General features: G+C 69.5%; 57 protein-coding genes (2 of these 57 only partly in view). 29 read left to right on the top strand and 28 right to left on the bottom strand.

Annotation, left to right across the window (positions count from 1 at the left end; genetic code table 11):
* Both ASG51_RS22960 and ASG51_RS24460 read right to left on the bottom strand, forming a co-directional pair.
* Positions 1–1345 carry the 5' portion of an ATP-binding protein gene (locus ASG51_RS22960; RefSeq protein WP_162245261.1) on the bottom strand. The gene continues 845 nt to the left of window position 1, outside the view, so the window shows 1345 of its 2190 coding nt (coding positions 1–1345); it begins with the start codon at positions 1343–1345; its stop codon lies beyond the left edge, outside the window.
* A 193-nt stretch (positions 1346–1538) separates the two neighbouring features.
* Positions 1539–1997 (bottom strand): hypothetical protein, encoded by a 459-nt coding sequence (locus ASG51_RS24460; protein WP_156389831.1) that lies wholly within the window; start codon positions 1995–1997, stop codon positions 1539–1541.
* 513 nt (positions 1998–2510) lie between these two features.
* Here ASG51_RS24460 and petA point away from each other — a divergent pair.
* From petA to coaA, 11 genes are all read left to right on the top strand, one after another.
* Positions 2511–3086 carry a ubiquinol-cytochrome c reductase iron-sulfur subunit gene (gene petA, locus ASG51_RS22955; protein WP_056218904.1) on the top strand — a complete coding sequence of 192 codons (576 nt, stop codon included), beginning with the start codon at positions 2511–2513 and terminating at the stop codon, positions 3084–3086.
* 33 nt (positions 3087–3119) lie between these two features.
* On the top strand, positions 3120–4406 hold the full coding sequence (locus ASG51_RS22950) for a cytochrome b N-terminal domain-containing protein (protein WP_056218907.1): 1287 nt from the start codon (positions 3120–3122) through the stop codon (positions 4404–4406).
* A gap of 22 nt (positions 4407–4428) precedes the next feature.
* Positions 4429–5319, top strand: coding sequence for a cytochrome c1 (locus ASG51_RS22945; RefSeq protein ID WP_056353228.1), 891 nt, complete (start codon positions 4429–4431; stop codon positions 5317–5319).
* Positions 5320–5419: 100 nt separating this feature from the next.
* A complete protein-coding gene (locus ASG51_RS22940; protein WP_056383239.1) occupies positions 5420–6295 on the top strand; it encodes an S-methyl-5'-thioadenosine phosphorylase in 876 nt (291 codons plus the stop codon).
* Between the two features lie 97 nt (positions 6296–6392).
* Positions 6393–6995: an imidazoleglycerol-phosphate dehydratase HisB gene (gene hisB / locus ASG51_RS22935; RefSeq protein ID WP_056218915.1), complete on the top strand. Its 603-nt coding sequence runs from the start codon at positions 6393–6395 to the stop codon at positions 6993–6995.
* Positions 6996–7032: 37 nt separating this feature from the next.
* Entirely contained in the window at positions 7033–7518 is a 486-nt protein-coding gene (locus tag ASG51_RS22930; RefSeq protein ID WP_056383296.1) for a DUF2628 domain-containing protein, read from the top strand.
* Complete coding sequence (hisH, locus tag ASG51_RS22925) at positions 7515–8177, top strand: imidazole glycerol phosphate synthase subunit HisH (protein ID WP_056383238.1); 663 nt, start codon at positions 7515–7517, stop codon at positions 8175–8177. The genes ASG51_RS22930 and hisH overlap by 4 nt, the downstream gene beginning before the upstream one ends.
* 48 nt (positions 8178–8225) lie before the next feature.
* Positions 8226–8984, top strand: coding sequence for a 1-(5-phosphoribosyl)-5-[(5-phosphoribosylamino)methylideneamino]imidazole-4-carboxamide isomerase (hisA, locus tag ASG51_RS22920; protein ID WP_056353231.1), 759 nt, complete (start codon positions 8226–8228; stop codon positions 8982–8984).
* A 17-nt stretch (positions 8985–9001) separates the two neighbouring features.
* Positions 9002–9778 carry an imidazole glycerol phosphate synthase subunit HisF gene (hisF, locus tag ASG51_RS22915; RefSeq protein WP_056383236.1) on the top strand — a complete coding sequence of 259 codons (777 nt, stop codon included), beginning with the start codon at positions 9002–9004 and terminating at the stop codon, positions 9776–9778.
* 92 nt (positions 9779–9870) lie between these two features.
* Positions 9871–10194 carry a phosphoribosyl-ATP diphosphatase gene (locus ASG51_RS22910; RefSeq protein WP_056383234.1) on the top strand — a complete coding sequence of 108 codons (324 nt, stop codon included), beginning with the start codon at positions 9871–9873 and terminating at the stop codon, positions 10192–10194.
* 20 nt (positions 10195–10214) lie between these two features.
* Complete coding sequence (gene coaA / locus ASG51_RS22905; protein ID WP_056219487.1) at positions 10215–11219, top strand: type I pantothenate kinase; 1005 nt, start codon at positions 10215–10217, stop codon at positions 11217–11219.
* Between the two features lie 20 nt (positions 11220–11239).
* On the opposite strand, the gene thpR is transcribed toward coaA, so the two are convergent.
* Together thpR and ASG51_RS22895 are read right to left on the bottom strand one after the other, a co-directional pair.
* Entirely contained in the window at positions 11240–11779 is a 540-nt protein-coding gene (gene thpR, locus ASG51_RS22900) for an RNA 2',3'-cyclic phosphodiesterase (RefSeq protein WP_056383232.1), read from the bottom strand.
* Between the two features lie 4 nt (positions 11780–11783).
* Positions 11784–12380 carry an arylesterase gene (locus ASG51_RS22895; RefSeq protein WP_056383294.1) on the bottom strand — a complete coding sequence of 199 codons (597 nt, stop codon included), beginning with the start codon at positions 12378–12380 and terminating at the stop codon, positions 11784–11786.
* A 194-nt stretch (positions 12381–12574) separates the two neighbouring features.
* Between ASG51_RS22895 and ASG51_RS22890 the strand changes: the two genes are divergently transcribed.
* Both ASG51_RS22890 and ASG51_RS22885 read left to right on the top strand, forming a co-directional pair.
* Positions 12575–13288 (top strand): ABC transporter ATP-binding protein, encoded by a 714-nt coding sequence (locus ASG51_RS22890; RefSeq protein ID WP_244472739.1) that lies wholly within the window; start codon positions 12575–12577, stop codon positions 13286–13288.
* A gap of 4 nt (positions 13289–13292) precedes the next feature.
* Positions 13293–15869, top strand: a complete 2577-nt coding sequence (locus ASG51_RS22885) for an ABC transporter permease (protein WP_056383230.1) — start codon at positions 13293–13295, stop codon at positions 15867–15869.
* Positions 15870–15878: 9 nt separating this feature from the next.
* On the opposite strand, the gene ASG51_RS22880 is transcribed toward ASG51_RS22885, so the two are convergent.
* Positions 15879–16877: an aldo/keto reductase gene (locus tag ASG51_RS22880; protein ID WP_056383228.1), complete on the bottom strand. Its 999-nt coding sequence runs from the start codon at positions 16875–16877 to the stop codon at positions 15879–15881.
* Between the two features lie 100 nt (positions 16878–16977).
* Between ASG51_RS22880 and ASG51_RS22875 the strand changes: the two genes are divergently transcribed.
* Complete coding sequence (locus ASG51_RS22875; RefSeq protein ID WP_056383227.1) at positions 16978–17889, top strand: LysR family transcriptional regulator; 912 nt, start codon at positions 16978–16980, stop codon at positions 17887–17889.
* Here the strand turns inward: ASG51_RS22875 and ASG51_RS22870 are convergent.
* Positions 17873–19057, bottom strand: a complete 1185-nt coding sequence (locus ASG51_RS22870; RefSeq protein ID WP_056383225.1) for a hypothetical protein — start codon at positions 19055–19057, stop codon at positions 17873–17875. The two genes, ASG51_RS22875 and ASG51_RS22870, sit on opposite strands and share 17 nt — an antisense overlap.
* 119 nt (positions 19058–19176) lie before the next feature.
* Here ASG51_RS22870 and ASG51_RS22865 point away from each other — a divergent pair, with 119 nt between their 5' ends.
* From ASG51_RS22865 to der, 3 genes are all read left to right on the top strand, one after another.
* Positions 19177–19785 carry an NnrU family protein gene (locus tag ASG51_RS22865; RefSeq protein WP_056273304.1) on the top strand — a complete coding sequence of 203 codons (609 nt, stop codon included), beginning with the start codon at positions 19177–19179 and terminating at the stop codon, positions 19783–19785.
* A gap of 120 nt (positions 19786–19905) precedes the next feature.
* Positions 19906–20619: a tetratricopeptide repeat protein gene (locus ASG51_RS22860; RefSeq protein ID WP_056383223.1), complete on the top strand. Its 714-nt coding sequence runs from the start codon at positions 19906–19908 to the stop codon at positions 20617–20619.
* Between the two features lie 46 nt (positions 20620–20665).
* Entirely contained in the window at positions 20666–22024 is a 1359-nt protein-coding gene (der, locus tag ASG51_RS22855) for a ribosome biogenesis GTPase Der (RefSeq protein WP_056383221.1), read from the top strand.
* 16 nt (positions 22025–22040) lie between these two features.
* Here the strand turns inward: der and ASG51_RS22850 are convergent, their stop codons facing one another.
* The 21 genes from ASG51_RS22850 to ASG51_RS22750 all read right to left on the bottom strand — a co-directional run bounded on the left by ASG51_RS22850 (position 22041) and on the right by ASG51_RS22750 (position 41046).
* Entirely contained in the window at positions 22041–23168 is a 1128-nt protein-coding gene (locus ASG51_RS22850) for a carboxylate-amine ligase (RefSeq protein ID WP_056383218.1), read from the bottom strand.
* A 36-nt stretch (positions 23169–23204) separates the two neighbouring features.
* Positions 23205–23624, bottom strand: a complete 420-nt coding sequence (locus ASG51_RS22845) for a dihydrofolate reductase (protein ID WP_056383215.1) — start codon at positions 23622–23624, stop codon at positions 23205–23207.
* Between the two features lie 44 nt (positions 23625–23668).
* Positions 23669–24418 carry an SDR family NAD(P)-dependent oxidoreductase gene (locus tag ASG51_RS22840; RefSeq protein ID WP_056383212.1) on the bottom strand — a complete coding sequence of 250 codons (750 nt, stop codon included), beginning with the start codon at positions 24416–24418 and terminating at the stop codon, positions 23669–23671.
* Positions 24419–24425: 7 nt separating this feature from the next.
* Positions 24426–25916 (bottom strand): amidophosphoribosyltransferase, encoded by a 1491-nt coding sequence (gene purF, locus ASG51_RS22835; RefSeq protein ID WP_056218966.1) that lies wholly within the window; start codon positions 25914–25916, stop codon positions 24426–24428.
* A 107-nt stretch (positions 25917–26023) separates the two neighbouring features.
* Complete coding sequence (locus tag ASG51_RS22830; RefSeq protein ID WP_056218968.1) at positions 26024–26629, bottom strand: CvpA family protein; 606 nt, start codon at positions 26627–26629, stop codon at positions 26024–26026.
* A 396-nt stretch (positions 26630–27025) separates the two neighbouring features.
* Positions 27026–28462 carry a DNA repair protein RadA gene (gene radA / locus ASG51_RS22825; RefSeq protein ID WP_056218973.1) on the bottom strand — a complete coding sequence of 479 codons (1437 nt, stop codon included), beginning with the start codon at positions 28460–28462 and terminating at the stop codon, positions 27026–27028.
* Positions 28463–28510: 48 nt separating this feature from the next.
* The gene (alr, locus tag ASG51_RS22820) at positions 28511–29608 is read right to left on the bottom strand and encodes an alanine racemase (protein ID WP_056383209.1); all 1098 of its coding nucleotides are present in this window, start codon (positions 29606–29608) and stop codon (positions 28511–28513) included.
* Positions 29609–29628: 20 nt separating this feature from the next.
* Positions 29629–30135 carry a DUF29 domain-containing protein gene (locus tag ASG51_RS22815; RefSeq protein ID WP_082487664.1) on the bottom strand — a complete coding sequence of 169 codons (507 nt, stop codon included), beginning with the start codon at positions 30133–30135 and terminating at the stop codon, positions 29629–29631.
* Between the two features lie 118 nt (positions 30136–30253).
* A complete protein-coding gene (locus tag ASG51_RS22810; protein ID WP_056218979.1) occupies positions 30254–31741 on the bottom strand; it encodes a replicative DNA helicase in 1488 nt (495 codons plus the stop codon).
* Between the two features lie 290 nt (positions 31742–32031).
* Complete coding sequence (rplI, locus tag ASG51_RS22805) at positions 32032–32595, bottom strand: 50S ribosomal protein L9 (RefSeq protein ID WP_056218980.1); 564 nt, start codon at positions 32593–32595, stop codon at positions 32032–32034.
* Between the two features lie 29 nt (positions 32596–32624).
* Complete coding sequence (locus ASG51_RS22800; RefSeq protein WP_056218984.1) at positions 32625–33650, bottom strand: DUF2232 domain-containing protein; 1026 nt, start codon at positions 33648–33650, stop codon at positions 32625–32627.
* A 163-nt stretch (positions 33651–33813) separates the two neighbouring features.
* Positions 33814–34101 (bottom strand): 30S ribosomal protein S18, encoded by a 288-nt coding sequence (rpsR, locus tag ASG51_RS22795; RefSeq protein WP_056173092.1) that lies wholly within the window; start codon positions 34099–34101, stop codon positions 33814–33816.
* 3 nt (positions 34102–34104) lie between these two features.
* Positions 34105–34581: a 30S ribosomal protein S6 gene (rpsF, locus tag ASG51_RS22790; RefSeq protein ID WP_055956175.1), complete on the bottom strand. Its 477-nt coding sequence runs from the start codon at positions 34579–34581 to the stop codon at positions 34105–34107.
* Positions 34582–35036: 455 nt separating this feature from the next.
* Entirely contained in the window at positions 35037–35300 is a 264-nt protein-coding gene (locus ASG51_RS22785; protein WP_056273282.1) for a PepSY domain-containing protein, read from the bottom strand.
* A gap of 67 nt (positions 35301–35367) precedes the next feature.
* Entirely contained in the window at positions 35368–36105 is a 738-nt protein-coding gene (locus ASG51_RS22780; RefSeq protein WP_156389837.1) for a pseudouridine synthase, read from the bottom strand.
* Positions 36106–36119: 14 nt separating this feature from the next.
* Positions 36120–37040 carry a methyltransferase gene (locus tag ASG51_RS22775; RefSeq protein ID WP_156389830.1) on the bottom strand — a complete coding sequence of 307 codons (921 nt, stop codon included), beginning with the start codon at positions 37038–37040 and terminating at the stop codon, positions 36120–36122.
* 127 nt (positions 37041–37167) lie between these two features.
* Positions 37168–38070: a GTPase Era gene (era, locus tag ASG51_RS22770; RefSeq protein WP_156389836.1), complete on the bottom strand. Its 903-nt coding sequence runs from the start codon at positions 38068–38070 to the stop codon at positions 37168–37170.
* Between the two features lie 79 nt (positions 38071–38149).
* Positions 38150–38944 (bottom strand): ribonuclease III, encoded by a 795-nt coding sequence (rnc, locus tag ASG51_RS22765; protein WP_056383205.1) that lies wholly within the window; start codon positions 38942–38944, stop codon positions 38150–38152.
* Positions 38945–38957: 13 nt separating this feature from the next.
* Complete coding sequence (lepB, locus tag ASG51_RS22760; protein WP_056218999.1) at positions 38958–39758, bottom strand: signal peptidase I; 801 nt, start codon at positions 39756–39758, stop codon at positions 38958–38960.
* A 116-nt stretch (positions 39759–39874) separates the two neighbouring features.
* Positions 39875–40288 carry a holo-ACP synthase gene (acpS, locus tag ASG51_RS22755; protein ID WP_056353278.1) on the bottom strand — a complete coding sequence of 138 codons (414 nt, stop codon included), beginning with the start codon at positions 40286–40288 and terminating at the stop codon, positions 39875–39877.
* Complete coding sequence (locus tag ASG51_RS22750) at positions 40285–41046, bottom strand: pyridoxine 5'-phosphate synthase (protein ID WP_056383203.1); 762 nt, start codon at positions 41044–41046, stop codon at positions 40285–40287. The genes acpS and ASG51_RS22750 overlap by 4 nt, the downstream gene beginning before the upstream one ends.
* A 95-nt stretch (positions 41047–41141) precedes the next feature.
* Between ASG51_RS22750 and ASG51_RS22745 the strand changes: the two genes are divergently transcribed.
* The 8 genes from ASG51_RS22745 (at position 41142) to dxr (ending at position 48820) form a co-directional block, all read left to right on the top strand.
* Positions 41142–41516, top strand: coding sequence for a PH domain-containing protein (locus ASG51_RS22745; RefSeq protein ID WP_056383201.1), 375 nt, complete (start codon positions 41142–41144; stop codon positions 41514–41516).
* Positions 41517–41684: 168 nt separating this feature from the next.
* Positions 41685–42752: a 30S ribosomal protein S2 gene (locus ASG51_RS22740; protein WP_056219011.1), complete on the top strand. Its 1068-nt coding sequence runs from the start codon at positions 41685–41687 to the stop codon at positions 42750–42752.
* Positions 42753–42937: 185 nt separating this feature from the next.
* Entirely contained in the window at positions 42938–43861 is a 924-nt protein-coding gene (gene tsf / locus ASG51_RS22735; protein WP_056273267.1) for a translation elongation factor Ts, read from the top strand.
* A 167-nt stretch (positions 43862–44028) separates the two neighbouring features.
* Positions 44029–44751, top strand: a complete 723-nt coding sequence (pyrH, locus tag ASG51_RS22730; RefSeq protein ID WP_056219019.1) for a UMP kinase — start codon at positions 44029–44031, stop codon at positions 44749–44751.
* A 563-nt stretch (positions 44752–45314) separates the two neighbouring features.
* On the top strand, positions 45315–45881 hold the full coding sequence (frr, locus tag ASG51_RS22725; RefSeq protein WP_056219022.1) for a ribosome recycling factor: 567 nt from the start codon (positions 45315–45317) through the stop codon (positions 45879–45881).
* 153 nt (positions 45882–46034) lie between these two features.
* A complete protein-coding gene (locus ASG51_RS22720) occupies positions 46035–46778 on the top strand; it encodes an isoprenyl transferase (RefSeq protein WP_056219506.1) in 744 nt (247 codons plus the stop codon).
* A gap of 2 nt (positions 46779–46780) precedes the next feature.
* Entirely contained in the window at positions 46781–47644 is an 864-nt protein-coding gene (locus ASG51_RS22715; RefSeq protein ID WP_056383198.1) for a phosphatidate cytidylyltransferase, read from the top strand.
* Positions 47645–47656: 12 nt separating this feature from the next.
* Entirely contained in the window at positions 47657–48820 is a 1164-nt protein-coding gene (dxr, locus tag ASG51_RS22710) for a 1-deoxy-D-xylulose-5-phosphate reductoisomerase (protein ID WP_056219027.1), read from the top strand.
* Between the two features lie 8 nt (positions 48821–48828).
* On the opposite strand, the gene ASG51_RS22705 is transcribed toward dxr, so the two are convergent.
* Positions 48829–49473, bottom strand: coding sequence for a TetR/AcrR family transcriptional regulator (locus tag ASG51_RS22705; RefSeq protein ID WP_056383196.1), 645 nt, complete (start codon positions 49471–49473; stop codon positions 48829–48831).
* 261 nt (positions 49474–49734) lie between these two features.
* Between ASG51_RS22705 and ASG51_RS22700 the strand changes: the two genes are divergently transcribed.
* The 4 genes from ASG51_RS22700 to bamA form a co-directional block, all read left to right on the top strand.
* Positions 49735–50865 carry an HlyD family secretion protein gene (locus ASG51_RS22700; RefSeq protein WP_156653191.1) on the top strand — a complete coding sequence of 377 codons (1131 nt, stop codon included), beginning with the start codon at positions 49735–49737 and terminating at the stop codon, positions 50863–50865.
* Between the two features lie 9 nt (positions 50866–50874).
* Entirely contained in the window at positions 50875–52452 is a 1578-nt protein-coding gene (locus ASG51_RS22695) for a DHA2 family efflux MFS transporter permease subunit (protein WP_056383191.1), read from the top strand.
* Between the two features lie 184 nt (positions 52453–52636).
* Positions 52637–53797, top strand: coding sequence for an RIP metalloprotease RseP (gene rseP, locus ASG51_RS22690; protein ID WP_056273249.1), 1161 nt, complete (start codon positions 52637–52639; stop codon positions 53795–53797).
* Between the two features lie 335 nt (positions 53798–54132).
* On the top strand, positions 54133–56365 hold the 5' portion of the coding sequence (gene bamA / locus ASG51_RS22685) for an outer membrane protein assembly factor BamA (RefSeq protein WP_056219042.1). It continues 356 nt past the right edge of the window; only the first 2233 of its 2589 coding nucleotides appear in the window; it begins with the start codon at positions 54133–54135; the stop codon falls past the right edge of the window.

The following is a 56365-nucleotide window of genomic DNA, read 5'->3' as shown; positions in this document are numbered from 1 at the left end:
ATCGGGTCGGATCGCCCAGGACCCAGTCCGGGACATCAGGTCCGATCTGCGTGGCAACGCGGATCTCGCGGCCCTGTGCGATCTCGACGCTGAGCTCCCGACAGCCCTCGATCAGCCCGGCCAGGCTGAAGGGGAGTGACTCGATCACGAGGCGACCGGCCTCGATCTTCGAGACATCGAGGATGTCGTTCACGATGGTAAGGAGCGAGCGCCCCGCTTCCTGCGCGAGACCGACGAGGCGTGCCTGGTTTCGGTTGAGGCTGGCATCGCCCTGGAGAAGGTCGTGCACGCCGAGGATGCCCGCCAACGGTGTGCGCAACTCGTGGCTCATGGTGGCCAGGAATTCAGCTTTCGCACGCACGGCGGCCTCGGCTGCGATGCGAGCGCTGTGCAGGTCGGCCTCCTGTCTCTGTCGCTGCGTGACGTCGCGGATCGCCTGGATGACCTGGATCTCGCCCTGCTCCTCAATTCGCCGAAAGGCGGCCTCGACCCAGAGGTCATGCCCGGAACGGTGCCGCATCCGGTAGATCACCGATCCGGTCGGCTGCCCGAGCCCAAGAGCATGCAGAATTGCCGAGAGGTTTGCGATGTCCTCCCGATGGACGAGCGTCCGAAGACCCATGCGATTGGCCTCGTCCACGGTGTAGCCGAGCATGCTCGTCACCGCGGGCGAGATGTAGAGATGTCGGCCGCTGACATCGTCGAGGACGATGAGGTCCGAGGTGTAGTTGGCCAACAGGCGATAGCGCGCCTCGCTTTCCCGCACGCGCTCATTAGCGGGCCGCCGCTCCATCAGATCCGCTCGAACCGAGGCCGGGGGCGCCTCAGCCGGGCGGCGATCCGATCCGATTCGCTTCGAAGCCGATTCGGTGGGGGGGCGGTCGGGATCGGATTCGATGGGTCCCTGTCCTCGAAGAGCCGAAGACCCGGCCTCGCCGGTGAGCCGATCGGGCCCCGGCGGCCCAGAGTCCACCTGCCTCGAGGGTCCGAGGTCGTGTAGGCTGACCATGACCCGTCGGTCTGCCTGCGCACCTGTCACCCGAAGCGGGACGAAGGTCGCTTCGTACGCGTTCTGACCTTCGACACCCGCGGCCTCGCTCCGAATGCGAAGACTCGCACCGGTCGTGGCCGCCCGCTCGACGCCGGCGCGCAACAGCGCCGCCTGACTTGCAGGCAGTAGATCGGCAAATGCGCGACCCATGGCGTCGGCGCTGTCGTGATGGTTTCGCGCCGCTGCGTTCCAGTCCTCCAGCCGAACTTCGTCGCCGGGTCGGAGCGCGACGATGAATTGCGGATCCGGAAAGGCCTCGAACGCGTCGCGCAGGACCTCGGCGTCGAGAAGCACCCGCTTTGGCGCATCACGCCTTCTGCGCTGGAGCATCCGTCCGATGACTTGAAGCCCTTGGAGTGCTCCCTTCACATCGCACCTCCGAACTGCGCCGTCCGATGTCGCGAGTAGAGCCAGCCTATACCTTCCGCTAGGCGGGCGCCTGCGGCTCCCGCCATGGTCGTCGACTGAGCGTGTTTCGAGATCGTGCTCACCGCGAGGGAATCGGTGGCGATCGCCCTGCCGTCAATCGAGACCCGCGGGGCGGCTCCCGAAACGACGAGGAGAAACGAGAGCGCGCGGTGGAAGAGGAACAGGATGGTAGGCCCTTTCGTGCCGCCGCGTCCGCGACGACGTTTTCGAGGTTCATCGCCACGTCAGTGCCTGCGACGGTCTGGAACGCGCGCCAGCGGGTCACGCTTTCCGTAGCATTCGGATGCGCCTCGTCCTCACCGCCCGCGAGGTTCGCCGCGATCATCGGGGGAGTTCCGCCGACAATCCGCAGACGCGGCGTCGTCCGCCAGGAAAAGACCACCGGGGCGGCGAAGATGCGCAGCAGCACGGCCTGCGGGGACTGCAGATCAGGGGTATCCATCGAATCTTTCGGCGCTTCTGCCCGGACCGAGCGCCCCGACAGAGCTGTCGAGTCAGTCCGGCCGAGGTACTCCATCCGGCCGATCGCGCCCAGGCGGGGTAAGGTGAAGGATCGGCGGAAGGCATGCAACCGGAGCGCGTAAAGTCAGCGCCGCTTTCGGATCCAGAGCTTGTGCCGGTTGCAATGCGAGCTCTTCGAGCCGGCACGCTGCTGGACAGCGTCCGCCCGCGGAACCGGCGGTCGGAGATATTCTTCCAAATTCCACCCAGTGGAGTGCCGCTGTCGATACCCCCGGCATGTGCATGGCCGCCGGCGGGATTCGAGCTGGTCCGCGCGTGTGCGCATGTCTTCTGTGGTCTTCCTGCGCCACCCCCGCGACGGGGTCGCTCCACGAATAGAAACCGCACGTTCTGAAAGGCTTCGCGCCTTGACTTCGGGTGACGCGGGGTCGCATTGCACAATCATGTGGGATGGTGCTTCCGTCCCGCCGGGATGACATTCCTTTTAAAGCCTCTAAGGTCCCGGCCGGCCCTGGACGCAGGGTTGGGATCAGGGTCGCCCGGCGCAATCATGCTTGGAGTTTGACACTTGGCGAACACGGCAGCCGATCCCGACAGCTCCCACGGCGCGCCGGACGGCACGCGTCGCGATTTCATGTTCCTCGCGACGGGCGCGGGACTGGCCGTCGGGGCCGGTGCCTTGGCTTGGCCCTTCGTCGCCTCAATGGCGCCCGATGCCGAGACCATTGCGGCCGGCGCACCCCTCGAAGTCGACCTGACGCCAATTCAGGAAGGCCAGATCGTCAACGTGTTCTGGCGCGGCAAGCTCATTTTCGTGCGCAGTCGCTCCGAGAAAGAGATCAAGGAAGCTTCCGAGGTGAAGCTCACCGATCTGATCGATCCGCAGCCCGATTCGGCTCGCGTGAAGCAAGGCCACGCCAAGTGGCTCGTCGTCTACGGCAACTGCACGCATCTCGGCTGCGTGCCGATCGGCCATCAAGGACAGTACGAGGGCTGGTCCTGCCCCTGTCACGGCTCCCTCTACGACACGTCGGGCCGGGTACGCCGGGGTCCCGCCCCGACGAACCTACCGATCCCCCCCTACGTCTTCGAGTCGGACTCCAAGATCCGGATCGGCGAGGAGGGCGGCAAGGCCGTCGCCTGACACCCTGAAACAGGATTTGGAGCGGGTCGCCCCATGAGCGGACACGGCAATACCTACGTTCCCAAGAGCGCCTTGGCGAAGTGGTTCGAATCGCGCCTCCCTTTGATCGGGCTGGTGCATTCGTCCTTCGTCTCCTTCCCGGTGCCGCGGAACCTGAACTACTTCTGGACCTTCGGCGCGATCCTGATCGCCATGCTGGTGTCGCAGATCGTCACCGGCGTTTGGCTGGCGATGCACTACGACCCGTCGGCCGCTAATGCGTTCAACTCCGTCGAGCACATCATGCGCGACGTGAACTACGGCTGGCTGCTGCGCTACATGCACGCCAACGGCGCATCGATGTTTTTCGTGGCGGTCTACGTCCACATCTTCCGGGCGCTGTATTACGGGTCGTACAAGGCGCCGCGCGAGGTGCTCTACATCCTCGGCGTGATCATCTACCTCCTGATGATGGCGACCGCCTTTCTCGGCTACACCCTGCCGTGGGGCCAGATGAGCTTCTGGGGTGCCACCGTCATCACGAACATCCTGGCCGCGATCCCCGTGGTGGGTGACACGATCCAGAGCCTGCTCTGGGGCGGCTACTCCGTCGGCAATCCGACCCTGAATCGGTTCTTCTCGCTGCATTACCTCCTGCCGTTCATGATCACCGGCGTGGTGATCCTGCACGTCTGGGCGCTGCATGTGACGGGGCAGAACAATCCGGCCGGAATTCCGATCAAGTCGGGCAAGGACGCGGTGGCCTTCACGCCCTACGCGACGATCAAGGATGTCTTCGCCTCGGTCGTGTTCTTCGCCTTCTTCGCCTACTGGATCTTCTACCAGCCGAACTATCTCGGTCACGCCGACAACTACGTGCCGGCCAACCCGGCGGTGACGCCCGCCCACATCGTTCCGGAATGGTACTTCCTGCCGTTCTACGCGATCCTGCGCGCCGTGCCGGACAAGCTCGGCGGCGTCATTCTGATGTTCAGCGCCGTGCTCATCCTGGCCCTGGCCCCTTGGCTCGATACGTCCCGGGTTCGCTCGTGTAATTATCGCCCGATCTACCGGCAGTTCTTCTGGCTGTTCGTGGTGGTCTGCGTGGTGCTCGGTTGGCTCGGCGCCAAGCCGCCGGAGGGTGGCTACGTCATCGCCGCCCGGATCTGCACGGCCTACTACTTCCTGCACTTCCTGCTCGTGATGCCGCTGGTCGGCCTGTTCGAGACGCCGAAGGCTCTTCCGGGCTCGATCCTCGAGACGGTGACGGGTCCCGGAAAGCAGGTGGGCGGGTCCGGCATGCCGGTCGGCGCCGCAGCCGCACCGTCCTCCAAGGGTTGAAGGCAGGGGACTTTTGAGAACCATGAAAACGACCCGCGTCCTCGCCGCAACCCTGCTCGCGGCTGTCATGAGCATCACCGTCGCGTCGGCAGATGAGGGAACTCCCCATCCGCCCCGTGAGAAGTGGAGCTTCGCTGGCACCTTCGGCCGCTTCGACCAAGCTCAGCTTCAGCGCGGCTTTCAGGTCTACAAGGAAGTCTGCTCGAGCTGTCACAGCATGAGCCTGGTGCGCTTCCGCAACCTCTCGGAGGAGGGGGGGCCTGGCTTCACCACCGGGCAGGTCAAGGAACTCGCCGCCCAGTACAAGGTGAAGGAGCAGAACGATGCCGGCGAGGACGTCGACCGTCCCGCCCGCGCTGCCGACGCCTTCCCGTCGCCCTTCCCGAACGAGAAGGCGGCGGCCGCCGCCAACGGCGGCAAGGCGCCGCCGGACTTCTCCGTGCTGGCCAAAGCCCGCACCTACGAGCGCGGCTTCCCGTGGTTCGTCTTCGACGCGATGCCGTTCATCGGCTTCTCGGAGCAGGGCGTTGACTACATTCACGCGCTCCTGAACGGCTACGAGGATCCGCCGGCCGGCAAGGAAATTCCGGCTGGCACCTACTACAACAAGTACTATGCCGGTCACCTCATCGCGATGCCGAAGCCGATCAGCGATGGGCAGGTGACCTACGCGAAGAACGACAAGGGCGAGCCGGTGGTGCCGGAGACCACGGAGCAGTATTCCCGCGACGTCGCGGCGTTCATGGCCTGGGCGGCCGAGCCCCACATGATGGCGCGCAAGGCTCTCGGCTTACGGGTGATCCTGTTCCTGCTCGTGCTCTCCGGTCTGCTCTACTACGTGAAGAAGAAGATCTGGGCGAAGGTCGGCGGCGAGGTCCACGGACTCCAGCCCGAACTGCACAAGACCTACTGATCCGGTTCGGGCAGTCCTTCTGGGCTGCCCGTCCTCCGTTGACACCACCCGCGCCGGCGTCCCAGGGAAGGGCGACCGGCGCTAACTTTTGGAGATCGGGATGACGGCAGCGGTGCTCGGCGTGATGGGCGGGTCCGGGGTCTATGACCTGCCCGGCCTGGAGGATGTCCGCGAAGAGCGGATCGAATCCCCCTGGGGCGCGCCTTCAGACGCGCTGCGCATCGGCCGCATCGGCGCGACGAAGGTGGTGTTCCTCGCCCGCCACGGCCGCGGGCACCGCTTCTCGCCATCGGGTATCAACTATCGCGCGAACATCGACGTGCTGAAGCGGGCTGGTGTCACCGACCTCGTCTCGCTCTCGGCCTGCGGCTCGTTCAAAGCCGAGCTGCATCCCGGTCTTTTCGTGCTCGTCGATCAGTTCGTTGACCGCACCCACGGCCGCGCCGGTTCGTTCTTCGGCGATGGCTGCGTCGCCCACGTCTCCCTGGCGCATCCCGTCGGACCGACACTGCAGGCGCGCATCGCTGCGGCGGCACAGGCGGAGGATATCGCGGTCCATCGCGACGGGACCTATGTCTGCATGGAGGGTCCCCAATTCTCCACCTATGCCGAGTCGACCACTTACAAGGCGTTCGGCTACGACGTGATCGGCATGACCAACATGCCGGAGGCCAAGCTCGCCCGCGAAGCCGAAATCACCTATGCGACGATCGCGATGGTGACCGATTTCGACTGTTGGCACCCGACCCACGATGCCGTCGACGTCGCTGCCGTGGTGGCGGTGGCGCGAGCCAATGCCGACAAGGCCGCGCGCCTCGTCGCCCGTCTCGCCCGCGATTTCCCGGCCGAGCGCGAGCCCTGCCCCGTCGGTACGGAGCACGCCCTCGACGGCGCCATCATGACCGCTCCCGCGCAGCGCGACCCAGCCCTACTCGCCAAGCTCGACGCGGTGGCGGGCCGAGTCCTGCACCGCTGAGTAGCCGGGAGCGCCGGTGAAATCAGCTCCGTCCACCCTTTCCGCGACCCTGTCTTCCCTCTAGAAGGCGGGTTCTTCCCCAAACCGGAACCGAACCGTGACCCACGAGGCCAAGCGCGCCGCCCGCATCAGCCGCAAGACAGCGGAGACCGACGTGCAGGTCGCGCTCGATCTCGACGGGACGGGGCGGGCTCAGGTCTCAACGGGGGTCGGCTTCTTCGACCACATGCTCGAGCTGTTCGCGCGCCACGCGCTGTTCGACCTCGACGTGGCGGTCACGGGTGATCTCCATGTCGATCACCATCATACGGTGGAAGATGCGGGCATCGCCCTGGGACAGGCCTTCGCGCAGGCCCTCGCGGACAAGCGCGGCATCGGCCGCTATGCCGACATCCATTTGCCGATGGACGAGACCCTAACGCGGGTCTCCATCGATATCTCGGGCCGCCCGTTCCTCGTGTTCCGAACCCAGTTTCGGGTCGAAAAAATCGGACAGTTCGATACGGAACTCGTCCGCGAGTGGTTCCAGGCCTTCGCCATGAACGCTGGCATTACGTTGCATGTCGAGACGCTCTACGGTGAGAATGCTCACCATATCGCGGAGAGCTGCTTCAAGGGCTTGGCCCGCGCCTTGCGGCACGCAGTGTCGATCGATCCCCGCGAGGGCGGCCGTGTTCCCTCGACCAAGGGATCGCTCTGATCCGCCCGTCGGGTCGGCAGGGAGGATGCTAGACGTGATGCGCACCTACACATTGCACCCCGCGAAGGGGGCCCTCGTCGGCGAGGCACACGGTCTCGAGCGGGCGCACCTCGTGCCGGATGGCTTCTCCTGGCCGGCTTTCGCTTTCGGGCCGCTCTGGTTCTTCTTTCACCGGCTCTGGCTCGCCGGCCTCGGTGTTCTTGCTCTGTTGGCCGTGGTGGCGTTCGGGGGGCGGTTCCTCGGGCTGACGCCGATCGCCGGTTTCGTCATCACGGTCCTCGTTTCGCTCCTGATCGGACTGGAGGCTTCTTCCCTCCGACGGTGGACCTACGCCCGGGCGGGGCGTCCGGTGCGCGACGCCGTGACGGCCGCGAATGCCGAGGAGGCCGAAATGAAGGCTGCTGCACGCTGGCTGGACGGTGTTCCCACAGGGCGCACCGGACCAGCGTCCCATATCGGCATCTCGGTGCCGCCGAGTGACCTTGCCATCGGCATGTTCCCATTCAGCGAGGGTCGGCGGTGAGTGCAGAGACCGTCGCGATCATCGATTACGGCTCGGGCAACCTGCATTCCGCCGCAAAGGCGTTCGAGCGGGCGGCTCGGGAGGCCGGCCTCGACGCGACGCGCATCGTCCTGACGAGCGAGGCGGAGGCGGTCGCCAAGGCTGACCGGGTGGTTCTGCCCGGTGTCGGCGCCTACGCCGATTGTCGCCGCGGTCTCGACGCCGTACCTGGCATGGTCGAGGCGATGACCCATGCGGCGCACGAGCGGGGTCGCCCGTTCCTCGGCATCTGCGTCGGCATGCAGCTCCTGGCGACGCGCGGCCTGGAATACGACACGACCGCGGGCCTCGGCTGGATTCCCGGCGATGTCGGTCCGATCCAGCCGAACGATCCCGGCCTCAAGGTACCCCACATGGGCTGGAACACCCTCGAGATCGACCGGCCACACGCTTTGCTGTCGGAGATCCCGACGGGCGAGGGCGGACTGCACGCCTACTTCGTACACAGTTACGCGCTGTCGCCTGAGCGGATGGAAGATCGCATTGCCCACAGCAATTACGGCGGTTCGGTCACCGCGATGGTGGCGCGCGACAACGTCGCCGGCACCCAATTCCACCCGGAAAAGAGCCAACGGCTCGGCCTCGCACTGCTCGCCAACTTCCTCCGCTGGCATCCCTGAGGCGCAGACCCCACCTGTGACCCGTCCCACCCGAAAGCGAACCGACGCGTGATCCTGTTTCCGGCCATCGATCTCAAGGAAGGGCGCTGTGTCCGCCTCGTTCAGGGCGACATGGCCCAGGCCATCGTGTTCAGCGACGATCCTGCGGCGCAGGCGGCGGTCTTCGAGGAGCAGGGTTTCTCCTGGCTTCACGTCGTCGACCTCGACGGCGCCTTCGCGGGCGCGCCGATGAACGCGGATGCCGTCGATGCGATCCTGGCGCGGACCAAGCTTCCGGTGCAACTCGGCGGCGGCATCCGCGAGATGCGGACCCTGGAGGCCTGGCTCGCCAAGGGCGTAAGCCGCGTCATCATCGGCACTGCCGCCGTACGCGATCCCGCCTTCGTGCGCGAGGCCGCCCGCCTCTATCCGGGCAAGATCGCGGTCGGCATCGACGCCAAGGACGGCCGCGTCGCGGTCGAGGGCTGGGCCACCACCTCCAGCATGACGGCTGAGGAACTCGGGCGTCGCTTCGAGGATGCCGGCGTTGCCGCCATCATCTACACCGACATCGCCCGCGACGGCATCCTGAAGGGCCTCAATATCGAGATGACCCTCGGCCTTGCTCGCGCGGTGACCATCCCGGTGATCGCTTCCGGTGGCCTTGCCTCGATCGATGACGTCCACCGCATCCTGGAACCGGACTGCGCGCTCCTCGCCGGCGCCATCACAGGCCGTGCCCTCTACGACGGGCGGATCGACCCGCGCGAGGCCCTGGCGGCCATCCGGCGCGCGACCGGTGCGCCCGATGCGGCTCCGGCGGCCTGACGCATCCGAGGTTATTCGTGCTCAAAACTCGCATCATCCCGTGCCTCGACGTCAAGGACGGCCGTGTCGTGAAAGGCGTCCAGTTCCTGGAACTGCGCGATGCCGGCGATCCCGTTGAGGCGGCTAAGGCCTACGACGCGGCTGGTGCCGACGAGCTCTGCTTCCTCGACATCACGGCGAGCCATGAGGATCGCGGGACGCTCCTCGACGTCGTCAGCCGAACGGCGGAAGCCTGCTTCATGCCGCTCACCGTCGGTGGTGGCATCCGTACGGTGGCGGATATCCGCACTCTCCTGTTGGCCGGGGCCGACAAGGTTTCCATCAACACGGCAGCCGTGAACGATCCCGATTTCGTCGCCCGCGGTGCGGAAAAGTTCGGTAGCCAGTGCATCGTCGTGGCGATCGATGCCAAGCGGACCTCCGGTCCCGGCGAGGCGCCGGAATGGCAGATCTTCACCCATGGCGGGCGCAAGCCCACCGGCATCGACGCCATCGCCTTCGCCCGCACCGTCACGGCCCGCGGCGCCGGTGAATTGCTCGTGACCTCGATGGATCGCGACGGGATGCGCTCCGGGTACGATATCGGCCTGACGCGGGCCATTTCCGATGCCGTCACGGTGCCGGTCATCGCCTCGGGCGGTGTGGGCGGCTTGGACGACCTGGTAGCGGGAGTCCGCGAAGGCGGTGCCAGTGCGGTTCTGGCGGCCTCGATCTTCCATTTCGGGCAGCACACGGTATCCGAGGCCAAGGTCCACATGGCCGCGGCCGGTCTCTCCATGCGCCTCGATCTCTGAGGCGGACCTTCGCAGCCCTTGCGTCATGATCCATCGTGCCGCACGCTTGGTTGCACGGCACGATAGGCCCGGTTCGCCGGGACCAGGATTGTATGACCCAGTTCACTCTCAGCGATCTCGAAGCCCTCGTCGCGGATCGTGCGGCAGCGTCTCCCGAGACTTCCTACACCGCAAAGCTCGTAGCCGGCGGCCCGGCCAAACCGGCCAAGAAGCTCGGCGAGGAGGCGGTCGAGGCGGCGATCGCCGCCGTACAGGGTGACCGATCCGGCCTCATCAGCGAGGCCGCGGACGTGCTGTACCATCTCCTAGTCCTGCTGCGGGTCGGTGGCGTGACTTTGAACGAGGTGCTGGCCGAGCTCGAGCGGCGAACGGTTCAGAGCGGGATCGCGGAGAAGGCCTCCCGGAGCCCCGCGTGAACGCCGAATCGCTTTTCACGATGCCGCCTGCCGTGATCGAACGCCCGACCGCCCGGGGCCAGGACCCAGTCACCGGCCAGGGCTCGGAGCGGCTGTCGCCTTACCGCTTGTTCACCCGAGAAGAATGGGCTCAGCTGCGTGCCGACACCCCCCTGACCCTGGCGGCGGAGGAAGTGGCGCGCCTGCAATCCCTCAACGATCCGATCTCGGTCGAGGAGGTGGAGGCGATCTACCTGCCGCTTTCACGGCTGCTTTCACTCTACGTGGCAGCGACGCAAGGCCTGTTCAAGGCGACCCAGCGCTTCCTTCTCGCCGAGCACGAGACGAAGGTACCGTACATCATCGGCCTCGCCGGATCTGTGGCCGTGGGCAAGTCGACCTCCGCCCGTGTCCTCGCCGCCCTGCTCGCGCGCTGGCCCAACACCCCCAAGGTCGACCTCATCACCACCGACGGCTTTCTGCTGCCCAATGCCGAGCTGAAGCGGATGGGCGCGATGGAGCGGAAGGGCTTCCCCGAAAGCTACGACACGGCCGCGCTGTTGCGCTTCCTCACCGACATCAAGGCCGGCAAGAAGCGTGTCGCGGCGCCGCTCTACTCTCACCTCGTCTACGACGTGGTGCAGGGCGAGGAGCGGATCATCGAATCGCCCGACATCCTCATCGTCGAGGGCTTGAACGTCCTACAGCCGGCGCGCCTGCCCCGCGACGGCACCGCGATCCCGTTCGTCTCGGACTTCTTCGACTTCTCGATCTACCTCGACGGCCACGAGGACGACCTGCACCGCTGGTACGTCAATCGCTTCCTGCGCCTGCGCCAGACCGCTTTCCGCGATCCGCTCTCCTATTTCCGAAAGTACGCCGAGGTAACGGAATCCGAGGCGATCGAGATCGCCGATACGCTCTGGACGACCATCAACCTGCCGAACCTGCGTGACAACATCCTGCCGACCCGGCAGCGGGCCAGCCTGATCCTCGCCAAGGGGGCCAGCCACCGCATCGAGTCGGTGGCACTGCGCCGCCTCTGACGTCTCCGCGCGCCCGTTCCCTATCCGAGCGGGTAGGCTGCCTCGACCACGTAGGGACCGCCGCCCTTCGATTCCCGCGCCGAGAACAGCGCCACACGCTCCGCCGTGAAGGTGAGGGACGTGAACAGGCCGCGCTCGCCCAGATAGGCCGCGACATCCTCCGCGCCGGCCTCGCGTCGGAGGCGTGCGAGCGTGACGTGCGGCGTGAACTTGCGCCGTTCCGGCTCGGCCCCGGCTTGGCGTGCCAGGCGCTCCTGTTCGGCCTGAAGGTCGAGAAGCTCCGGGGTTGACAGCACCGTGGCGAGGATCGCGCGCGGCCTGTCGCCGCCGAAGCTCGCCATACCGTCGAGGGTCACGGGGAAGGGGGACCGGGGTCGCGCCTCGATCAGGCGCTCGTGCAGCGCCTCCGCGAGGTCGATCTCGACATCGCCGAGGAAGCGCAGGGTGATGTGATAGTCCGAGGGCTCGATCCAGCGGCTTCCGCGCAGAGCGCCGCGCTTCAGGGCGAGCGCCTGCGCGAGGTCGGGGGGAACTTCGAGGCCGGTGAATAGGCGGGGCACGGGCTCAGCGCGCCTGCGGATGGAGACGGTCGAGGAAGGTCTCGACCGTCGGCAACATGCCGGCCACGATCGTTTCGACGCCCCTGGCGTTCGGATGCAGGCCATCGTCCAGGTGGGCCTGCCGGTCGCCGACGATGCCGTCGAGGAAGAACGGGTACAGGACGAGGTCGTAGCGCTTGGCGAGGTCCGGGTAGATCGCGTCGAAGCGCGCGGCGTAGTCCGGCCCGAGGTTGGGGGAGGCCTTCATCCCCGCAAGCAGCACGGGAATGCCGCGTGCCTTGAGCCGCTCGATCATCGCATCGAGGGCCTTGCGGGTCACCGCCGGGTCGGTGCCGCGCAGCATGTCGTTGGCGCCGAGTTCGAGGATGACGCCGTTGGTGTCGTCGGGGACCGACCAGTCGAGGCGATCAAGGCCTCCGGTCGTGGTGTCGCCCGAGACACCCGCATTCGCCACCGTGACGACGCGTCCGCGTGCCTTCAGGGCCCGCTCCAGCACCACCGGAAAGGCCGCGTTCGCGGGCAGGCGATACCCGGCGGTCAGGCTGTCGCCGAAGGCCACCAACTTCACCGGCGGCACGTCGGGCGTGGCGCGCGATGGCATCGTGCCGAGCCCGAGTGCGGCAAAGAGCGTCATCAAAGCGGCGAGGCCGACCCGGGCATGGCGCGCCGCCCGTGAGCGGACCATATCGGCGAAGCGTGAGACTCCACACAGACCCATTCGATCACAACCCCGACCCTTGCATCCACCTTGCCCGCCGTCACGATGACGACAGCTGCACACAGATCGGTCGCCCGTTGAAGTCCGACAACCCCATTGCGCCGACGGCGCAGACCATCGCCCTCTCCGACATCGACCTCAGCCTCGGCCGTGGGGCGGCGCGCGTCCATGTCCTGCGCGGCATCTCCCTCGACGTGGCGCCGGGCGAGGCGGTCGGTCTCGTGGGTCCCTCCGGCTCCGGCAAATCGACTCTGCTGATGGTCATGGCGGGCCTGGAACGGCCGGATTCGGGCCGCATCCTGGTCGAGGGCACCGATCTCGGAAGCCTCGACGAGGATGCCCTGGCGCGCTTTCGCGGGCGCCGCATCGGCATCGTGTTCCAGGCCTTCCACCTCGTCCCGACGATGACCGCCCTGGAGAACGTGGCGCTGCCCCTCGAACTCGCCGACCAGCCCGACGCGCACCGCCGGGCACAGGTCGAGCTGGAGGCGGTCGGGCTCGGCCACCGTCTGCACCACTATCCGGCCCAGCTCTCGGGTGGCGAGCAGCAGCGGGTCGCCATCGCGCGGGCTATCGCGCCCGACCCCGCAATCCTCGTGGCCGACGAGCCGACCGGCAACCTCGACGAGGCGACCGGTCGCCAGATCGTCGACCTGCTCTTCGCCCTGAAGCGCGACCGCGGCGCGACCCTCGTCCTCGTCACCCACGACCCCGGCCTCGCGCGTCTCTGTGACCGCACCGTCCGCCTCCGCTCTGGCCGGGTGGAAGCGCCGGTGCCGGTCCAGGCCTGACCCGATGCATGGCACCCTTCCCAAGCCGAGCGGACGTTCCTCAGGGGGGCACGTTCCACTCACCCTGCGCCTCGCGCTTCGCGAATTGCGCGGCGGGCTGGCGGGCTTCACCGTGTTCCTCGCCTGCATCGCCCTCGGCGTCGCGGCCATCGCCGGCGTCGCCTCGATCTCGCGCTCCCTCACCGACGGTCTCGGCCGCGAGGGGGCGCGCATCCTCGGCGGCGATCTCACCTACAGCCTGATCAACCGGGAGGCGACGCCCGAGGAGCGCGCCGCCTTGGATGCGCAGGGTCGCGTCTCCGTGGTCACGACCCTGCGCGCCATGGCCGTGGCCGGAGAGACCGGCGCGGCCCTGGTCGAGCTGAAGGCGGTGGGCGCCGACTACCCCACCACGGGCGAACTCGTCACCGAACCGGCCGAACCCCTCGCCGATCTCCTGGCCGAACGCGACGGCGCTGCCGGCGCGGTGGCGGACCCGGCCTTGCTCACTCGCCTCGACCTCACGGTCGGTGACCGGATCACCATCGCGGGCAAGCCGTTCGCGATCCGCGCCACCCTCGTGTCGGAGCCCGATCGCATCGCCAACGGTATCGGTTTCGGCCCCCGGGTGCTGATCACGCACAAGGCCCTGACGGCCTCGGGCCTGATCCGGCCGGGCAGCCTGAACCGCTGGAGCTATCGCCTGCAGATCCCGGGGGTCGGAGACGCCGATCTCGAGACGCGCGCCGCCGCCATCGCCAAGGCTGCTCCGGATGCGGGCTGGGAGATGCGGGCGCGCACCAACGCCGATCCGCGCTTTGCCAAGAGCATCGAGCGCTTCACCCAGTTCCTCACCCTGGTCGGCCTGACGGCGCTCATCGTCGGCGGCGTCGGGGTCGCCAATGCGGTCGCGGCCTTCGTCGAGCGAAAACGCGGCTCCATCGCCACCCTGAAGAGCGTCGGTGCGCCGGGCGGACAGGTGGTGGTGCTCTACCTGACCCAGGTCCTGCTGATCGCTGCCCTCGGGATCGCGATCGGCCTCGCGGTGGGCGCGCTCCTGCCCTTCGGCCTCGACGCGCTGTTCCACGATGCCCTGCCGCTGCCGCTCAATCCGACCATCGCGCCCGGCGAGCTCGCGCTCGCGGCGGCCTATGGATTCCTGACGGCGGTCGCCTTCGCCATCCAGCCCCTGGGGCGCGCCCACGACATTCCCGTCTCGGGGCTGTTCCGGGACGTGGTCGATCCGGGTTCCGCCCGCACCCGCCTGCGCTATCGCCTGATCCTGGCGGCCGCCCTCGTGGGGCTGATCGGGCTGGCCCTGGTCACCGCCTTCGACCGGCGCCTGGCGCTCGTCTTCATCGTTGCCGCCGGGCTCGCCTTCGGGCTGCTGCGCCTCGTCGCCCTCGGGCTGATGGCGGTGGCGCGACGCCTCCCGCGCCCGCGCATGGCGGCTCCCCGCATGGCCCTGGCGAATCTGCATCGGCCGGGAGCGCTCACGCCCGCCATCGTGCTCTCCCTTGGCCTCGGCGTGACCCTTCTCGTCACCCTGAGCCTGATCGACGCCAACGTTCGGCGGACGCTGACGAATTCCCTGCCGGCTAAGGCGCCGAACCTGTTCTTCCTCGACATCCCGTCCAGCGATGCGGACGCCTTCCACGCCTTCCTAGGCGGACTGTCGCCGGGGGCGAAGATCGAACGCGTTCCGATGATGCGCGGTCGGATCACCGCCCTGAACGGCGTTCCGGCCGGCGAGATCAAGGCGCCCGAGGATGCTGCCTGGGTGCTCGACGGGGACCGCGGCATCACCTACGCCGACGACCTTCCCGAGGGCTCGTCTCTGGTCGGCGGTCACTGGTGGACCCCCGAGGAGGCTCGGACGCCGCTTGTGTCCTTCGATGCCGAACTGGCGGGCAAGCTCAACCTCGCCGTCGGCAGCAACGTGACTGTCAACGTCCTGGGGCGGACGCTGACGGCCAGGGTCGCCAACCTGCGCAAGGTCGAGTGGCGCTCGCTCGGGATCAACTTCGTCATGGTGTTCTCGCCGGGGACGTTCCGGGGCGCGCCGCACTCCGATCTGGCGACCCTCACCCTGCCGAACGGACCCGACGCTAAGGCAGAGGCGGAAATTCTGCGTGACGTGGCAAAGGCTTACCCCTCCGTCACCAGCGTGCGGGTGAAGGAGGCCCTGGAGGCCGTGAGCGACATCGTCGCCAAGCTGGTCCTGGCCATTCGCGGCGCCAGCGGCGTCGCCGTGGTGGCGAGTCTGTTCGTTCTGGCCGGCGCCCTCGCGGCCGGGCACCGCGCCCGGCTCTACGACGCGGTCGTGCTCAAGACCCTGGGCGCCACGCGGGGCCGGCTGCTGGCGGCCTACACCCTCGAATACGGCGCCCTGGGCCTCGCCACGGCGATCTTCGGGCTCGCCGCCGGCACCCTGGCGGGCTGGGTCATCGTCACCCGGGTGATGAAGCTCGAGTTCACCCTCGACCTGTCGGGGGCGATCCTCGCGGCGACCCTCGCGGTCGCCTTCGCGATTCTCCTCGGTCTGGCAGGGACTTGGCGGATCCTCGGCCAGAAGCCGGCTCCGTATCTGCGCCAGTTCTGACGGCGGTCGTCACAGAACCTCTATGCCGGCGGTTCCTCCTGCGGCATAGCGGGCGCCGGCGGCGGCGCCGGGCGGGAACAGCCCGTCGAGCTCGGCGATCTCGCCGGGGGTGAGCGCGAGGTCCATGGCCGCGGCGTTCTCGGCGAGGCGGGACACCCGCCGCGTCCCCGGGATCGGGACGACGCCCGGTGCCCGGTCGACGAGCCAGGCGAGGGCGATCTGGCCGGAGCTGGCGTTCCGGCGCGCCGCGATGGCGCTGAGCCCGTCGAGCAGGCGCTGATTCCGGGTCAGGGCGTCGGCCTGGAAGCGTGGATTTCCCCGGCGGAAATCGTCCGCGGCGAGCCGCGTTGGATCGAGGCTGCCGGTGAGGAACCCGCGTCCGAGCGGTGCGTATGCCACGAAGGTGACGTCGAGGTCGCGGCAGGTCTGCAGCATCTCGTCCTCGGGTCCCCGGCTCCACAGCGAATACTCGCTCTGGACCGCCGCGATCGGATGAATCGCGTGGGCGGCCCGCAGGGTTTCGGGCGAGACCTCGGACAGCCCGAGTCCGCGCACCTTGCCCTGCTCGACTAGGCGCGCCATCGCGCCGATCATCTCGGCCAGCGGGGTCTTCGGGTTGCGGCGGTGGCAGTAGTAGAGATCGATGGTCTCGACGCCGAGCCGGGTCAGCGACGCCTCGCAGGCCGCGGTGAGATAGGCCGGCGTGTTGTCGATCCGCCGCTTCGCGCTGTCGTCGGGGCTGTGGGAGGGGCGGACGATGCCGAACTTGGTGGCGAGCACGACCCGGTCGCGGCGGCCCTTCAGGAAGCGGCCCAGCAGGGTCTCGTTATGGCCGAGCCCGTAGGTGTCGGCGGTGTCGAGGAAGTCGTAGCCGAGGTCGAGGGCCGCCGCGAGGGCGTCGAGGGACTCCGTCTCGTCGGCCGGCCCGTAGAATTCGGACATGCCCATGCAGCCGAGGCCGGGGACGGAGACGGTAAGGCCGGTCTGGCCGAGGGGGTGCTGTCGCATCGCGGTGCCTGGGTTCGAAATTCGCCGCATCGGTGTGCCATGGGGCCGGATCGGCGATAAGATCGACACTCCTGGACGAACCGTTGAGCGAGGCTCATCAATGCAGCGGGCCGACCTCGCGGACCTCGCGGCGTTCGCGGCCATCGCCCGTCACGGCAGCTTCCGGCGGGCCGCCCTCGAACTCGGGGTGTCCCCCTCCGCGCTGAGCCACGCCCTGCGGGGCCTGGAGACCCGGATGGGGGTGCGTCTGCTCCACCGGACCACCCGCAGCGTCGCGCCGACCGAGGCGGGGGCGGCCCTGCTCGCGGGGATCGGGCCGGCCCTGGCCGAGATCGCCGCGGCGGTCGGAGCCGCGGGCGCGTTCCGCGCCACGCTCGGTGGCGCCCTGCGCATCAACGCGCCGCGCGCGGCCTGCCGCCTCGTCCTGATGCCGCTGGTGGCGCGGTACCTCGCGCTCTATCCCGGCGTCCGCGTCGAGGTCGTGGGGGACGATGCGCTGACCGACGTGGTGGCCGGCGGGTTCGATGCCGGCGTCCGGTTCGGCGAGCACCTGGCCGGCGACATGATCGCGGTGCCCCTCGGAGGGCCCCAGCGCTTCGCCCTGGTGGGCGCCCCCGCCTATCTGGCCGGACGGCCGACGCCCGAGAGCCCGGCCGATCTCGTGGCGCACCGCTGCATCCGGCAGCGCTTTCCCGGCGGTGCGGTGTATCGCTGGGAACTGGAGAAGGACGGGCGGGCGCTGGCGGTCTCCGTCGACGGTCCCCTCGTCGTCAACGAACAGGAGATGATCGTGCAGGCGGCCCTGGCGGGGCTCGGCCTCGGCCTGGTCTTCGAGGACAGCGTCGCCGACCTCCTGGCGTCCGGTCGGCTCGTTCGCCTGATGCCCGACTGGTGTCCGAGCTTCCCCGGGCTGTTCCTGTACTATACCGGCCGGCGCCAGATCCCCCCGCCGCTGCAGGCCTTCATCGACCTCGTGCGGCGGCCGGAGGCGGGGCTCACGGCCACACCTTGATCGCGAGGTTGCGCCGGAGAAGGTCGCGGTCGGAGGTGATGGTGCAGCCCTCGGTGCGCAGGGTCACGTAGGTCAGGAAGGCCGTGTCGCCGGTGTCGTCGAAGTTGCGCCCCTGCGCGTCGGGATCGAGCAGCGACGGATAGGCGATGAGTCCGCCGGGCGCCCGGCAGGGATCGTCGTACAGGGTGGCGCCGGCCAGGAGCAGGCGCGGCGTGTCCCAGTTCAGCAGGTCGCGGGAGGTGGTCCAGTAGAAGCCGGATTGCGGAAAGCCCGGCCCGGCCTTGGCCATGAAGATCGCGATCCAGGCGCCGCTGCCCCGGTGGCGCACGACGGCCCCGACCGGTGTCGGGAACGGCGCGACCGGCGCACAGGTCGCCGCCGCCTTGGCGGGCTTCGCGTAGGGGTCGGGGAAGGCCGCCGTGTAGCCGGTGCCGGTCCAGGCGCGCCACTGCGTCGGGTCGGCGGGATCGCGGGTGCGGAACAGGCAGACCCCCGCGGACTGGTCGCTGCCCGGCTGTGTCCAGCCCGTGGTGGAGGCGAGGAAGTAGCGCCAGGTCCCGTCCGAGAAGACATTCGACGGATTGAAGAAGCCGCGATGGCTGCCCTGCCCGACCTCCTGGCGGAAGGGGGCGCCGGCCACGACCACCGGTGGGGTCGCGCGGGTGAAGCTGCGTCCGCTATCGGTCGAGGCGGCCGCCACCACGCTGTTGTACCAGCACGCCATGTACTCCTTGGCGCGGCAGCGGCCCGGATGCTCGTTGGCCCGGTACTCGTGGTGGACCAGGGCGGCGACGGCGCGGCCGTCCTCGGTCCAGGTGGCGGTGATCCACGAGGCGTCGTCGTAGGCGGCCGGATCGGCCTTGCCGCCGGATTCGAGCACCACCGCGCAGTCCAATTTCAGGGCGTCGAGGCGGGGACCGCGGAAGGTGCGGTTCCGGTAGTGCATGCCGAACAGGGCGACGGCGCCGGAGGCCTCGCGGAAGGCGCGGGCCGAGGCGTCGGGCACGTCGACCCCGTCGCAGGCGTCGCGCCCGGCCTTGAACATCACCACCGGGGGGCCGACCAGGGTCAGGGCGGAGAGCGGCGGCTCCGCGGCGGCGCGCGCCGGGCCGCCGAGGCAGACCAGCGCGAGCAGGAGCCGGGCCGCGAGGGGAAGGGGGCGCGTCATCGGGAGTCCCTGGACATCGGCCGCAGATTGGGTTTTGAACCGTTACAGTTCGATTGTGCGCACGCGTCCGATTCCGGCCCTGTCCACAGATCCCCGACGCCCTCCCGCGAAGGCCTTCCATGCTCCTCCTCATCCTCGGGCTCGTGCTCTTCCTCGGCACGCATGCCTTCTCCATGGCACGGGCACGGCGGGCGCGGGTGATCGATCAGGTCGGCGAGGGCCGCTACAAGCTCGCCTACACCCTGGCCTCCCTCCTGGGCCTCGTGCTGATCGCCTACGGTTTCCACCTCTATCGCCAGTCCGGCTACATCGCCGTGTGGGACCCGCCGGTCTGGACCCGCCACCTCGCCCTGCTCCTGACCGCCCTGGCCTTCGTCGCCCTGGCCTCGGCCTACCTGCCGGGGCACATCCGCGCCCGGGCCAAGCACCCGATGCTGCTGGCCGTGAAGATCTGGGCCACCGCGCACCTGCTGGCCAATGGCGACCTCGGCTCGATCCTGCTGTTCGGCAGCTTCCTCGCCTGGGCGGTGATGGCCCGGATCAGCGCCAAGCGGCGGGCCCTCGCCCCCGGGGCCGTGGCCGCGCAGCATGGCGGCCCCGCCGCCGCACCGGCGGGCTGGCGCAACGACGCCCTGGCCGTCGTCATCGGCCTCGGCGTCTGGTTCGCGTTCGCGCGCTACCTGCACCCGCTCCTGATCGGCGTCGCCGCCTGGCCGGGCCAGGCCTGAGACGCGTCCGGACCGAAGGGCCTCGCGTGGAAGCCGGTCGCCAACGGCCCGCGCCTGTGATAGGCGCAGGCCTTCATCTTCATGCAGCGGCCGCTCGGTTCCCGATCGGCGTGAGACGACATGGCCGAAAACAACGAGTTCATCCGCGAGGTCAACGAGGACTATCGCCGCGATCAGGTCGCCGAGATCTGGCGCCGCTACAGCGGCGTGATCATCGCCCTGGCGATCCTCGTGGTGGCCGCCGTCGGCGGCTGGCGCTACTGGCAGCACGACCAGCGCGTGCGCGCCGAGGCGGCGTCCGAGCGCTTCGAGGTCGCCAACCGCCTCGCCCGCGAGGGCAAGACGGCGGAGGCCGACAAGGCTTTCGCGGCGATCGAGAGCGATGCGCCCTCGGGTTACGCCCTCCTGGCGCGCTTCCGCTCCGCCACCGAGACCGCCAAGGGCGATCCGAAGGCCGGTGCCGCCGAGTACGACGCCCTGGCCAACGACACCAAGGTGAGCACCGGCCTGCGCGACCTCGCCCGCCTGCGCTCGGCCCTGCTGCGCCTCGACGGCACGGAGCCCGACGCCGCCCTGGCGACGCTCCAGGGCCTCGCCGCGCCGAACGGCCCGTTCCGCCACACCGCCCGCGAGATGCTGGGGCTCGTCGCCCTGAAGCGCGGCGACTACGACGGCGCCGGCCGCTGGTTCGACCAGATCAACGCCGACCCGCAGACGCCGCAGAACCTACGCCAGCGCATCGAGGTCTACGCGGCCCTGGTGGCCGGCGGACCCGTCACCGTGACCGCTGCGGCTCCCGCCGCCCCGGCCGCTCCCCCACCCGTCACGCGCTGAGCCCTCGACCCGCTTCTCCCGGACGCCTGATCGAAACGAGCACACCATGGATATGCCGACCGTCGCGATCGTCGGACGGCCGAACGTCGGCAAGTCGACCCTGTTCAACCGCCTCGTGGGCAAGAAGCTCGCCCTGGTGGATGACCGCCCCGGCGTGACCCGCGATCGGCGCGAGGGCGACGTCAATTTCGGTGGTCTCGTCTTCCGCATCATCGACACCGCCGGCCTGGAAGAGGCCGATCCCGGCTCGCTGATTGGCCGGATGCGTGCGCAGACCGAGGCCGCGATCCTCGAGGCCGACGTGGTGCTGTTCGTGATCGACGCCCGCGCGGGCGTGCTCCCGGCCGACCAGCCCTTCGCCGAGATGGTGCGCCGCGCCGGCTGCCCGGTGATCCTCATCGCCAACAAGGCGGAGGGGGGTGCCGGCCTGTCCGGCGCCTACGAGGCGTTCTCGCTGGGCCTCGGCGACCCGATCCCGTTCTCGGCCGAGCACGGCGAGGGCATCGGCGAGTTGCACGACGCGCTGATCGAATCCCTACCGAAGCCGGACGACGAGGACGAGGACTACGACGACGATCCGTCGAACCGCTCCCTCAAGGTCGCCATCGTCGGCCGCCCCAATGCGGGCAAGTCCACGCTGATCAACCGTATGCTCGGCGAGGAGCGCCTCCTCGTGGGTCCCGAGGCGGGCATCACCCGCGACTCAATCTCCCTCGACTGGGAATGGCGCGGCCGCCGGATCAAGCTCCACGACACCGCCGGCATGCGTCGCAAGGCGCGCATCGACGACAAGCTCGAGAAGCTCGCGGTCTCGGACGGCCTGCGCGCCGTGCGCTTCGCCGAGGTGGTGGTGGTGCTCCTCGACGCCACGATCCCGTTCGAGAAGCAGGACCTGACCATCGTCGACCTGATCGAGAGCGAGGGCCGCGCCCTCGTCATCGGCCTGAACAAGTGGGACCTCGTCGCCGACCAGAACGGTCTCCTGAAGAAGCTGCGCGAGGATTGCACCCGCCTGCTGCCCCAGGTCCGCGGCGTCGCCGTGGTGCCGCTCTCCGGTCTCGCGGGCGAGGGCATCGACAAGCTGATGCAGGCGGTGACCAACGCCGAGGAGACCTGGAGCACCCGCGTCTCGACCTCGCGGATCAACGACTGGCTCAGCGAGGCGCTGCAGCGCAATCCGCCCCCGGCGGTCTCGGGCCGGCGCATCAAGATCCGCTACGCCACCCAGGTGAAGAGCCGCCCGCCCCACTTCGCCCTGTTCGGCAACCAGCTCGACGGCCTGCCGAAATCCTACACCCGCTACCTCGTCAACGGCCTGCGCGAATCGTTCGCGCTGCCGGGCACGCCGATCCGGCTCTCGCTGCGGACTTCGAGGAACCCGTTCGACCGCGAGAACAAGGGCTGAGGCTCGGGCGCACCGCTCAGGCGGTGCCGCAGGTCGTCTCCGACAGCCAGTCCACCACCGCGTCGAGGGCCTGGCGGTTGGAGGTGTCGCCGTTGCGCGTCGCTTCGAAGGTCGCGATCTGGCGCTCGGCGCTGGTGCCGTTCGTGAGGATGCTCCGGGCCTGGGCGACCTCCGGCTCGCAGCCCAGGGCGGCGGCGTCCTCCGCGATGAGCGCCAGGAGGGTGTCCAGGGCCTGCGCGAAGGGCAGGGCCTCCTCGCTCGCCTCGTCGATCAGCTCGGCCTCGGTGCCGCTGCGCTGCGCCCGCCACAGGTTCTCCTGGGCCAGCGCCCGCGAGACGCCGTCGAGGTTCGCGTTGAGGTCCGGCCGGCGCACCACGAGGCGGACGAGGCAGCGGTAGAGCGCCGCGATGGTGAGCGCGTCCTCCAGCCGGGAGCAGGAATCGGCGATCCGCAATTCCAGCGTCGGGAACTTGATCGAGGGGCGGAGCGACCACCACAGGAAGCTGGCATCCTGGATCGAGCCCGCCCGGGTCATGATGCGGACGTAGCGTTCGTAGGCCGCCGTGTCGGTGAAGAGATCGGGCAGGCCGGTGCGCGGCAGCTCGCCGAAGGCGCTCAGGCTATAGGCGCTGAGGCCCGTCGGCTTGCCCTGCCAGAACGGCGAGGAGGCCGAGAGGGCGAGCAGCAGCGGCTGGTACGGCAGGAGCCGGTTCATCAGGTCGATGCGGGCGTCGGGGTCCGGCACCTCGACGTGGACGTGCATGCCGCAGATCAGGCTGCGGCGCCCGGCGAGGCCGACGTCGCGCAGGATGCCGCGATAGCGGTCGCCCTTGGTGGGGAGCTGGCGGGCCCAGTCGGCCACCGGATGGGTGCCGGCCGCGAAGACCAGGAGGCCGTGCTCGCGCCCGAGCTTGCCCAGGGCCGAGCGCTGGCGGGCGAGGACGTCGCGCGCCTGGGCGAAATCGGTGGAGGGCGGGGTGCAGACCTCGACCTGGCACTGGAGCAGTTCGCGCCCGATCTCGGGCAGTTCCTCGCCCGCCTGGACGTGGAACGGCTTCACCGAACGACGCGGGGTGCCGCGCGTCTCCGCATCCGCCAGGAAGTATTCCTCCTCAATGCCGAAGCGGTAGGGGGCTGAGGTCATCGGGAGCCTTGTGGAATGGTCGCTCCCCTCAACCCGTCAGGAGACGGTTTGTGCCCGCGCGGGGCCGCCGACGAGCCAGGCCGGGTCGAACCAGCGGTCGGCCTCGCCGTCATAGGGCAGGCGGGTGATGTCCCAGTGCTGGATGTACTTGGCGTAGACGTCCCAGACCGCGATGCCGCCGCCCACGAAGATACGCCGCCCGGGATAGCGCGCCAGCACGGCCTCCGGGTCCTCGTGGCTGCGGATGACGTCGATGGTCCGGTCCTTGAAGGCGAAGTCCGGCACCGACGCGACGGTCTTCGGCCCGGCGATCAGCACGTGGCCCATGGTGATGGCGAAGAACCGCGTGACGTCCTCCACGAAGAGCGGATCGGTGTTGCCCTCCCAGGGCAGGTGCCCGTTCAGGCCGAGCTGTCCGCGGAGGCCGATGGCGCAGATGCAGCGAACGTCGATCATGGGTGTCTCGGGAAACGGGAGCAGGGGGGAGCGGCGTCCGGGCGTCAGCTCGCCATCTGCGGCGTCAGGATCCGGTCGCTCGGGAAGTCGTAGATCTTGCCGGACTCCGAGAAATCCGGGCTCGCGAGACGCACGAAGTGCGGCGCGAGATCCTCCGGCGTCTTCAGGGTCATCGCGTCCTCGCCCGGCATCGCGGCCTTGCGCATCGCGGTCCGCAGCGGGCCGGGATTGAGCAGCATGGCCCGCACGGGCGTCGTTGCGGTCTCGGCCGCGTAGGTCCGCACCAGGGCGTCGAGGGCGGCCTTCGAGACGGAATAGGGCCCCCAGTAGGCCCGGCACTTCTGCGCCGCGCCGGAGGTGACGAAGATGGCCCGGCCCGCATCGGAGGCCCGCAGCAGCGGGTCGAACGAGCGGATCAGGCGGTAATTCGCCGTGACGTTGATCTCCATCACCTGCGCCCAGGTCTTGGGCGTCACGTGCCCGATCGGCGTGAGGTTGCCGAGGATGCCGGCATTCCCGACCAGGATGTCGAGGCGCTTCCAGCGCTCGTGGATGCCCGCACCCAGGCGGTCGATGGCGTCGTAGTCCGTGAGGTCGAGGGGCACCAGGGTGGCGCTGCCGCCAAGACCCCGGATGGCGTCGTCGAGCTCCTCCAGGCCGCCCTGCGTCCGGGCGACCGCGACGATGTGCGCGCCGGCCTCGGCCAGGGCGAGGGCGGCGGCGCGGCCGATGCCGCGGGAGGCGCCGGTGACGACGGCGATGCGTCCGGCGAGCGGCTGGGTCGGGTGGCTCATCGTGCGCTCAATCGGCTTCGGCGAGCATGGCGAGGCGGCGCGGCCCCGCGATGGCGAGGTCGGTCAGGCCCGTCGGATAGTCGCCGGTGAAGCAATGGTCGGTGTATTGCGGGCAGGCCTCGTCGCGCCGCGCCTCGCCCATGGCCTTGTAGAGGCCGTCGATGGACAGGAAGGCCAGAGAATCGGCGCCGATGTAGCGGCGCATGCCCTCGAGGTCGTGGGTGGCGGCGAGCAGCTTCTCCCGCTCCGGCGTGTCGATGCCGTAGAAGTCCGGGTAGGTGATCGGCGGCGAGGCGATCCGGAAATGCACCTCGCGGGCGCCGGCCTCGCGCATCATGCGCACGATCTTCACCGAGGTGGTGCCGCGCACGAGGCTGTCGTCGACCAGCACGATGCGCTTGCCTTCGACCACCGCGCGGTTGGCCGAGTGCTTCATGCGGACGCCGAGCTCGCGCACCGACTGGGTCGGCTGGATGAAGGTGCGCCCGACATAGTGGTTGCGGATGATGCCCATCTCGAAGGGCAGGCCGGTCTCCTGGGCGAAGCCCAGCGCCGCCGGTACGCCCGAATCCGGCACCGGGATGACCACGTCGGCCTCCGTTGCCGATTCCCGGGCCAGTTCGTGGCCGATGTTCTTGCGTACGGCGTAGACGCTCTTGCCGTTCACCACCGAATCCGGCCGGGCGAAGTAGATGTACTCGAAGATGCACGGCCGCATCGGCTGGGCCGGGGCGAAGCGGAGCGATTCGATGCCCTCTTCCGAGATCACCACGATCTCGCCGTTCTCGATGTCGCGGATGAACTTGGCGCCGATGATGTCGAGGGCGCAGGTCTCGGAGGCCAGGATGTAGCGGCCGTCGAGCTCGCCGAGCACCAGGGGGCGGATGCCCATGGGATCGCGGGCGCCGATGAGCTTCTTGTTGGTGAGCGCCACGATGGCGTAGGCGCCCTCGATCTGGCGCAGGGCCTCGGTGAAGCGCTCGACGATGCGCGGCGCCCGGGAGCGGGCGGCCAGGTGCAGGATCACCTCCGTGTCGGAGGTGGACTGGGTGATGGCGCCGTCGCGCACGAGGTCGCGGCGGATCGAGAGGGCGTTGGTGAGGTTGCCGTTGTGGGCCACGGCGAGGCCGCCGCTGGCGAGTTCGGCGAAGAGCGGCTGCACGTTGCGCAGGATGGTGCCGCCGGTGGTGGAGTAGCGGACGTGGCCGATGGCGGCCGGCCCTTCGAGGTGCTCGATGGTCGAGCGATCCGAGAACGAATCGCCGACGAGGCCGGGCCGGCGCTCGGAATGGAAGACCGCCCCGTCGAAGGAGACGATGCCGGCCGCCTCCTGGCCACGATGCTGCAGGGCGTGCAGGCCGAGGGCGACGATGGCGGAGGCATCGGGATGGCCGAAGATGCCGAACACGCCGCACTCCTCGCGCAGCGTGTCGCCGTCGCGGTCGAGCCCGTCCACGACCTCGACAGGGGGGCGGGCGCTCGACTTGGCTACAGACATGATGATGTCGTTCCCTGCTTGGCCCCGCGCGAATCCCGGGCGGGCACCGTCAAGAAGCCGTCATGTAGTCGGCCTTCGCGCTGCAACCAAGCGCGTAGACGCGCAGATCAGCGTCGCGGGGCAGGCGTGGCTGGCGCTTCGGTGCGGCGCTGGGCCGGGACTTCTCCTTCCGGCGGCTCGACGGGATCGGCCGGCGTCTCGGTCTTGGGCTTCTTGAACTGCTTCAGCAAGCCTTCCGGATTCTCGGGCAGCTGGGCCACCAGGGCCTCGCCGGATTTCTCCAGCATCGGGCGGCTGCGGGCCTCGGACGCCCAGGGCGGCATCTTGCCCTGCACGAGCCAGGCCAGGAACACCCACCCGATGACGCAGATCAGGAAGCCGCGGCCGGCGCCGAACAGGAAGCCCAGCGAACGGTCGATCGCGCCGATGCGCGAATCGAGGATCATGTCCGACACCTTCACGGTGATGATCGACACGACGATCAGCGTCACCAGGAAGATCGCCGCGATCGAGGCCACCAGGGCGACGGTGGCATTCGTCACGTGCTGGCTGACGGTGGGCAGCAGGAGCGGATGGAATTTCCAGGCGATGGCGGCGGCGGCGACCCAGGCGATGATGGCGAGCACTTCGCGGGTCGCGCCGCGCACGGCGGCCAACAGCGCCGAGACCACGACGATACCCAGCACGACGAGATCGAGAACGGAGAACGGCATCTCTGACGATTGTCACTTCAAGGGGCGGAGCGGCGACGATGACCGGATCGTGCGGCTTCCCCCGGCCGCGGCCCTGTATATCGTGCGGAAACTCGGCCGTCACCCTGGCGTGGAGGCCCATTCCCGCCCGGTGCTCGTGCGGGTCCGGCGTGACGCCCGGCCCCATGACGACGTCTTCCGGCCGTTTCCGACGGCAAGAAAGCCGGCCGAGCGCCGCGTTGCTCGGCGGCGTGCCGGCCGTCTTCTGGTTTTGCGCCGAAACACATCGCCGGGATCGCGGGCCTGACCTTCCGCCCGGCCGGGATCGTCTGTCGGCCCTCCGCTCGGGCCGGCGCTAGACCTGATCCGAGGTCTCGAGCGAGGCCCGCTCACCGGGCCGCCCGTGCGGCCGAGGGCCTAATCGTCGTCGCCGTAATCGGGCGGGTTGTGGCCGCGGCGCTGCGCGACCCGGCGCGGACCGTTGCTGGCGATGCCCGCCACCATGTCTGCGATGTGGCGCAGGGCCTCCGTCGAGAGGGCGCCGTCGCCGCCCTCGCCGCGCCCCTGCGGCATCACCGCCTTGGCGAAGCCGAGCTTCAGCGCCTCCTTGAGCCGCGCCGGGGCCTGGGCCACCGGGCGGACCGCACCGGAGAGCCCGATCTCGCCGAAATACACCGTCTCGGGCGGCAGCGTGGCCCCGGACAGGGACGAGACCAGGGCGGCGGCCACCGCGAGATCGGCGGCGGGCTCCGAGATGCGCAGGCCGCCCGCCACGTTGAGGTAGACGTCGTGCGTGCCCAGGCGGATGCCGCCATGGGCCTCCAGCACCGCCAGCACCATCGACAGGCGGTTCGGGTCCCAGCCGACCACCGCCCGACGGGGCATCCCGAGGGAGGAGGGCGCCACGAGGGCCTGGATCTCGACGAGGAGCGGGCGCGTGCCCTCCATGCCGGCGAAGACCGCGGTGCCGGGGGCCGCGTGGTCGCGGCCGGCGAGGAACAGCGCGGACGGATTCGGAACCTCGGCCAGTCCCATGTCGGTCATCTCGAACACGCCGATCTCGTCGGTGGGCCCGAAGCGATTCTTCACCGCGCGCAGGATGCGGAAGTGATGACCCTGGTCGCCCTCGAAGGAGGCGACGGCATCGACCATGTGCTCGACGACGCGGGGGCCGGCGATCTGACCGTCCTTGGTCACGTGCCCGACGAGGATCACCGCCGTGCCGCTGGTCTTGGCGAAGCGGATCAGGGTCTGGGCCGAGCCGCGCACCTGCGTGACGGTGCCGGGGGCGGATTCCACGGTCTCGGTCCACATGGTCTGGATCGAATCGATGATCGCGAGCGCCGGCGGGCGCCCCTGCGACAGGGTCTCGACGATGTCCTCGACATTGGTCTCGGCCGCCAGTTCGACCGCCGCCGAGGTCAGGCCCAGGCGCTCGGCCCGCAGGCGCACCTGCGCCACCGCCTCCTCGCCCGAGATGTAGACGACGCGCTCGCCCGTGCGGGCCATGGCGGCGGAGGCCTGCATCAGCAGGGTCGACTTGCCGATGCCGGGATCGCCGCCCAGGAGGATCACCGAACCGCGCACGAAGCCGCCCCCGGTGACGCGGTCGAGCTCGTTGATCCCCGACGGGATGCGCGGCGCCTCCTTCACCGCGCCGGTCAGGCCCTCCAGGGCGAAGACGCGGCCGCGGGCCCGGCTCGGCCGCGTCTTGACCGGCCCGGACTGGGGACCGGTGGCCCCGGTCTCCTCCACGATGGTGTTCCAGCCGTTGCAGGCCTCGCAGCGCCCGCGCCAGCGGTTGTAGACCGCCCCGCAGGACTGGCAGACGAAGCTCTGTTGGATCTTGGCCATCGCGATTCCGCTGGAGGAGCCGGAGGACTCGCCCGGATCAGGCGGAGGTCAGCCCCCGGTTCCTGTCACATAATGGCGAACATAGCGAGAACCCAGACCCGTCAGGATCTCGTAGCCGATGGTGCCGGCGGCGCGTCCGACCGTGTCGACGTCGAGGGCATCGCCGATCAGGGTCGCGGTCGTGCCGCGCCGGGTCTCGGGGGCGTCGGTGACGTCGAGGATGACGAGGTCCATCGAGATCAGCCCGAGGATGGGGCAGCGGACGCCGTCGACCAAGGCGATGCCGCGTCCGCTCGCGGCGCGCGGATAGCCGTCCGCGTAGCCCATCGAGAGGGTCGCCAGCCGCCGCGGCTCGGTGGCCCGCCAGCGGCCGTTATAGCCGCAGGTCTCTCCCGGCGAGACGTCGCGGATCTGCGCGACCTGCGCGTCCAACCGCACCACCGGCCGCATCGGGTTGGGCTTCCACGGGGTCGGGTTGCCGCCGAACAGGGCGTAGCCGGGCCGCAGCAGGTCGTGATGCGCCGCCGCCCCGAGGAAAATCCCGGAGGAGTTGGCGAAGGAGCCGGGCAGTCCGGGATGCGCGGCCCGAACCCGCGCGAAATCCGCCCTCTGGCGCGTGTTGACCGGGTCGCTCGCCAGTTCGGCGCTGACGAGGTGGGTCATCAGCAGCGCGATGCCGGCGCGCGCGATCAGCGGATCGCCCGAGAGTGCCAGGGCCTCGGGCACCGAGAGGCCGAGGCGGTTCATGCCGGTGTCCACGTGCAGGGCCGCCGGAAGGGGGGCGGCGGCGGCCTCCGCCAGGGCGGCCCATTCGGCGAGTTCCTCCCGGCTGCCGAGGACCGGCCGCAGCGCATGCGCCGCCAGCGTCGGGCCGAGGCCGGGCAGGAGGCCGTTCAGCACGTAGATCGTCGCCTCGGGCAGGATGGCCCGGGCCGCGATCCCCTCGCTCAGGTGCGCGACGAAGAACGTCCGGCACCCGGCCGCCCACAGAGCGGGCGCGACCCGGGCGAGGCCGCAGCCATAGGCATCCGCCTTGACCACGGCGGCGCACGCCACCCCCGGCGCCTGCGCTCCGAGCCGCCGCCAGTTCTCCGCGATGGCCGCCAGGTCGATGGTGAGGCGGGCGCCGTGGGTGCCTTCGAGCATCGGGCGCCGTTCCAAATCATTCAGGGCTCGGATGAGATGCCCGCCTTCTCGTTGGCGGCCTGGGGCCAGGGCATGTCACGGTTCAGCACCGCGTCGGCGGAATAGGGACAGGTCTCGGGAAAGGTGGCCTCTGGGAGATTCGTCTCGGCCGCCGCCTCGATCCGTGCGCGTCGATAGGCACGGGCCAGGAGGTCCTCCATCTGCGCTCCGAGGCTCGGACTGTCCTCCATCCGCTCCAGTGCGGCGAGGCGCTGGACGCGGATGGAGGTCGTCCAGCTCCGACTTCGCATGTCCGGCTGATGGTCCCATTTCAGAAGGTGCAGCAGGATGATCCGAAGTGCGCTCGTCAGGGCGTTCCGTTCCGCGCGCGCCACCGATTCCACCTCGTCGATCAGATGAGGGATGTCGAGCTTCGCCCAGGCGCGCTGACGCAGATGTCCGGCCTGTTCAAGGGACCAGGCGGCCAGATCGCCGTCATAGGAGGCGCCGAGGCGCGGTTCGGCCTCGACGCGCTTGGGATGTGCCACGGTCGCTCCTTCTCGCGTCCGAGTGCGACGGTTCACGAATGCGGGCGATCTTACAGGATTCCGGGATCGTCCGCGAGGCGCGTCGGCGCGCAGGCGGCCCCGGCCAGAAGCCGTCCGCCTACATCTGCTCCGGCAGGCGGTCGGACTGCGCGAGATCCGAGAAGCGCGTGATGTTGGCGTCGAACTGCAGCTCGACGGTGCCGGTGGGGCCGTGACGCTGCTTGCCCAGGATCACCTCGGCCTTGCCGTGCACGCGGTTCATCTCGGCCTCCCAGGCGAAGAACTCCTCCGTGCCTTCGCGGGGCTTCTTGTTGTTGACGTAGTATTCCTCGCGGAAGACGAACATCACCACGTCGGCGTCCTGCTCGATCGAGCCCGATTCGCGCAGGTCGGCGAGCTGCGGGCGCTTGTCCTCGCGGTTCTCGACCTGACGGGAGAGCTGGGACAGGGCGATGATCGGCACCGCCAGCTCCTTGGCCAGCGCCTTCATGCCGGTGGTGATCTCGGTCATCTCCTGCACGCGGTTGTCGCTGCGCTTGCCCGAGCCGGAGAGCAGCTGCAGGTAGTCGACGATGAGGAGATCGAGGCCCTTCTGGCGCTTGAGGCGCCGGGCGCGGGCGGCGAGCTGCGCGATGGAGATGCCGCCGGTCTGGTCGATGTAGAACGGGATCGTCTGCATGTCCCGGGCGGCATCGGTGATCTTGTAGAATTCCGCCGGCTGGATGTCGCCGCGGCGGATCTTGTAGGACGGCACGCCCGACTGCTCGGCGATGATACGGGTCGCCAATTGCTCGGCCGACATTTCGAGGGAGAAGAAGCCGACGATGCCGCCGTTCTTCGTCTCGGTCCGGCCGTCCGGCAGCTTCTCCGACTGGTAGGCCTTGGCGACGTTGAAGGCGATGTTGGTGACGAGCGAGGTCTTGCCCATGGCCGGGCGCCCCGCGAGGATGATCAGATCCGAGCGCTGCAGGCCGCCCATCTTGGCGTCGAGGTCCGACAGGCCGGTGGCGACGCCCGAGAGCTTGCCCTCGCGCTGGTAGGCCTTGGCCGCCATGTCCACCGCGGCCGTGAGGGCGTCGGAGAACTTCTGGAAGCCGCCATCGTACTTGCCCGATTCGGCGAGCTCGTAGAGACGCCGCTCGGTGCCCTCGATCTGGTCGCGGGGCGAGGATTCCACCGGCGCCTCGTAGGCGCCGTTCACCAGGTCCTCGCCGATGGTGATGAGGCGGCGGCGGATGGCGAGGTCGTAGATGGTGCGGCCGTAATCGCCGGCATTGATGACGGTGGTGGCCTCGGCGGCGAGGCGCGCCAGGTACTGCATCACCGTCTGGCCGCCGAGGTCGGCGTCGCCCAGGTAGGTCTTCAGGGTGATGGGGGTCGCGAGCTTGCCCGCCTTGATGAGCTGCGAGGCCACCTCGAAGATCTTGCGGTGGACGTCCTCCATGAAGTGCTCGGGCAGGAGGAAGTCCGAGATCCGGTAATAGGCGTCGTTGTTCACCAGGATCGCGCCGAGCAGGGCCTGCTCCGCATCGATGTTGTGCGGCGCGACGCGGAATTCCTGCGCGACGGGCTGAAGGTTGGCCGTCAGGGCGTTGGGCAGGGCCATGGGCTGATTCGAGGCTCCGACTCGTCGATTCATCGTCCGCGCGGTGGTCCGCCGCCGCACGTCGCTATCGCCCGACCATGGCGCCGGCATGGTTAGCCGAACCTTAGCCGATTCGCGCTTTGCGGCTTCCCGTTCCGTCGCGGCCGCATTCTTTGGACGCGCGGACGGGGAGGGCGGTCGCAGAAACGCCCGCCATCCTCGCGGATGACGGGCGTCCATGCTGGAACAAATGCGGAACTAGTCAACCGTTAAGGCCGGTCGTCCCCATTCTTCACCGTCCTGTGGCGTGATTACTCGCGGTCGTCGCCGGCCTCGGCGAGGGCGGCACCGACCTCGAGACCGAGGTCGTCGAGGTTGAAGGCCTCGCGCTCGGTGGTGGACTCGCCGCGGGCCTGACGCTCGGCCTCTTCGGGCGAACGGGCGACGTTCACCGTGATCGAGACCTCCACCTCGGGGTGCAGCACGACCGGGACGGTGTGCAGGCCCAGGGTCTTGATCGGCTGGTTGAGGGCGAACTGGTCGCGGCCCACGGTGAAGCCGTCGGCGGTGACGACGTCGGCCAGGTCGCGGGTCGAGACCGAGCCGTAGAGCACGCCGGTCTCGCCCGACTGGCGGATGAGCACGAAGCTCTTGCCCTCGAGGGTCTCGGCGACGGACTGCGCTTCGGACTTGCGCTCGAGGTTGCGGGCCTCGAGCTGGGCGCGCTGGGTCTCGAAGTGCTTCTTGTTGCCGTCGGTGGCGCGCAGGGCCTTGCCGCGGGCGAGGAGGAAGTTGCGGGCGTAGCCCGGCTTCACGTTCACGGTCTCGCCCATCTGGCCGAGCTTGGCGACGCGCTCGAGGAGGATGACTTCCATGGTGTTGGTCCTTCGGTTGGGGGGGAGGATCAGGGTCGTCCGGCCGCGTCGCGGGGACGTCGGCGGTCGAGGGCGGTATCGGCGATGCCGAACAGGGTCAGGGCGACGAGAGCGACGCCCTGGGTGAAGAAGAGGATCAGGTAGAGGCCGAGCAGGAGGGCGAGGCGCCCGGGCCGGCCGCGGCTGCGGTCGTGGAAGGCGGCGAGGCCCTGGATGGCGAAAGCGGCGCTGAGCGCCCCCGCCACGGCGACGCCGAGCACGCCCGGATAGCCCGGCACCAGGGCGAGCAGCACCGCACCCCCGAGCACGGCCAGCACCCGGCGCGGCATCATCGTCGCGGCGAGGTCCGGCCAGGGGCGGAGCAGGCGCCCGGAGATGCGCACGATGCGGGCGGCAGCCCAGAGATAGAAGGTCAGCAGGACCGTGAGGCCGTGGGTGGCGAGCCCGGGCGCGATGGCCGCGAGGGCGTTGGCGACCTCCGTCCGGGTCGCCTCGGCGGGATCCTGCGGACCCGGCTCGGCCGGGGCCTCGGCCGGAGGCTTGGCGTCTGCCTCGGGGGCGTCCGGCTTCGGAGCGGGGGGCGCCGGATTGGCGGCGCGGTCAGCCCGGACCTGGATCAGCGTCCGGGTCATGCCCCGCAGCTGGGACTGGAAGGTCTCGTAGTTCGGGGCGGCGATGACCGCGATGGCCACGAAGGCGAGGCCGGCCGTCCCGGCGGTCCAGGCGAGCAGGCGCCCGGTCGGATACCATTCCATCGTGCCGTCGGCGCCCGGCCGTCCGAGCAGCGCCAGATAGGCGAGCCACCAGGCGGGCAGGGCGAGATAGGCGAAGAAGCCGAGGCCGAGGAAGGGCTGGACCACGAGGGCGAGGGCCAGGGCGCCGGTCACGGCGGCCACGAGAGCGGCCCGGTGGCTCCAGCCGAGGCCCACGATCAGGATCGGGAGCGGGGCGAGCAGGTAGAGCAGGATCGCGAGCGCCGTCGCCTTCAGCAGGACGCCGAAGAGGAGGGCGGAGACGAGGCCCGCGCCGATACCGATGCCGAGAAACTGTGTCATCAATCCCGCTGTCCCACTGTCCCGGTCCGGGCAGGGTTAGAGGCACGTCCGGCCCCAACGATTCCCGGCCCACCTGTCGGATCGGCCGGTACGAACCTGTGTGCCGCGCGAGCGGCGTGAGGCCCCGGCCCGTGGTGACGGGCCGGGGCGAGCGCCGGGGCGCTTACTTGATCACGTAGGGCAGGAAGCCGAGGAAGCGGGCGCGCTTGATCGCCTGGGCGAGCTCGCGCTGCTTCTTGGCCGACACGGCCGTGATGCGCGACGGCACGATCTTGCCGCGCTCGGAGACGTAGCGCGACAGGAGCTTGACGTCCTTGTAGTCGATCTTGGGCGCGTTCGCGCCCGAGAAGGGGCAGGTCTTCCGACGACGGAAGAAGGGACGGCGTCCGCCGCCCGCACCACCACCAGCCCCGCCAGCGGCGGGTGCACCGGGTCCAGCACCAAATGCCATGACTTAAGCCTCCCCGCCGAAGCTGCGCTCGGGGCGGTCGCCCCGGTCGCCGCGATCACCCCGGTCGCCGCGATCGCGGTCGCCGCCGAATCCACCACCGCCGAAGCCTTCGTCGTCCCGACGACGGCCGCGCTCACGATCTTTGCGGTCGTCGCGGTCGCGCTTCTGCATCATCGCCGACGGCTCGGACTCGAGCTCTTCGACGCGGACGGTCATGAAGCGGAGGACGTCCTCGGAGATCTGCATCTGGCGCTCCATCTCGGCCAGAGCGGCCGGGGGGGCGTCGACGTTGAGGAGCGTGAAATGCGCCTTGCGGTTCTTCTTGATGCGGTAGGCGAGGGACTTCACGCCCCACATCTCGATCTTCTCGACCTTGCCGCCATTGGCTTCGATGACGCCCTTGTAGGTCTCGACCATGGTCTCGACCTGCTGGGCCGTCACGTCCTGGCGCGCCAGGAAGACGTGTTCGTAGAGAGGCATTAACGGGCCCTTCATATTCAAAGGGACCCGACGGCACGAAAAACGTGCGGGAAAGGAAGCGTCGGGCCGGTTCATCCGCAATCGCCCGGCGCCAAGCCCTTCGAGCCGTTTGAAGGCCCGAGCGGTTGATCGAAGGCGGAGACACGGGACGACGGGATCGGCCCTTCACGAGGCTTCACCCTGTGCCGAAAGAATCGACACCGTCCGTTCAGCCCCCAGCCGGAGCGAACGCGAGGGGTGGCGGATAAACGAGTCGGTCGGGATTGGCAAGCGGGGGCGGACGCGGGGGGCTGTCCGAGCCGCCGCCCGGAGCCTGATCCGCTTCGAACGGATCGTCACCCGGGCCGGCGGGTCGACCCCGCAACGCGGGCGGGCCGGGATGAGTCCGCGACGCGGCGGGCCGGGTCGGAAGGCCGATCGCGGCGTTCGCGACCGATCGACCGATCGGGACCGGCTTACTTGTCCGGCTTCTCCGAGAGGATCGCGCCGGTCTTCGGGTCGGCGTGGAACTGCATCTTGACGCCGTTCTTCACGCCCTCGCCCTCCCAGTGGCCGTCATCGGCCTCGAATTCGGTGATGCTGGTGTAGCCCGCGGCCATCAGCTTCTGCTTGACCTGATCGGCCGGCATCCAGTCGGCGCCCGGCGTGTCGGCCAGGGCGAGGCTCGCCGGGCCGGTGCTGAGGGCGAGGGCGAGGAGGAGCGTCGAGAACCGGTTCATTGCGGATCACCCGTCGGGTTGGCGTTCGCCGATCCAACAGGTCGCGCCGGGTCCGGTTCCGGACCGGTCAGGGCGCCTCGCCCGCGAAGATCGCGGCGATCTCCGCCGGGCCGAGGACGCGGTATTCGCCTGGCGCGAGGTCGTCCGGCAGGCCGAGGCCTCCGACGCGGTCGCGGTGAAGGGCGGTGACGTGGTTGCCCAGAGCGGCGAACATGCGCCGGACCTGATGATAGCGCCCCTCGTGCAGGGTCACCACGGCGCCGGTCTCGCCCTTGGCCTCGAACCCGACCGGCAGGAGCGGCTTCTCCTCGCCTTCCAGCATCAGCGTGCCGGAGGCGAGGACCGTGCCCTCGTCGCCCTTCAGCGGACGATCCAGGGCGACGCGGTAGCGCTTGGCCACGTTGGCCTTCGGCGCGATGATCCGATGCAGGAGGGCGCCGTCATCGGTGAGGAGCAGGAGGCCGGAGGTCTCCTTGTCCAGGCGGCCGACCGTGGAGAGGGCGGGGTCGCGCCGGCGCCAGCGATCGGGCAGGAGACCGTAGACGAGGGGGCCCGCCTCCTTGTGCGAGCAGGTCACGCCGAGGGGCTTGTGCAGCATCAGGGTCAGGCCCGGCGGCGGGTCGAGGGCGGCGCCGTCGACGGTCATCCGCTGGGCAAGGTCCGGCGTCACCGGGATGCGCTGATCCGCGTCGCGCAGGGGCGAGCCGTCGAGGACCACGAGGCCGGCGCGGGTGAGGAGCGCGATCTCCCGCCGCGAGCCGTAGCCCATATTGGCGAGCAGGCGGTCGAGGCGCAGCTGCGCGATCTTGGCCGGCCGCGTCATCGGCGCGCCTCGTAGATCTTGTAGCCGCCGGCCGAGGCCTTCAGCGTCACGCTCTTGAAGGCCGCCTTCAGGGGCGCCTCGTAGGGCAGGTGGGTGTTGGCGGTGAGCCAGAGGCTGCCCCCCGGGCGCAGGGCTTCCGCCGCCCGGGCGATGAAGGCCTGGCCGAGGGCCTGGTCCTCGGCGCCGCCGTCGTGGAAGGGGGGGTTCATCACCACGAAGTCCAGCCGCGACAGGCCGAGGCCGCCGGCGCGGATATCGGCCCAGCGCAGGGTGGCGCGCGGATCGCCGACGTTGCGCGTCGCCATCTCGATGGCGCGCCGGTCGAGGTCGATCAGCGTCAGGGCCGTCACCTTCGGCGAATGGAGGACGGCCCGGGCCAGGATGCCGAGGCCGCAGCCGAAATCGGCGCCGGCGCCGGCGAGGGGCGGCAGGTGGGCGAGGAGCAGGGCCGTGCCGGGATCGAGGCGGTCGTAGGAGAAGATCCCGGCCTGCGTGCAGAGGGCGAGGTTGTCGATGTGGCGCGGACCGCCCTCGTGGAGGGCGTCCTCGAGACCGCTGATCGCTTCCGGGCGCGTGCCGACGCAGATCCGGTGGTGGCGCCGCGCCTCCTCCTGAACCGCGCAGCCGAACCCGGCGAGTTCCTTCGCGAGGCGGCTGCCGCCGCGATCCTTGGGGGCCAGCGCCGTCAGACGCCCGCCGGGCTGCAGGGCCTTGAGGCCGAGTGCCAGCACGTAGCGCCGCTCGATCGTCCCGGCCGGCGCCAGGATGTCGAGCCGCTCCAGGCGCCCGGGCTCCAGATCCTCGAGGCGGGCCGCGCCGGGGCTCAGTGGCGAGACCTGGACCGCGTGCGGGGGCACCTCCACCAGTTCCAGGGGCGGCGCGCCGTAGACGGCTTCCGAGACAGGCATGGTGGACATCGTGACGGGATCCGGCGCGACGGCGCGCGCGCCTCGACGGCTCAGGGCGTGACAGGAAATCGGGAGGCTCGGCCAGCGCGCGACAAGAATCGCCGCGGCGTCGATCTCCCGTTCTCATAGCTCATGCTCAGCCGCGCGGGAACTCCAGACCCATCTCCCGATAGCGCGCCGGATCGTCCGCCCAGTTCTCGCGCACCTTCACGTGCAGGAAGAGGTGCACCGTCTGCTCGGCCGCTTCCGCGATCTCGTGGCGGGCCGCCTGGCCGATGGCCTTGATGGTCTGGCCGCCCTTGCCGAGCACGATGGAGCGCTGGCTCTCGCGCTCCACGAAGATGGTCTGCTCGATGCGGACCGATCCATCGGGACGCACCTGCCACTGGTCCGTCTCGACGGTGGAGCGGTAGGGCAGTTCCTCGTGCAGGCGGTCGTAGAGCTTCTCGCGGGTGATCTCGGCGGCGAGCATCCGGATCGGCGCGTCCGAGACCTGGTCCTCCGGGTAGAGCCAAGGGCTCTTCGGCATCATGCCGGCCAACGTCGTCTTCAGCGTTTCGATGCCGTCGCCGTTCAGGGCCGAGACCATGAAGGTGTGCAGGAACGGAATCCGCTCGTTCAGGGAGGCCGCGAGGGCCAGCAGGCGGTCGCGCGGGATCAGGTCGATCTTGTTCAAGATCAGCACCTTGGGGCGCTTCACGTCCGGCAGCTTGGCCAGGATCGCGTCGACCTCCTCGCTCACGCCCTTGCGGGCGTCGATCAGCAGGCAGACCGCATCGGCATCCGAGGCGCCGCTCCAGGCCGAATGCACCATCGCGCGGTCGAGGCGGCGCTTGGGGGCGAAGATCCCCGGCGTGTCGACGAGGATGATCTGCGCGGTGTCGTGCATGACGATGCCGCGCACCAGGGCGCGGGTGGTCTGCACCTTGCGGGAGACGATCGAAACCTTGGTGCCCACGAGGCTGTTCAGCAGCGTCGACTTGCCGGCATTGGGGATGCCGATCAACGCGACGAACCCCGCGGTGGTGTTCTCCGGCATCGTCACCGCGGGAAGCGGCTGCAGCGGCGGCGGGGCGAAGTCGTCGTCGCCGTCGAAATCGTCGTCGGGCACATCGGCGTCAGGCATCGGGGGCATGTCCTTCAGCGACGTCCGCCGACGTCTCCTGGGTTCGGGAGGGAACGGGGCCGGTGATCTCGCGCTCCAGCACGAGGCGGGCGGCCTCCTGCTCGGCGAGGCGCTTCGAGGGGCCGATGCCGATGCCGGCCTCCAGTCCCTCGACGCGGACGGCGATCTGGAACACCGGCGCGTGGTCGGGGCCCGAGCGTTCGACCACTTCGTAGAACGGGATCGGCAGGGCCCGGGCCATGGCCCATTCCTGCAGGGCCGATTTTGCGTCGCGGCCGCGGGGGGCCGCCGTGTCGGTGTCGGGGGTGAAGGCCGCGTTGACGATGCCCTTGGCGACCTCGTAGCCGGCATCGAGGAACACCGCCCCGAGGATCGACTCGCACACGTCCGCCAGGATGGTCTGGTTGCGCCGTCCGCCGCTCTGAACCTCGCCGGGGCCGAGGGCGAGATGCGGGCCGACGTCCCAGGTGGTCGCAACTGCGGCGCAGGTCTCGCGCCGGACGAGCCCGGCGAGACGCCGCGACAGCTCGCCCTCGTCGGCCTGCGGAAACGCCTCGTAGAGGAGGTCGCCGATGGCGAGGCCGAGGACGCGATCGCCCAGGAATTCCAGGCGCTGGTAGCTGCCGAGCCGGCCGTTCCCGCCGGCCTTGCTCACGTGGGTGAGGGCCTGGACCAGCAGCTTCGGGTCGGCGAAGACGTGGCCGACCCGCGCCTCGAGCACCGCGAGGTCGGGCTTCGGACGGGGCGCGCGCCGCGCCCGGCTGGAGGGACGCGCCTCTTCGGTCACGATGGATAACGTCCTAGTGGATGGTCGTGAACAGCCGGTTCCAGCGCACCTTCGCCGGCCAGTTCCAGATCTGCCATGCCGGCGTGCCTTCGTCGATGGAGAAGAAGATCATCTCCGCGCGGCCGACGAAGTTCTCGAACGGCACGAAGCCGACATTGGCGAGATCGCGCGAATCCGTCGAGTTGTCGCGGTTGTCGCCCATCATGAAGAACCGGCCTTGCGGCACGGTGTAGGGCTCGGTGTTGTCCCAGTAGCCGTTGTCGCCGTCGCGCTCGATCACCCGGTGGGTGACGCCGTTGGGCAGGGTCTCGAGGTACTGCTCGGCCTTGGCCTGCTCGCCGTACGGCCCGGTGGTCTCGAAGGGCGCGATCTTCTCGCGCTTCACCGGCACGTCGTTGATGTAGAGCAGCCCGGCCTTCATCTGGATCTTGTCGCCGGGCAGGCCGATGACGCGCTTGATGTAGTCGGTGGCGTTGTCCTTGGGCAGCTTGAACACGGCGATGTCGCCGCGCTTGGGCTCGGCGCCCCAGATCCGGCCATCGGCCGTGAAGGGCAGGTACTCGCTCAAGGGCAGGGAGTACTTCGAATAGCCATAGGAATATTTTGAGACGAACAGGTAATCGCCGATCAGAAGCGTGGGAACGAGGGAGCCCGAGGGGATGTTGAACGGCTGGAACAGGAGCGTGCGCACCACCAGCGCGATCAGCAGCGCTTGGCCGCCGACCTTCAGCGTCTCCTTGATGCTCGCCCAGGTGCCGGTGTCAGCAGCCTTCAGGTCACGCTTCGTCTGCTGGTCCACGCGGGCACGTTCCATCTGGCTGCCATCTCCGGTCCGACGCTCGCGCCCGGATTCCGGGCGGCTTCCGTCGTTGACGGTCGACCGGCGGCATAGACCATGCGGAAAGGCGCCGCAACGCAGGGGGCTATCGGCTAAGTCCCGGGCGTGCTGTCCGGCACCGCCTCGATGATCACGAAGGCCTGAGCCATGGGCGGGTCGTCCGTGAGGGTGATGTGCAGCTTCGGCACGTGGCCGGCCGGGACCATCGCGGCGAGGTGCTCTGCGGCCGCCCCGGTGAGGCGGAGGGTCGGACGGCCGCCGGGCAGGTTCACCACCTCCATGTCGCGCCAGAAGACGCCCCGGGCGATGCCGGTGCCCAGCGCCTTGGCGCAGGCCTCCTTAGCGGCGAAGCGGCGGGCATAGGAGGGGGCCCGCGCCGCGCGGGCATCGCATTTGGCGCGCTCGCCATCGGTGAAGACCCGATGGGTGAAGCGCTCGCCGTAACGGTCCAGCGATTTCTCGATCCGGCGGATGTCGCAGAGGTCGGAGCCGATGCCGAGAATCATGCCCGGGCCGCGTCCATGGCAGCGCGCAGGTCGCGGATCGCCTGGGGCAGGCCGACGAAGATCGCTTCGCCGATGAGCGCGTGGCCGATGTTCAGCTCGGCAATCTCCGGCAGGGCCGCCACCGGACCGACGCTGTCGAGGGCCAGGCCGTGACCGGCATGGACCTCCAGGCCGAGTCCCGCCCCGTAGGTGGCCGCCCGGGCGATGCGGTCGAGCTCGTGCGCCGTGCGCGTGGCGTCGCCCTCGGCCACCGCCTCGCAGTAGCTGCCGGTATGGAGCTCGACCACCGGCGCCCCGAGCCGGCGGGCCGCCTCCATCACTGCCTCGTCCGGCTCGACGAAGAGCGAGACCCGGATGCCGGCCTCGGATAGGCGGGCGATGCGGGGTTGCAGGGCGTCATGGCCGCCGATGATGTCGAGGCCGCCCTCGGTGGTGCGCTCCGCCCGCTTCTCCGGCACCAGACAGGCGGCATGCGGCTTCAGCCGGATCGCCATCGCGATCATCTCGTCGGTGGCCGCCATCTCGAAATTGAGCGGCACCGTCAGGATGCGCGCCAGCGTCTCCATGTCGGCGTCGCGGATGTGCCGCCGGTCCTCGCGCAGATGCGCCGTGATCCCATCCGCTCCCGCCGCGACCGCCTCGCGGGCCGCGCGAATCGGATCGGGCGCCGTGCCGCCGCGGGCGTTCCGCACGGTCGCGACGTGGTCGATGTTGACGCCGAGCCGGAGGCGGCTCGGCCGAGAGGTAGGAAAGGACATGGAGGCGGACTCCGGGCACGGGCGTGGCGCCCTGACGGAACGGCGGACGCGCCCCTACATAGGTGCGGCGAGGCTTCAGGGGGATACGGCGCGCGATGGGTTTTCTCGATGGACTGCTCGGCCACGGCAGCGATCTCTCGCCGGCGGAGGTCAACCAGCAGATGGCCGGCATCCTCACCGAGGGCGAGCCGGTGCAGGTCGCCTTCCGGATCCTGCGCGACCTCATCGTGTTCACGGACCGGCGCCTGATCCTGGTGGACAAGCAGGGCCTCACCGGCCGGAAGGTCTCGTACCTGACCGTGCCCTACCGGGCGATCACGTCGTTCTCGGTGGAGACGGCGGGCAGCTTCGACCTCGATTCTGAACTGGCGATCTGGGTGTCGGGCCGGGGCGAGCCGATCCGCAAGACCCTCAAGCGCGGCGCCAACATCCAGGCGATCCAGCAGGCGATCGCGGCGTCGATCCGGTGAGATCGACCGCCCCGGCGAACCTTGCCTCGGCGGCCGGGCTCTGTTAAGGCCCCGCCCATTCCACACGCGGAGCCGGCCTCATGCCTGAATGAGGCGTTTCCGGTGGTCGTCGTCCCTCGGGCGCGATCGCTTCCTCCGCGGCGGTACCAACCGGAGAGTACAAAAGACATGGCCGTCGATTTCACCATGCGTCAGCTTCTCGAGGCCGGCGCCCACTTCGGACACCAGGCCCACCGCTGGAACCCGAAGATGCAGTCCTACATTTTCGGGACGCGCAACAATATCCACATCATTGATCTCGCCCAGACCGTGCCGGCCCTCCACCAGGCCCTTCAGGCGGTGAGCGACACCGTCGCCAAGGGCGGCCGCGTGCTGTTCGTCGGCACCAAGCGCCAGGCGGCCGACACCATCGCCGAGGCGGCCAAGCGCTCGGCCCAGTACTACGTCAACTCCCGTTGGCTCGGCGGCATGCTGACCAACTGGAAGACCATCTCGGGCTCGATCCAGCGCCTGCGCAAGGTCGACGAGACCCTCGACGGCGGGGCCCAGGGCCTCACCAAGAAGGAGCGCCTGATGCTGGCCCGCGAGAAGGACAAGCTCGAGAAGGCGCTCGGCGGCATTAAGGACATGGGCGGCGTGCCGGACCTGCTGTTCGTGATCGACACCAACAAGGAGCAGCTGGCGATCAAGGAGGCCCAGCGCCTCGGGATCCCGGTGGCGGCCATCGTCGACACCAACTGCAACCCGGACGGCATCACCTACGTCGTTCCCGCCAACGATGACGCCGGCCGCGCCATCGCCCTGTACTGCGACCTGATCGCCCGCGCCGCCATCGACGGCATCTCGCGCGGTCAGGGCTCGATGGGCATCGATCTCGGCGCCTCCGAGGAGCCGGTCGCCGAGGAGCTGCCGGCGAACGACGACGGCGCGACCTCCGTCGAGTCGGGCTCGGTCAACCAGGCCGACGTCGCCGCCCTCGTCGAGTCCACCGAGCACTTCGAGCTGCTCTCGGCCCCCCGCGGCGCGCCCGACGACCTGTCCAAGCTCCACGGCGCCGGCCCGCAGATCGTGCAGAAGCTCAACGAAGCCGGCATCTACCACTACTGGCAGCTGGCCTCCATGAGCGCCGACGACGTCGCCAAGGTCGATGCCGACCTGAAGCTGAACGGCCGCATCGGTCGCGACGGCTGGGTCGACCAGGCCCGCGGCTTCGTCGAGGCTGCCGCTGCCGCCTGATCCCGCTGCGGCGGCCCGTCATCGGGCCGCCGTCGCCAGATCGGACACTGCTTCCTGAAGCCCGGTGCTTTCCAAGAGCGCCGGGCTCAGTCGCTTCAAAAGACTCAGCTTCGCTGAACCCGTTCGCTTCAGAAGCCTTCCCGCGGGAAGGTTTCGCATCCGACAAGACACGGAAAGGACCCGCCATGGCCAACATCACCGCCGCACTGGTGAAAGAGCTCCGCGAGAAGACCGGCGCGGGCATGATGGACTGCAAGGGCGCGCTCAACGAGACCGATGGTGACATCGAAGCCGCCGTCGACTGGCTGCGCAAGAAGGGCCTCGCCAAGGCCGCCAAGAAGGCCGGCCGCGTGGCCGCCGAGGGTCTGGTCGCCGTCGAGTCCGCCGGCCACCACGCCGCGATCGTCGAGGTGAACTCCGAGACGGACTTCGTCGCACGCAACGACAGCTTCCAGGCCTTCGCCCGCGAGGCCGCCAAGCTCGCGCTCAACACCGACGGCACGCTGGACGGCCTCGAAGCCGCTACGTTCCCCGGCGCCGCGACCACGGTCAAGGAGAGCCTCGCCAACCTCATCGCCACCATCGGCGAGAACATGACACTGCGCCGCGTCGCCAAGCTCGACGTGACCAAGGGCGTGATCGCCTCCTACGTCCACGGCCAGGTGGTCGAGGGCCTCGGCAAGATCGGCGTGCTCGTCGCGCTCGAGTCCGAGGGCGACGTCGAGGTGCTATCCACCCTCGGCCGTCAGATCGCCATGCACGTCGCCGCCACCAACCCAGTGGCGCTGGACGCCGCCGGCGTCGATCAGGCGACCCTCGACCGCGAGATCAACATCCTGCGCGAGAAGAATGCCGGCAAGCCCGAGAACGTGCTCGCCAAGATCGTCGAGAGCGGTTTGAAGAGCTACTACAAGGAGGTCACCCTCCTGGAGCAGCCCTTCGTGCATGACGGCTCCAAGACCATCTCCCAGGTGCTGAAGGAGGCCGAGGGCAAGGCCGGCGCGCCGGTCAAGCTCGCCGCCTTCGTGCGCTACGCCCTCGGCGAGGGTATCGAGAAGGAGGAGGCGCCCGATTTCGCCTCCGAGGTGGCCGCCGCCGCCCGCGGCTGAGCCGGACCGTCCCGGGTAAGGCCCCGCGGAAACCAGGGAATCGTCCAAGGGGCGGCGGCAGGAATGCCGCCGCCCCTCGACGTTCCGGCCTCCCTTGGGCTAGACACCCCTCCGCTTCCGATTGGCTCCCCGACCTGATCCAGGCCGGGTTAGAGGGGACTGGCTCGATGCCGGAGACCACACCGTTTCGCCGCGTCCTCGTGAAACTCTCCGGCGAGGCGCTGGCCGCACCGGACGGGTACTGGCTGCATCCCCCGACCCTGGCGGGCATCGCCGACGACATCGCCCGCACCCGCGAGGCCGGCGTGCAGATCGCCCTGGTGGTCGGCGGCGGCAACATGATCCGCGGTGCCCGCATCTCGGCGGCGGGCTGGATCGACCGGGCCACCGGCGATTCCCTCGGGATGATGGCGACCGTGATGAACTCCCTGGCGCTGGAAACGGCTCTGAACGCTGCAGGCGTCCCGGCGCGTACGATGTCGGCGGTCTCGATGCCGACCATCTGCGAGACCTATGCGCGCCAACCGGCCCTGCACCACCTCGACAAGGGCCAGGTGGTCGTCCTCGCGGGCGGCACCGGAAACCCGTTCTTCACCACCGACACCGCCGCCGTCCTGCGGGCGGCCGAGCTGCGCTGCGACGCGGTGCTGAAGGCCACGCAGGTGGACGGCGTCTATTCGGCCGATCCGAACCGCGACCCCACCGCCACGCGCTACGACCGGCTGACCCATGACGAGGCCATCGCCCGCGACCTCAAGGTGATGGACACCGCCGCCTTCGCGCTCGCCCGCGAGAGCCGCCTGTCGATCGTCGTCGGGTCCGTCCATGCGCCGAGCTCGATCCTGGCGATCCTCACGGGCGGTGCCCCGGCGACCCAGGTCGTCCCCTAGGCATCACTGCGGTCGCGGCCTTTCGGTGGGCGACGCCTGCGGACGTCGCCGATGTCCTTCCGGCTGTGGCGCCCGATCTTGATCAGGGGTTCGCGAGCCTGTCGCCGGGTCGGGCGGCCGGCGATCTCTTGAAGCCCCGGAGGAGCTCAGGTCGCCGGCGCGGCGCAAGCGTCTTGCGGCGCATCGCCGCCACGGCGGTCGGGCGCCGATCGAGCCGTGCGACGTCCCCGGGCGTAGGGTCGGGGATGCCGGTCGCGCCGCACGCCCGTGAGACTCTCCATCCGCTGCGGCGATTCGATCCGATCCCGCTGTCCGCGGCCCGCGTCTGCCCGCCTGCGCGCCCGCGCCGATGTCGGGGGAAGCCAGGGCGTGCCGCGCTTCGGACCGGCTGCAGTGGAGGCTGGGAAGGCTCGGGCCCGCAGCGCGCCCGCCCGGCCCGGGCGTTTCCTGCCCCAACGACACGAACGCCATTTGCGACCCACTGGATTTTGGTTCATTGAGGCCCACGAACGGGCCCCGGCGGCCCGACCCATTCCCTCAAGTTCGCGTCGGGATAGTCCAGCATGGCAGCCATTCCAGAATTCGACCTGAATGACCTCAAGCGTCGCATGCAGGGCGCCGTGACGTCGCTGAAGGGGGATCTCGGATCGCTCCGGACCGGCCGCGCGACCCCGAGCATCCTCGATCCGATCCAGGTCGATGCCTACGGGGCGATGATGCCCATGGCGCAGGTGGCGACGGTGAGCGTGCCCGAGCCCCGTCTTCTCAGCATCTCGGTCTGGGACCGCGGCATGATCGCCGCCGTCGAGAAGGCGATCCGGGAATCCGACCTCGGCATGAACCCGCAGACCGAGGGCCAGACCATCCGCCTGCGCGTGCCCGAGATGAACGAGCAGCGCCGCAAGGAGATGGTCAAGGTCGCGCACAAGTACACCGAGGAAGCGCGCGTCGCCGTCCGCCACGTCCGCCGGGACGGTCTGGACCATCTCAAGAAGCTGGAGAAGGACGGCGCGATCAGCGAGGATGACGAGAAGCGTCAGGCCGGCGAGGTCCAGAAGGCCACCGACCAGTTCATCGCCGAGATCGACGGCGTGCTCGCCGCCAAGGAGAAGGAGATCATGCAGGTCTAGGATCCCGGATCGGGATCGGGGCCACGTGTGATCGGCACGAGAGACGGTTGGGGGAGAAGCGCGTTGGGTCGCTCAGAAGGCGCGCGTCAGATCGAGACGGCGCGGGTGCACGGCACGGACGTCGCGCTGGGCGCGGCGGAGACCGCTGCGGCGGTGTATCCGGGCGCGCCCCTGCCTGCCCTGGCGGCGCCCCCGACGCACGTCGCCATCATCATGGACGGGAACGGCCGCTGGGCCGCCGATCGCGGCCTGCCACGGGTCGAGGGGCATCGGCGTGGCGTCGAGGCGGTCCGGCGCGCCGTGCGCTCCGCCATCGAACTCGGCGTGCGCTACCTGACGATCTACAGCTTCTCCTCCGAGAACTGGCGGCGGCCGCCTGCCGAGGTCGCGGACCTCATGGGTCTGATGAAGCTCTTCGTCCGCCGCGACCTGGCGGATCTCCACGGCAACAACGTGCGCATCCGCATCATCGGCGAGCGCGAAGGCCTGCCGGCGGACATCGCCGGATTGCTCGACGAGGCCGAGCAGCGCACCCGGGCCAATACGGGCCTGACCCTCATCGTGGCGTTCAACTACGGCGGCCGGCAGGAAATCCTGCGGGCGGTCCGCAGCCTGGCCCGGGACGTGGCGGCGGGACGGCTCGCACCCGATGCCATCGATCTCGACGTACTCACGGGCGCCCTCGACACCACGGGCATCCCGGACCCGGATCTCGTGATCCGCACCTCCGGCGAGCAGCGCCTGTCGAACTTCCTGACCTGGCAGACGGCCTATGCGGAATACGTGATCGTGCCGGAGTTCTGGCCGGATTTCGACCATGCCGCCTTCCGCGCCGCCGTCGACGAGTATCACCGCCGCGACCGTCGCTTCGGCGGCCTCAGCGGCAAGGCCGGCTGATCATGGCACCCGGAGAGGCGGCACCCGCCTCGCAGCGCGGCCTCCTCGCCAGCCGCGAGTTCCACACCCGCCTGGTGTCGGCCATCCTGCTCGGCGCGATCGTGCTCTCCGCCCTCGTCCTCGGCGGCTGGCCCTTCGCGGTGATCTGGCTCGCCGCCGGGATCGTCTTCGCGGCCGAGTGGATCGGCATGAGCGCGGTCGTGCCCCGGCGTCTCGTCCTGGCGCTGACTGCCGCGACGCTGTTCGGCCTCGTCCTCTGCCTGCACGGCGACGCGCCGCTCGGGATCGCCCTCGGGGTCGGCGCCGTCGGGGCGGTCCTCGTGGCGGCCGTGGCCCGCGGCGGAGCGGGACGGGGGCGGGCCCTCGCGGGCCTGGCCAGCTCGGCGGTGATCGCCTTGGTTCCCACCGCCCTGCGCGACGATCCGGCCATCGGCCTCCTGGGACCGGCCTGGATGTTCGCCGTGGTCTGGTCCACCGACATCATCGCTTACTTCACTGGCCGGACTTTCGGCGGCCCGAAGCTGATGCCGAAGGTCAGCCCGAAGAAGACCTGGTCCGGGGCGCTCGGCGGCCTCGCGGCGGGCACGTTGGCTGGTGTCGCCCTGGTGATGGTCGCGCGCGACCATGGCTGGAGCGACCTCGCGACCACCTCGCTCGCCCTCGTCGCCCTCGTCAGCGCCACCGCCTCCATCCTGAGCCAGGGCGGGGATCTCGTGGAATCCGCCCTCAAGCGCCGCTACGGCGTGAAGGATTCGGGCCGTTCCATTCCCGGCCATGGCGGCGTCATGGATCGCCTCGACGGCTTCTTCGCCGTGGCCGTCCTGGTCGGCCTCTATCTCATCGCCCGCCGCCTCGCGGCGGCCTGAAGGACCCTTCCGTTGCTGACCGTCACCATTCTCGGCGCCACCGGCTCCATCGGCCAATCGACCGTCGACCTGCTGCTTCAGCATCCCGACCGCTTCCGCATCGGCGGTCTCGTGGCGGGGCGCGACGTCGAGGCCATCGCCCGGCTCGCCGGCAACCTGCAGCCCGATTTCGTGGCCCTGGCCGACGCGTCCGCCGGTCCGGCCCTGCGCGACGCCCTGGCCCATACCGGCATCCCGAACGGGGCCGGTGAGGGCGCCGTCCTCGAGGCGGTTGCCCGGGATGCCGACATCGTGGTGGCGGCCGTGAGCGGGGCCGCCGGTCTGCGCCCGACGCACGCGGCGCTGAAGCTCGGGCGCACCGTCGCCCTCGCCAACAAGGAGAGCCTGGTCTGCGCTGGCGATGCCTTCATGCGCGACGCCAAGCGCTACGGCGCCACCCTGCTGCCGGTCGATTCCGAGCACAACGCCCTCGCGCAGGCCCTGGGCGACGGCCGCCTCGACGACGTGGCGAAGATGACCATCACCGCCTCGGGCGGTCCGTTCCGGACCTGGACGCGCGAGCGCATCGCCGCCGCGTCGCCCACGGAAGCGGCGGCCCACCCGACCTGGTCGATGGGCATGAAGATCAACATCGATTCGGCCTCCCTGATGAACAAGGGGCTGGAGCTGATCGAGGCGCACCACCTGTTCGCCCTCGAACCCGAGCGCCTCGATGTCATCGTCCATCCGCAATCGATCGTGCACGGCCTCGTCTACTGGCGCGACGGCGCGGTGACCGCGGGCCTCGCCATGCCGGACATGCGGGTGCCGATCGCCCATTGCCTCGGTCTCGGCGAGCGCCTGACGATCGCCCGCGGCCGCCATCTCGATCTCGCCGCCGCTGGCAGCCTGACCTTCGAGGCCGCCGACGAGGCGCGCTTCCCCTGCTTGGCGATCGCCCGGGCGGCGCTCGCCGCCGGGGGCGCCGCGCCCACCGTGATGAACGCGGCCAACGAGATCGCGGTCGCGGCCTTCATCAAGGGCGCGATCGGCTTCTACGGCATCGCCGACCTGGTCGAGCGCGCCTGCGCGCACTTCGCCGGCCAGTACCGGACCGCGCCCGAGGATGTCGACGAGGCCCTGGCCATCGATGCCGAGGTGCGCCGCTGGAGCAGCCAGGCCGTCGCGGCGGCCTGAGCCCGGGCTCAGGCCTCGGGACCGTAGCCCGCCAGGAACACGCGCACGGCCTCGCTGACGTTGTGCTCGATCTCCGCCTCGGAGACGCCGTCGCCGGCGTTGAAGAGGAGGCGCGTCAGGAGGCCGGCCTGGCAGATCTGCAGGAACTGGCGCGCGGCGAGATTCGTACCGGCCGGGCGCAGGCGCCCCGCCGCGACCTGCGCATCGAGATAGGCGGCCAGGCGCGTCGTGCCCTGCACCGGCCCGGCCTCGAAATAGGCCTGGCCCAGGCGCGGGAACTTCTCGCAGGCGCCGATGACCATCCGAATCACCGTGACGTGCTCCGGCCGGATCATCTCGGCAAGGTAGCTGCGGCCGAGACGGGTGAGAACGCCCCGCACGTCGGGATCGTCCGCATCGAGCCGGAACAGCACCTCCGCAAGACCCCGCTTCTCGGCGAGCGCCAGATCTTCGAACAGCGCCTCCTTGCTGTCGAAGTAGACGTAGAGGGTCCCCTTCGAGACGCCCGCCGCCTTGGCGATCTCGCCCATGCTCGCCCCGTCGAAGCCCGATGCCATGAAGACCGCGCGCGCCCCGTCGAGGATCTGGCGACGCTTGTCGGTCTCCCCCGATGTGCGCTCCCGCGCATCGCGCGGGGCCTGTGCGGTCGCCATGGCCCTGATCCTCATTGACCGAACGGTTCGGTCACAATATCCCGAGGCTCTGGGTCGCGCCAGCGTTCGCAGCCCCGAAAATGACCGAACGGTTCGGTCAATTCTCTCGAAGAACCGGATCGAAGCCATGAGATCGATGCCATGAGCTTGCGCCAGGACGACGGGTTTCGGGCCGAGCCGGCCCAAGGCGACGCCATCCGAGCCGACGCCGTCGAGACGCGGACCGTCTCGGCGTCACCGGCCGCCGCGCCGGCCCAGCCGATGACGCCGGCGGTCATCGCGCCGTCGACGGGCGAAGCCCGCGTCAAGCCCCGGCGGACGCGCACCGTCGTTCTGGCGACGCTGCTCCTCGCCGCCCTCGGCGGGGGGGCCTACAAGGCGCAGGCCTGGTGGACCGTCGGACGGTTCTTCGTCAGCACCGACGACGCCTATGTCCAGGCCGACATCTCGGTCCTGGCCGCCAAGATCCCGGGTTATCTCGCGGCGGTTCCGGTCGTGAACGGGCAGATGATGCACAGGGGCGACGTCATCGCCCGGATCGACGACGGCGATTACCGCCTCGCCGCGCAGGCCGCCCACGACAAGCTCGTCACCCAGCAGGCGGCCATCGCCCGGATCGCCCGGCAGGTCGAGGCGGCGCAGGCGCAGATGCTGCAGGCCTCGGCCCAGATCGATGCCAACCGGGCTGATGCGGTCCGCGCCACGGCCGATTACGCCCGCCAGCAGCAGCTCGAGAAGGTCGACTTCGTCGCCAAGGCGCGGATCGAGCAGGCGCGGGCCGACCGCGACCGGACGGACGCCGCCGTGAAGGGGGCCGAGGCCGCCCTGGTGGCCATGCGCGCCAATGTCGAGGTGCTGCGCGCGCAGGGCAAGGAGGCGGAGGGCCTCGCCGCCGAATTGCGCACCGCCGAGGCACGGGCCGCGCGCGATCTGGACTTCACGACGATCCGGGCGCCCTTCGACGGCGTGATCGGCAACAAGGCCGCGGAGGCCGGCGCCTATGTCTCCCCGGGCTCGCGCATCGCCGCCCTGGTTCCCCTGGAGAGCGTCCGCATCGACGCGAACTTCAAGGAGACCCAGGTCGAGCGCATGCATCCGGGCCAGCGCGTGCACATCGCGGTGGATGCCTATCCGGATCGCGACATCGTCGGCGAGGTCGAGTCACTCTCCCCCGCCTCCGGCTCGGTCTTCAGCCTGCTGCCCCCCGACAACGCCACCGGCAACTTCACCAAGATCGTCCAGCGCCTGCCGGTGCGGGTCCACGTACCGGCGGACGTCGCCCGCGCCGGCCTCCTGCGGCCCGGCCTGTCCGTGACCGTCCGGGTGGACACCCGCGAGAACGCCGAGACCGCGGCCGGAGACGATCGCCTCCGCACGGCCGCCCGGCACTAGGCGCCAGCGATGGCCGCGACCGCCACCCTGGGACCGGCCGCACCGGCCGCCGAACCGCCGCTCGACCGTCGCCGGATGGTGGCGTTCGTCTGCATGGTGTTCGGGATGTTCATGGCGATCCTGGACATCCAGATCGTCTCGGCGTCGCTCGCCGAGATCCAGGCCGGCCTGTCGGCCTCGGGCGACGAGATCCCCTGGGTCCAGACCAGCTACCTCATCGCCGAGGTGATCTCGATCCCGCTCTCCGGCTTCCTGTCGCGGGTCGTCTCGACGCGCTGGATGTTCGTGATCTCGGCCGGCGGCTTCACGCTGATGAGCCTGATGTGCGCCACCTCCACCTCGATCGACGAGATGATCGTCTGGCGGGCCGCGCAGGGCTTCATCGGCGGCGGTATGATCCCCACGGTCTTCGCCTCCGCCTTCACGATCTTCCCGCCCTCGAAGCGCTCCATCGTCTCGCCGATGATCGGCCTCGTGGCGACGCTCGCGCCCACCATCGGGCCGACGGTGGGCGGTTACCTCACCGACCTGTTCGACTGGCACTGGCTGTTCCTCGTCAACGTCGTGCCGGGGATCTTCGTGACGGTGTCGACCTACCTGCTGGTCGATTTCGACGAGCCGAACCTGGCCCTGTTCAAGCGCTTCGACTGGTTCGGCCTCGTGTTCATGGCGCTGATGCTCGGCTGCCTCGAATACGTGCTGGAAGAAGGTCCGAACCATGATTGGCTCGCCGACGAGGCGGTCTTCGCCTGCGCGGTGGTGTGCCTGACCGCCGGACCCGCCTTCTTCTGGCGGGCCTTCACGGCCGCCGAGCCCATCGTCGACCTGCGCGCCTTCTCCGACCGCAACTTCACGGCCGGCTGCCTCTTCAGCTTCGTCCTGGGCATCGGCCTCTACGGCCTGACCTACCTCTACCCGGTCTATCTCGGGCGCGTGCGCGGTTACTCGGCGCTCCAGATCGGCGAGACGATGTTCGTCTCGGGCCTCTGCATGTTCGCCACCGCGCCGATCGCCGGGCGCTTCTCGGGCAAGGTCGGCCCGCGCCTGATGATGGCGCTCGGCTTCCTCGGGTTCGCCACCGGCACCTGGATGGTCACGGGCCTGACCAAGGACTGGGACTTCTGGGAACTCCTGGTGCCGCAGATCCTGCGGGGCTGTTCGCTGATGCTGTGCATGATCCCGATCAACAACATCGCCCTCGGCACCCTGCCGCCGGCGCGCATGAAGAATGCCTCGGGCCTCTACAACCTCACCCGCAACCTCGGCGGGGCCGTCGGGCTCGCGCTGATCAACACCATCCTGAACGACCGCTGGGACCTTCACCTCGCCCGCCTGCACGAGCGCTTCACCTGGACCAACACCGCCGTGCTGGAGCGCCTCGACATGACCCGCCGGCAGTTCGAGATGCTCGGCGGCGATGCCGACGCGATGGCGCTGAAGGCCATGATGAACACCGTGCGGGTCCAAGGTCTGGTGATGGGATTCACCGACGTCTTCCTGGTTCTGACCGTCCTGTTCGTGGCCATGGCCTGCGCCGTGCCCTTCATCCGGCGGCCCCGTGCGGCGGCCGGCGGCGGCGGGCACTGAGGACGTCGAGCGCGCATCCGAAGCCGGCGCGGTTCTTTACCCTGACCCCGGGAATGCGGGGACAGCGCCGCGCGATGCGCCCCTGCGACCGCAAACCCCGGCCAAAAGGTTTGCGTTCGCGTTCGACGCATCCGATCTGCTACAGCGGAGCGACGGCCCCGGGGGAGGCCGAGAGGATCGACCAATGGACTTTCTGAACGCCATGGGCGGCACGGCGAGCGGCTTCTTCGGCGCCGTGATCCCCTTCCTGATCGTGCTGAGCATCGTCGTGTTCGTGCACGAGATGGGACATTTCCTGGTGGGGCGTTGGTGCGGGGTCGGCGTTCACGCCTTCTCCCTCGGCTTCGGACCGGAACTGTTCGGCTTCAACGACCGGCATGGGACGCGCTGGAAGCTCTCGGCGATCCCCCTCGGCGGCTACGTGAAGTTCCACGGCGACGCCAACGGCGCCAGCGTTCCGGATCCCGAGGCCCTGGCCCGCATGTCCCCACAGGAGCGGGCCACCAGCTTCCCGACGCAGCCCCTGCCGAAGCGCGCCGCCATCGTGGCCGCGGGACCGATCGCCAACTTCATCCTCGCCATCGCGCTGTTCTCCGGCGCCATCTATTTCGGAGGGCGTTACGAGACGCCGGCCCGCGTCGAGGCCGTGATGCCCGACAGCGCCGCCGCCCGGGCCGGCTTCGAGCCCGGCGACGTGATCCGCGCCATCGGCGGATCGCGGGTCAACAGCTTCACCGACATGCAGCGGACGGTCTCGGGGGCGGCCGGCTCCAGCCTGACCTTCACGGTCGAGCGCGGCGGCGAGACCCGCGAGCTCGTGGCCGTGCCCGAGCGCAAGGAGGATGTGACGCCGTTCGGTCGTCACCGCTTCGGCCGGCTCGGGATCCAGGGTCCGAAGGCGAGCGAGGCGAAGCTCGTGCATTACGGCCCGGTCCAGTCCCTCGGCCTCGGGACCTACGAGACCTACTTCGTGGTCGACCGGACGATCGACTACATCGGCAAGCTGGTCACCGGCCGGGAATCCCCCGATCAGCTCTCCGGACCGATCGGGATCGCTCGCGTGTCGGGTGCCGTGGCCCAGAGCGGCGGCCTCGGGGGCCTGATCGGGCTGATCGCGCTGCTCTCGGTCTCGATCGGCCTCCTCAACCTCTTCCCCGTGCCCCTGCTCGATGGGGGCCACCTGCTGTTCTACGCCTTCGAGGCCGTCCGCGGCCGGCCGCTGAGCGAGCGGGCCCAGGAGATCGGTTTCCGCATCGGCCTCGCCCTCGTGCTGTTCCTCATGCTGTTCGCCGCCTGGAACGACATCCTCAACCTCGGCGCGTCCTGGGGCGCACGCGGAACCTGAACACGCCTGGGCGCGACCGTTCGGCGTTCGCGATCCGGTCCCGCTACGGGACACGCAACCGCCTCGATCTTAACCACAATCCGTCGCGCGCGCGGAACCTCCGGGTTTCGCGCGCAACCGTTTGTTGACCCTGTTCGACGATCGGGCCGGGGCGTTAAGTGACCGGAAGGCCACGTCTCCCCAAAATCCCCAGTGTGCAGGACCCCCCGGCGTTTGCTTAACGCCGGAATCCCGATAGAAGCTGAGCTTGGGACCAGATGTCAGGACGCCCGGAAAACGGACGCCTGATTGCGGGTGCAAACTCGCGCTGAAGATATAAAGAGACGGGCGATTACATGATGTCGATGACGGGGAAGCGCCGGCGTAAGTCGGCGGAACAGACCATCGTCCTAGTCGCCGCGGCGGCCGCTGGCCTCGTTCTCGGTGGAACCGCTCAGGCGCAGCAGATCGTCGTCCAGGGTAACAAGCGTGTCGATGCCGACACCATCCGGTCCTACGTGACCGGCACCGCCTCCGGCTCGCCCGAGGAAGCCCGCCGCAACCTGCTGGCGAGCGGCATGTTCTCCGACGTGAAGGTCTCCCGCAGCGGCGCCAGCACCGTCGTCAGCGTCCGCGAGAACAACCTGATCAACCGGGTGGTGTTCGAGGGCAACAAGAAGATCGAGAAGGCCACCCTCGAGGGCGAGGTCGAGGCCAAGGCGCGCGGCGCCTTCAGCGAGGCCGTGGTCCAGGCCGACATCCAGCGCATCAAGGAAGTCTACCGCCGCGCGGGCCGCGGGACGGCGAAGGTGACCTACCGGACGGTGGACCTGCCGAACGGCCGCCTCGACGTGATCTACGTGATCGAGGAAGGCGACAAGACCGGCATCAAGGCGATCAACTTCGTGGGCAACAGCGCCTACTCGTCGTCGAAGCTGCGCGAGCTGATGTCCTCCTCGGAGATGAACTTCCTCAGCTTCATCAAGACGTCCGACGTCTACGACCCGGATCGCATCACCAACGACCTCGACATCGTCCGGCGCTACTACCTGAAGAACGGCTACGCCGACTTCCGCGTCGTCAATGCCGATGCCCGCTACGTCGAGGGCGAGGGCGATGCCGGCTGGGTCGTCACCGTCACCGTCGATGAGGGCGAGCAGTACCGCGTCGGCGCGGTGGCGATCGATTCCCGCCTGCCGGGCCTCGACACCCAGACCCTCGACGGCGAGATCCGCGCCCAGGTCGGCGACGTCTACAACGCCGAGGACGTGGAGCGGACCCTCAACGGCGTGACCAATCAGGTCGGGCGCCAGGGATACCCCTTCGCTCAGGTACGTCCCACCGGCCAGCGCGACCGCGCCACCCACACCGTGGCCCTGGGCTTCGTGGTCGAGGACGGTCCGCGCGTCTACGTCGAGCGCATCAACATCCGCGGCAACACCCGCACCCGCGACTACGTCATCCGGCGCGAGCTCGATATCACCGAGGGCGATGCCTACAACCGGGTGCTGACCGACCGGGCCGAGCGGCGCCTGAACGGCCTCGGCTTCTTCAAGAAGGTGCGCTTCTCCAACGAGCCGGGCTCCTCGGCCGACCGCGTGATCATCAACATCGACGTCGAGGATCAGCCCACGGGCTCGTTCTCGGTGGCGGGCGGCTACTCCACCCAGGACGGCATCATCGGCGAGGTCTCGATCTCGGAGTCGAACTTCCTCGGACGCGGCCAGTACGTCCGCGTGGCCGGTACCGGTGGCCAGTACTCGCGCGGCTTCGACTTCTCGTTCACCGAGCCGTACTTCCTCGGCTACCGCCTCGCCGCCGGCTTCGACGCCTTCTACAAGTACAGCGACCAGACCCGCTACTCGCGCTACGAGACCACGGTCTATGGCGGCCAGCTCCGCGTCGGCCTGCCGATCACCGAAGAGTTCGGCATCACGCTGCGCTACTCGCTCTACAACACTGAGCTGAAGGTCCCGAACACGGTCAAGCGGCCGTACAACGACTGTTCGAACCCGATTTCGGGCTACACCGCGACCTACGCCGCGAACGCGACGCTTCCGGGTCTGAACCCGGGTGACCCGGTGCGAAACGTCGGTGGTCAGGCGATCTACCCGAACTGTGCCCTCGACGGCGAAGCCTCGATCGCGCTTAAGGGTTCGCAGGGCAGCACGCTGACCTCGCTCGCCGGCCTGACGCTGGCCTACTCGACCCTCGACAACCTGGGCTCGCCCCGCAACGGCCTCTACGCCGAGCTGAAGCCCGACGTCGCGGGCCTAGGCGGCGACTCGAAGTTCTTCCGCGTGACCGGCGACGCTCGGTACTACAAGGAGCTCTACGAGGACGTGGTCGGCTTCGTCCGCTTCCAGGGCGGTCACATCACGGCGCTGAACGACCAGCCCCTGCGCATCACCGACCAGTTCTTTCTCGGACCGTCGCTGGTCCGCGGCTTCGCGCCCAACGGCATCGGCCCGCGCGACGTCGGCATCAGCGACAGCCGCTCGAACGCCATCGGCGGCTCGACCTACTTCGGCGGTACGGTCGAAGTTCAGTTCCCGCTTCCCGGCGTGCCGCGCGATCTCGGCCTGAAGG

Source organism: Methylobacterium sp. Leaf465, from assembly GCF_001424705.1.
Lineage (GTDB): Bacteria > Pseudomonadota > Alphaproteobacteria > Rhizobiales > Beijerinckiaceae > Methylobacterium.
The sequence above is the reverse complement of the archived record's forward strand: the minus strand, read 5'-3'. Positions and strand labels throughout refer to the sequence as shown.

Coding starts and splice junctions, on each gene's coding strand:
- ASG51_RS24460 (WP_156389831.1), bottom strand. CDS start 1,997: ATGGAGTACCTCGGCCGGACTGACTCGACAGCTCTGTCGGGGCGCTCG.
- ASG51_RS22950 (WP_056218907.1), top strand. CDS start 3,120: ATGAGCGGACACGGCAATACCTACGTTCCCAAGAGCGCCTTGGCGAAG.
- ASG51_RS22945 (WP_056353228.1), top strand. CDS start 4,429: ATGAAAACGACCCGCGTCCTCGCCGCAACCCTGCTCGCGGCTGTCATG.
- ASG51_RS22940 (WP_056383239.1), top strand. CDS start 5,420: ATGACGGCAGCGGTGCTCGGCGTGATGGGCGGGTCCGGGGTCTATGAC.
- ASG51_RS22930 (WP_056383296.1), top strand. CDS start 7,033: ATGCGCACCTACACATTGCACCCCGCGAAGGGGGCCCTCGTCGGCGAG.
- ASG51_RS22910 (WP_056383234.1), top strand. CDS start 9,871: ATGACCCAGTTCACTCTCAGCGATCTCGAAGCCCTCGTCGCGGATCGT.
- coaA (WP_056219487.1), top strand. CDS start 10,215: ATGCCGCCTGCCGTGATCGAACGCCCGACCGCCCGGGGCCAGGACCCA.
- ASG51_RS22895 (WP_056383294.1), bottom strand. CDS start 12,380: ATGCCATCGCGCGCCACGCCCGACGTGCCGCCGGTGAAGTTGGTGGCC.
- ASG51_RS22885 (WP_056383230.1), top strand. CDS start 13,293: ATGCATGGCACCCTTCCCAAGCCGAGCGGACGTTCCTCAGGGGGGCAC.
- ASG51_RS22880 (WP_056383228.1), bottom strand. CDS start 16,877: ATGCGACAGCACCCCCTCGGCCAGACCGGCCTTACCGTCTCCGTCCCC.
- ASG51_RS22875 (WP_056383227.1), top strand. CDS start 16,978: ATGCAGCGGGCCGACCTCGCGGACCTCGCGGCGTTCGCGGCCATCGCC.
- ASG51_RS22870 (WP_056383225.1), bottom strand. CDS start 19,057: ATGACGCGCCCCCTTCCCCTCGCGGCCCGGCTCCTGCTCGCGCTGGTC.
- ASG51_RS22865 (WP_056273304.1), top strand. CDS start 19,177: ATGCTCCTCCTCATCCTCGGGCTCGTGCTCTTCCTCGGCACGCATGCC.
- ASG51_RS22860 (WP_056383223.1), top strand. CDS start 19,906: ATGGCCGAAAACAACGAGTTCATCCGCGAGGTCAACGAGGACTATCGC.
- der (WP_056383221.1), top strand. CDS start 20,666: ATGGATATGCCGACCGTCGCGATCGTCGGACGGCCGAACGTCGGCAAG.
- ASG51_RS22850 (WP_056383218.1), bottom strand. CDS start 23,168: ATGACCTCAGCCCCCTACCGCTTCGGCATTGAGGAGGAATACTTCCTG.
- ASG51_RS22845 (WP_056383215.1), bottom strand. CDS start 23,624: ATGATCGACGTTCGCTGCATCTGCGCCATCGGCCTCCGCGGACAGCTC.
- ASG51_RS22840 (WP_056383212.1), bottom strand. CDS start 24,418: ATGAGCCACCCGACCCAGCCGCTCGCCGGACGCATCGCCGTCGTCACC.
- purF (WP_056218966.1), bottom strand. CDS start 25,916: ATGTCTGTAGCCAAGTCGAGCGCCCGCCCCCCTGTCGAGGTCGTGGAC.
- ASG51_RS22830 (WP_056218968.1), bottom strand. CDS start 26,629: ATGCCGTTCTCCGTTCTCGATCTCGTCGTGCTGGGTATCGTCGTGGTC.
- radA (WP_056218973.1), bottom strand. CDS start 28,462: ATGGCCAAGATCCAACAGAGCTTCGTCTGCCAGTCCTGCGGGGCGGTC.
- alr (WP_056383209.1), bottom strand. CDS start 29,608: ATGCTCGAAGGCACCCACGGCGCCCGCCTCACCATCGACCTGGCGGCC.
- ASG51_RS22810 (WP_056218979.1), bottom strand. CDS start 31,741: ATGGCCCTGCCCAACGCCCTGACGGCCAACCTTCAGCCCGTCGCGCAG.
- rplI (WP_056218980.1), bottom strand. CDS start 32,595: ATGGAAGTCATCCTCCTCGAGCGCGTCGCCAAGCTCGGCCAGATGGGC.
- ASG51_RS22800 (WP_056218984.1), bottom strand. CDS start 33,650: ATGACACAGTTTCTCGGCATCGGTATCGGCGCGGGCCTCGTCTCCGCC.
- rpsR (WP_056173092.1), bottom strand. CDS start 34,101: ATGGCATTTGGTGCTGGACCCGGTGCACCCGCCGCTGGCGGGGCTGGT.
- rpsF (WP_055956175.1), bottom strand. CDS start 34,581: ATGCCTCTCTACGAACACGTCTTCCTGGCGCGCCAGGACGTGACGGCC.
- ASG51_RS22785 (WP_056273282.1), bottom strand. CDS start 35,300: ATGAACCGGTTCTCGACGCTCCTCCTCGCCCTCGCCCTCAGCACCGGC.
- ASG51_RS22775 (WP_156389830.1), bottom strand. CDS start 37,040: ATGTCCACCATGCCTGTCTCGGAAGCCGTCTACGGCGCGCCGCCCCTG.
- era (WP_156389836.1), bottom strand. CDS start 38,070: ATGCCGGAGAACACCACCGCGGGGTTCGTCGCGTTGATCGGCATCCCC.
- lepB (WP_056218999.1), bottom strand. CDS start 39,758: ATGGAACGTGCCCGCGTGGACCAGCAGACGAAGCGTGACCTGAAGGCT.
- acpS (WP_056353278.1), bottom strand. CDS start 40,288: ATGATTCTCGGCATCGGCTCCGACCTCTGCGACATCCGCCGGATCGAG.
- ASG51_RS22750 (WP_056383203.1), bottom strand. CDS start 41,046: ATGTCCTTTCCTACCTCTCGGCCGAGCCGCCTCCGGCTCGGCGTCAAC.
- ASG51_RS22745 (WP_056383201.1), top strand. CDS start 41,142: ATGGGTTTTCTCGATGGACTGCTCGGCCACGGCAGCGATCTCTCGCCG.
- ASG51_RS22740 (WP_056219011.1), top strand. CDS start 41,685: ATGGCCGTCGATTTCACCATGCGTCAGCTTCTCGAGGCCGGCGCCCAC.
- tsf (WP_056273267.1), top strand. CDS start 42,938: ATGGCCAACATCACCGCCGCACTGGTGAAAGAGCTCCGCGAGAAGACC.
- pyrH (WP_056219019.1), top strand. CDS start 44,029: ATGCCGGAGACCACACCGTTTCGCCGCGTCCTCGTGAAACTCTCCGGC.
- frr (WP_056219022.1), top strand. CDS start 45,315: ATGGCAGCCATTCCAGAATTCGACCTGAATGACCTCAAGCGTCGCATG.
- ASG51_RS22715 (WP_056383198.1), top strand. CDS start 46,781: ATGGCACCCGGAGAGGCGGCACCCGCCTCGCAGCGCGGCCTCCTCGCC.
- ASG51_RS22705 (WP_056383196.1), bottom strand. CDS start 49,473: ATGGCGACCGCACAGGCCCCGCGCGATGCGCGGGAGCGCACATCGGGG.
- ASG51_RS22700 (WP_156653191.1), top strand. CDS start 49,735: ATGACGCCGGCGGTCATCGCGCCGTCGACGGGCGAAGCCCGCGTCAAG.
- ASG51_RS22695 (WP_056383191.1), top strand. CDS start 50,875: ATGGCCGCGACCGCCACCCTGGGACCGGCCGCACCGGCCGCCGAACCG.
- rseP (WP_056273249.1), top strand. CDS start 52,637: ATGGACTTTCTGAACGCCATGGGCGGCACGGCGAGCGGCTTCTTCGGC.